This window comes from Streptomyces sp. NPDC007971, from assembly GCF_042958635.1.
Classification (GTDB): Bacteria; Actinomycetota; Actinomycetes; order Streptomycetales; family Streptomycetaceae; genus Streptomyces.
This window is the reverse complement of sequence record NZ_JBIBJK010000020.1, coordinates 1-57,671: the sequence shown is the minus strand read 5'-3', so window position 1 is coordinate 57,671 and position 57,671 is coordinate 1. Positions and strand designations below refer to the sequence as shown.

36 protein-coding genes and 4 pseudogenes (1 of these 40 running past the window's edge) are annotated in these 57,671 nt (G+C 70.3%); 26 read left to right on the top strand and 14 right to left on the bottom strand.

The genetic code is table 11. From position 1 onward, the window contains the following. A protein-coding gene (locus ACFZCP_RS34065) for a metal ABC transporter solute-binding protein, Zn/Mn family (RefSeq protein WP_391435204.1) crosses the window boundary here: on the bottom strand, positions 1-117 show its beginning. 861 nt of this gene lie to the left of the window's left edge; only the first 117 of its 978 coding nucleotides appear in the window; it begins with the start codon at positions 115-117; its stop codon lies beyond the left edge, outside the window. Positions 118-405: 288 nt separating this feature from the next. On the opposite strand from ACFZCP_RS34065, the gene ACFZCP_RS34060 reads away from it, so the two are divergent. The 4 genes and pseudogenes from ACFZCP_RS34060 to ACFZCP_RS34045 all read left to right on the top strand — a co-directional run bounded on the left by ACFZCP_RS34060 (position 406) and on the right by ACFZCP_RS34045 (position 4,491). Continuing rightward, positions 406-1,872, top strand: coding sequence for an alanine racemase (locus ACFZCP_RS34060; RefSeq protein WP_391435201.1), 1,467 nt, complete (start codon positions 406-408; stop codon positions 1,870-1,872). After that, positions 1,869-3,188 (top strand): pyridoxal-phosphate dependent enzyme, encoded by a 1,320-nt coding sequence (locus tag ACFZCP_RS34055; RefSeq protein WP_391435198.1) that lies wholly within the window; start codon positions 1,869-1,871, stop codon positions 3,186-3,188. Before ACFZCP_RS34060 ends, ACFZCP_RS34055 begins: the two co-directional genes overlap by 4 nt. A gap of 5 nt (positions 3,189-3,193) precedes the next feature. Continuing rightward, positions 3,194-3,550 (top strand): annotated as a pseudogene (locus tag ACFZCP_RS34050) (aminotransferase class V-fold PLP-dependent enzyme); the annotation flags it as partial. Between the two features lie 176 nt (positions 3,551-3,726). Continuing rightward, complete coding sequence (locus ACFZCP_RS34045; protein WP_391435195.1) at positions 3,727-4,491, top strand: methyltransferase domain-containing protein; 765 nt, start codon at positions 3,727-3,729, stop codon at positions 4,489-4,491. 13 nt (positions 4,492-4,504) lie between these two features. Here ACFZCP_RS34045 and ACFZCP_RS34040 read toward each other — a convergent pair whose 3' ends face one another. Together ACFZCP_RS34040 and ACFZCP_RS34035 are read right to left on the bottom strand one after the other, a co-directional pair. Beyond that, complete coding sequence (locus ACFZCP_RS34040) at positions 4,505-4,897, bottom strand: SCO5389 family protein (RefSeq protein WP_391435191.1); 393 nt, start codon at positions 4,895-4,897, stop codon at positions 4,505-4,507. 44 nt (positions 4,898-4,941) lie between these two features. Further along, entirely contained in the window at positions 4,942-5,904 is a 963-nt protein-coding gene (locus ACFZCP_RS34035) for an ATP-binding protein (RefSeq protein ID WP_391435187.1), read from the bottom strand. A gap of 164 nt (positions 5,905-6,068) precedes the next feature. Here ACFZCP_RS34035 and ACFZCP_RS34030 point away from each other — a divergent pair, with 164 nt between their 5' ends. After that, positions 6,069-6,446, top strand: coding sequence for a hypothetical protein (locus tag ACFZCP_RS34030; RefSeq protein WP_391435184.1), 378 nt, complete (start codon positions 6,069-6,071; stop codon positions 6,444-6,446). A 16-nt stretch (positions 6,447-6,462) separates the two neighbouring features. Here the strand turns inward: ACFZCP_RS34030 and ACFZCP_RS34025 are convergent, their stop codons facing one another. Genes ACFZCP_RS34025 through ACFZCP_RS34015 form a run of 3 tightly spaced genes read right to left on the bottom strand, consistent with a single transcriptional unit; the run spans position 6,463 to position 8,154 of the window. Continuing rightward, complete coding sequence (locus ACFZCP_RS34025) at positions 6,463-7,410, bottom strand: WD40 repeat domain-containing protein (protein WP_391435181.1); 948 nt, start codon at positions 7,408-7,410, stop codon at positions 6,463-6,465. A gap of 58 nt (positions 7,411-7,468) precedes the next feature. Then, positions 7,469-7,678 (bottom strand): hypothetical protein, encoded by a 210-nt coding sequence (locus tag ACFZCP_RS34020; protein ID WP_234384912.1) that lies wholly within the window; start codon positions 7,676-7,678, stop codon positions 7,469-7,471. Positions 7,679-7,686: 8 nt separating this feature from the next. Then, positions 7,687-8,154: a transcriptional repressor gene (locus ACFZCP_RS34015; RefSeq protein ID WP_391435173.1), complete on the bottom strand. Its 468-nt coding sequence runs from the start codon at positions 8,152-8,154 to the stop codon at positions 7,687-7,689. A gap of 802 nt (positions 8,155-8,956) precedes the next feature. Here ACFZCP_RS34015 and ACFZCP_RS34010 point away from each other — a divergent pair. Continuing rightward, entirely contained in the window at positions 8,957-9,262 is a 306-nt protein-coding gene (locus ACFZCP_RS34010) for a hypothetical protein (protein WP_391435170.1), read from the top strand. 659 nt (positions 9,263-9,921) lie between these two features. On the opposite strand, the pseudogene ACFZCP_RS34005 reads toward ACFZCP_RS34010, so the two are convergent. Further along, positions 9,922-10,143: pseudogene (locus ACFZCP_RS34005) on the bottom strand (peptidase S8); the annotation flags it as partial. An 89-nt stretch (positions 10,144-10,232) separates the two neighbouring features. On the opposite strand from ACFZCP_RS34005, the gene ACFZCP_RS34000 reads away from it, so the two are divergent. The 5 genes from ACFZCP_RS34000 (at position 10,233) to ACFZCP_RS33980 (ending at position 16,589) form a co-directional block, all read left to right on the top strand. Further along, the gene (locus ACFZCP_RS34000) at positions 10,233-10,448 is read left to right on the top strand and encodes a hypothetical protein (protein ID WP_391435165.1); all 216 of its coding nucleotides are present in this window, start codon (positions 10,233-10,235) and stop codon (positions 10,446-10,448) included. Positions 10,449-10,859: 411 nt separating this feature from the next. Next, entirely contained in the window at positions 10,860-12,416 is a 1,557-nt protein-coding gene (locus tag ACFZCP_RS33995) for an ABC transporter substrate-binding protein (protein ID WP_391435162.1), read from the top strand. After that, complete coding sequence (locus tag ACFZCP_RS33990; protein ID WP_391435159.1) at positions 12,413-13,381, top strand: ABC transporter permease subunit; 969 nt, start codon at positions 12,413-12,415, stop codon at positions 13,379-13,381. Before ACFZCP_RS33995 ends, ACFZCP_RS33990 begins: the two co-directional genes overlap by 4 nt. Next, positions 13,378-15,840 carry an ATP-binding cassette domain-containing protein gene (locus tag ACFZCP_RS33985; RefSeq protein WP_391435154.1) on the top strand — a complete coding sequence of 821 codons (2,463 nt, stop codon included), beginning with the start codon at positions 13,378-13,380 and terminating at the stop codon, positions 15,838-15,840. The genes ACFZCP_RS33990 and ACFZCP_RS33985 overlap by 4 nt, the downstream gene beginning before the upstream one ends. Beyond that, complete coding sequence (locus tag ACFZCP_RS33980) at positions 15,837-16,589, top strand: thioesterase domain-containing protein (protein ID WP_391435151.1); 753 nt, start codon at positions 15,837-15,839, stop codon at positions 16,587-16,589. Before ACFZCP_RS33985 ends, ACFZCP_RS33980 begins: the two co-directional genes overlap by 4 nt. On the opposite strand, the gene ACFZCP_RS33975 is transcribed toward ACFZCP_RS33980, so the two are convergent. Then, entirely contained in the window at positions 16,576-18,219 is a 1,644-nt protein-coding gene (locus tag ACFZCP_RS33975) for a DHA2 family efflux MFS transporter permease subunit (RefSeq protein WP_391435147.1), read from the bottom strand. The two genes, ACFZCP_RS33980 and ACFZCP_RS33975, sit on opposite strands and share 14 nt — an antisense overlap. 186 nt (positions 18,220-18,405) lie before the next feature. Between ACFZCP_RS33975 and ACFZCP_RS33970 the strand changes: the two genes are divergently transcribed. The 11 genes from ACFZCP_RS33970 to ACFZCP_RS33920 are packed head-to-tail and all read left to right on the top strand — an operon-like array spanning position 18,406 to position 43,486. Further along, positions 18,406-25,932, top strand: a complete 7,527-nt coding sequence (locus tag ACFZCP_RS33970) for an amino acid adenylation domain-containing protein (protein ID WP_391435142.1) — start codon at positions 18,406-18,408, stop codon at positions 25,930-25,932. Beyond that, entirely contained in the window at positions 25,929-27,020 is a 1,092-nt protein-coding gene (locus ACFZCP_RS33965) for a saccharopine dehydrogenase NADP-binding domain-containing protein (RefSeq protein WP_391435140.1), read from the top strand. Before ACFZCP_RS33970 ends, ACFZCP_RS33965 begins: the two co-directional genes overlap by 4 nt. Then, entirely contained in the window at positions 27,017-29,221 is a 2,205-nt protein-coding gene (locus tag ACFZCP_RS33960) for a Gfo/Idh/MocA family oxidoreductase (protein WP_391435137.1), read from the top strand. Before ACFZCP_RS33965 ends, ACFZCP_RS33960 begins: the two co-directional genes overlap by 4 nt. A 12-nt stretch (positions 29,222-29,233) precedes the next feature. Then, positions 29,234-29,956, top strand: coding sequence for a VOC family protein (locus ACFZCP_RS33955; protein ID WP_391435133.1), 723 nt, complete (start codon positions 29,234-29,236; stop codon positions 29,954-29,956). Positions 29,957-29,959: 3 nt separating this feature from the next. Then, a complete protein-coding gene (locus ACFZCP_RS33950) occupies positions 29,960-31,327 on the top strand; it encodes an FAD-binding protein (RefSeq protein ID WP_391435121.1) in 1,368 nt (455 codons plus the stop codon). After that, positions 31,324-36,705, top strand: coding sequence for an amino acid adenylation domain-containing protein (locus ACFZCP_RS33945; RefSeq protein WP_391435118.1), 5,382 nt, complete (start codon positions 31,324-31,326; stop codon positions 36,703-36,705). Before ACFZCP_RS33950 ends, ACFZCP_RS33945 begins: the two co-directional genes overlap by 4 nt. Positions 36,706-36,718: 13 nt before the next feature. Further along, positions 36,719-38,002: a salicylate synthase gene (locus ACFZCP_RS33940; RefSeq protein ID WP_391435112.1), complete on the top strand. Its 1,284-nt coding sequence runs from the start codon at positions 36,719-36,721 to the stop codon at positions 38,000-38,002. 3 nt (positions 38,003-38,005) lie between these two features. Next, complete coding sequence (locus ACFZCP_RS33935; protein ID WP_391435109.1) at positions 38,006-39,601, top strand: AMP-binding protein; 1,596 nt, start codon at positions 38,006-38,008, stop codon at positions 39,599-39,601. Then, the gene (locus tag ACFZCP_RS33930; RefSeq protein ID WP_391435105.1) at positions 39,598-41,382 is read left to right on the top strand and encodes an ATP-binding cassette domain-containing protein; all 1,785 of its coding nucleotides are present in this window, start codon (positions 39,598-39,600) and stop codon (positions 41,380-41,382) included. The genes ACFZCP_RS33935 and ACFZCP_RS33930 overlap by 4 nt, the downstream gene beginning before the upstream one ends. Continuing rightward, positions 41,379-43,163 carry an ATP-binding cassette domain-containing protein gene (locus ACFZCP_RS33925; protein WP_391435101.1) on the top strand — a complete coding sequence of 595 codons (1,785 nt, stop codon included), beginning with the start codon at positions 41,379-41,381 and terminating at the stop codon, positions 43,161-43,163. The genes ACFZCP_RS33930 and ACFZCP_RS33925 overlap by 4 nt, the downstream gene beginning before the upstream one ends. Next, positions 43,160-43,486 carry a hypothetical protein gene (locus tag ACFZCP_RS33920; protein WP_391435097.1) on the top strand — a complete coding sequence of 109 codons (327 nt, stop codon included), beginning with the start codon at positions 43,160-43,162 and terminating at the stop codon, positions 43,484-43,486. Before ACFZCP_RS33925 ends, ACFZCP_RS33920 begins: the two co-directional genes overlap by 4 nt. Before the next feature lie 139 nt (positions 43,487-43,625). Here ACFZCP_RS33920 and ACFZCP_RS33915 read toward each other — a convergent pair whose 3' ends face one another. Beyond that, on the bottom strand, positions 43,626-43,829 hold the full coding sequence (locus tag ACFZCP_RS33915) for a hypothetical protein (protein WP_391435095.1): 204 nt from the start codon (positions 43,827-43,829) through the stop codon (positions 43,626-43,628). 133 nt (positions 43,830-43,962) lie between these two features. On the opposite strand from ACFZCP_RS33915, the gene ACFZCP_RS33910 reads away from it, so the two are divergent. Together ACFZCP_RS33910 and ACFZCP_RS33905 are read left to right on the top strand one after the other, a co-directional pair. Then, positions 43,963-47,070, top strand: coding sequence for a hypothetical protein (locus tag ACFZCP_RS33910; RefSeq protein ID WP_391435093.1), 3,108 nt, complete (start codon positions 43,963-43,965; stop codon positions 47,068-47,070). Between the two features lie 125 nt (positions 47,071-47,195). After that, positions 47,196-47,363: pseudogene (locus ACFZCP_RS33905) on the top strand (transposase); the annotation flags it as partial. A 395-nt stretch (positions 47,364-47,758) separates the two neighbouring features. Here the strand turns inward: ACFZCP_RS33905 and ACFZCP_RS33900 are convergent. Then, positions 47,759-48,550 (bottom strand): annotated as a pseudogene (locus tag ACFZCP_RS33900) (IS5 family transposase); the annotation flags it as partial. 3 nt (positions 48,551-48,553) lie between these two features. Next, positions 48,554-50,875: a polyprenyl synthetase family protein gene (locus ACFZCP_RS33895; protein WP_391435090.1), complete on the bottom strand. Its 2,322-nt coding sequence runs from the start codon at positions 50,873-50,875 to the stop codon at positions 48,554-48,556. Between the two features lie 162 nt (positions 50,876-51,037). On the opposite strand from ACFZCP_RS33895, the gene ACFZCP_RS33890 reads away from it, so the two are divergent. Together ACFZCP_RS33890 and ACFZCP_RS33885 are read left to right on the top strand one after the other, a co-directional pair. Further along, the gene (locus tag ACFZCP_RS33890; protein ID WP_391435087.1) at positions 51,038-51,649 is read left to right on the top strand and encodes an ATP-binding cassette domain-containing protein; all 612 of its coding nucleotides are present in this window, start codon (positions 51,038-51,040) and stop codon (positions 51,647-51,649) included. Then, positions 51,646-52,476, top strand: coding sequence for an ABC transporter permease (locus tag ACFZCP_RS33885; protein ID WP_391435084.1), 831 nt, complete (start codon positions 51,646-51,648; stop codon positions 52,474-52,476). Before ACFZCP_RS33890 ends, ACFZCP_RS33885 begins: the two co-directional genes overlap by 4 nt. Positions 52,477-52,649: 173 nt before the next feature. Here the strand turns inward: ACFZCP_RS33885 and ACFZCP_RS33880 are convergent, their stop codons facing one another. The 3 genes from ACFZCP_RS33880 to ACFZCP_RS33870 all read right to left on the bottom strand — a co-directional run bounded on the left by ACFZCP_RS33880 (position 52,650) and on the right by ACFZCP_RS33870 (position 56,706). Beyond that, positions 52,650-52,970, bottom strand: a complete 321-nt coding sequence (locus ACFZCP_RS33880; protein ID WP_391435082.1) for a DUF6415 family natural product biosynthesis protein — start codon at positions 52,968-52,970, stop codon at positions 52,650-52,652. 155 nt (positions 52,971-53,125) lie between these two features. After that, entirely contained in the window at positions 53,126-53,476 is a 351-nt protein-coding gene (locus ACFZCP_RS33875) for an ATP-binding protein (RefSeq protein ID WP_391435079.1), read from the bottom strand. A gap of 2,510 nt (positions 53,477-55,986) precedes the next feature. Further along, the gene (locus tag ACFZCP_RS33870) at positions 55,987-56,706 is read right to left on the bottom strand and encodes a type II toxin-antitoxin system prevent-host-death family antitoxin (RefSeq protein WP_391435076.1); all 720 of its coding nucleotides are present in this window, start codon (positions 56,704-56,706) and stop codon (positions 55,987-55,989) included. Positions 56,707-57,671: the final 965 nt, after the last annotated feature.

The window sequence follows — 57,671 nt, the reverse complement described above, 5'->3', positions numbered from 1 at the left end:
GTGCGAGGAGGAGGTCGAGCAGGCGGTCGCCGTCACGGCCGTCAGGGCGGCCGTCGCGGTGACCAGTGCGATCCTCGCGGTCGGTCGGGCGGAACGGGAGGCGGGGGCGGTGGACATGCGGGAAGCTCCTTCGGGCGTTGCCGGGCGCGCGGCGGACACGCGTCGACCGTGTGGCGACACTTCGATGCTAGATGGGAATGATTTTCAGATCAATGCAAGATGAAAACCGTTGCCATCCTTTGACCGGGCGTGCGACGGCGGCCATCCGTCGCTTTCCGCTCACTCGGGGAGTTTCAGGGCGTAAACCGACCGGAGGAGGGGAAGGGTGGTCTACGGCGCGCAGCGGGGAGTGGGAGGCCGTGCCCGGGACGAGCCGGGTCTCACGTGCTGGGGGGAGGGCCGGGTATGGGCGGGCAGCCCTTGTATCTCGCACCGCGGCTGGGGGAGAGGCTGCGCTCGCTGCTGGAGTCCCGCGAGCTGCTGCACACCCTCACCGACGCCCTCGGATCTCCGCTGGACATGGTCGTGCCCGATCAGCTCGCCGCCAATCTGGAGCAGTTCCGGGCGGTGTACAGGCGGCATCAGCTGTCGGGTCAGGTGTTCTTCGCCCACAAGGCCAACCGGTCAAGCGCCCTGCTGCGGCGGCTGGCCGCCACCGACGCCGGTGTGGACGTCGCCTCACTGGCCGAGTTGCAGCACGCGCTCGGCGCCGGCTTCGCCCCCGACCGCATCATGGCCACCGGCCCGAAGAACCCGGAGTTCCTGTGGCTGGCCGCGCGCACCTCGGTCACCGTTGGTGTCGACAGCCCCGACGAACTGGAGCAGTTGGCCGCGCTGGTACGCAAGCACGCACTTGCCCGGGCGCGGGTTCTCCTGCGCCTGTCGGGGTTCGAGACGTCCGGCGTGCGGGTGCTGAGCCGGCGCAGCCGTTTCGGCACGCCGGTAAGGGAGCTGGAGCCGCTACTGGAAGCGGTCGAGCGGCACGGTGACGTGGTCGACCTGGTAGGCATGGCCTATCACCTGGACACGACCAGCCTCACAGAGAAAGCGATGGCTCTGGAGGGCTGTCTGCGGGTGCTGGAGGAGTGCAGGAGCCGAGGGTTGCGGCCGGTGGCCGTGGACGTCGGTGGCGGATTCGGCGCCGACTACCTGGCCGACGGGGAGCAGTGGGAGCGGTACACGACCGAGCTCACCCGCGCCGTCCTGGGTATCCGGCCGCCCCTGACGTGGGGCGGGCATGGCTACGGATTGCGCAACGAGGGCGGGACACTGCGTGGGTCGCTTGGCCTGTACCCCGCCCACCGCCCGGTCGCCGGGCCGCGCTACCTCGACGAACTGTTCGCGCATCCGGTCGTGGCCTTCGACGGCCGCCCCCTGGCCGCGCTTCTCCTGGAGCACCTGTACGACCTGCACGTCGAACCCGGACGGGCCCTGCTGGACCAGTGCGGGCTGACCCTGACGAAGGTACTGGAGGTGCGTGAGCCGGAGAACGGCGGCGAACTCCTCGTACGGCTCGCGGCGAAGGCCGACGACGTGGCCCTGGAGGAGCACGGGGTGCTCATGGACCCCGTCGTCGTTCCCCGGGATCCGGCCCGGCCGGGCGAAGGCCCGGTCGCCGTCCATCTCTTCGGCAGCCTCTGCCTGGAGGCCGACATGGTCACCCGCCGGACGGTCTTCCTGCCCCGCCGCCCAGAGCCGGGCGACCTGCTGGTCTTCGCGAACACCGCCGGGTACTGCATGGACTTCCACGCCACGCACGCCCAGCAGCAGCCGATCGCGCGGAAGGTCGCCGCCTGGCAGGAGAGCGGCTCGTGGCGCTGGTGCCTGGACGACGAGTACTGGCCGATCACTTCTGTGGGGGGAGCGCAGTGAGGTACGACAGCATCACCGAGGCCATAGGCAACACCCCGCTCGTGCGTATCGACCCGGCCGTGCACGGTCTGGCTCACATCGACCTGTACGCCAAGCTGGAGCTGTTCAACCCGTTCGGGTCGGTCAAGGACCGGGCGGCCTGGAACATGGCCCGTCCGCATCTCGCCGAGGCAGCCGAGCGCGGAAGCCAGGTCGTCGAGCTGTCCAGCGGCAACACCGCCAAGGCTCTCGCCGTCCTCGCGGGCATGCACGGTCTGACGTTCAAGAGCGTCACCAATAGGATGCGGGTCCCCGAGGTCAAGGACCTGCTCCTGCTGCTCGGGGCGGAGATCGAGGAGCTGCCGGGGCAGAGCGAATGCCTGGACCCGACCGCCACCGACGACCCGCTGACCCTCTTCCACCGGACCCTGTCCGAGCCCGGCAGCGCCTACCTGCACACCGACCAGTACTTCAATCCGCGCAACACCGAGGCCCACCTCACCGGCACCGGCCCGGAGATCGTGAAGGACCTGGACGGCCGCGCCCCGGACTGGTTCGTCGCCTGCGTGGGCACGGCGGGTTCCTCCACGGGCGTGGCCCGGGTACTGCGCGAACACGACCCTGCCGTGCGGGTCGTCGGGCTGGTCGCGGCCAAGTCCGACTTCATCCCCGGCATCCGCACCATCGACGAGGCGCACGAGGTCGGCCTCTTCGATCCCGGCACCTACGACACGATCGAGGCCGTGGGCTCCGACGACGCGATCGAGGGCATGCTGACGCTCAACCGCCGGTGCGGCATCCTGGCCGGACCGACCGGAGGCGCCGCCTACTTCGGCGCCGTACGCCGGCTGAAAGCCATCGACACCGAGCAGTCGGAGCGGCAGACGGCCGTCTTCATCGTCTGCGACCGTGTCGAGAGCTACCTGAGTTACGTACGCAAGCGCCGCCCCGACCTGTTCGGCCGCCCGCGCCGCCCGGCCTCCCCCACCGACCTGTCCGAAGCCGAGATACAGGCGGCTCCGGCGATCGGTGTACCCGACGCCCAGGCGTGGATCGCCTCCGACGGTCCCCTCGTCGTCGACCTGCGCAGCCCCTTCGCCTACGCCGCCCTGCACATCGACGGATCGGTCAACATCGTCGACGAACTCTTCGAGGAACTCCTGCACGGCGGTCTGCCCTTCAGTCGCAACCACCCCGTCCTGCTGGCCTGCCCGGTCGGCGAGAAGTCCGCCCGCTACGCTGCCCTGCTGACGCGGATGGGACACCCGGACGTGCGCAGCCTGGCCGGCGGCATCATCGCCTGGCGGGACGCGGGCGCGCCCCTGGTGCGGGACTGAACGCCATGGCCACGTGCTTCCAAGGCCCCACCGTCATAGAGGAGCTGGGGGATTGGCAGCGCGCCTTGCGCGCCCAGTTCCCGATCATCACCGGACATCCGGACCTGACCTACCTGGACAGCGCGGCCACCTCCCAGAAGCCGCAGGCAGTCCTGGACGCTGTACAGACCTACCTCACCACGGCCAACGCCAACGCCGGGCGCGGCACATACCCGTGGGCCAACCGCACCACGGCACTCGTCGAGGAGACGCGTGAGCGGGTTCGGCACTTCCTGGACGATCCGGCTCCGCTGCGGTCGGCCGTGCATTTCACCAGCGGTGCCACCGAGGGGTTGCGCGCCATCGCCCTCGACTGGCTCCCGAAGAGTCGGTGCGGGTGAGCCTGCACGCCTACAACACGGTGGAGGAGATCGACCGGCTGCTGGGTGTTCTTGCCACCCTCGGGTGAACTCTCCACCCGAACCCGTAATGGTAACCGTTTCCACCTGTAGGCTCCGGAGAACGACGCAGGTGCGAGACGGGCAAGGTGGCGCGAGCGATGGGACTGAGCCTGGCGACGGCCGAGAAGTGGGTGGAGCGCTGGGAACTCCAGCAACAGCGGTACGCCGTCGACCGCGAGGACCGCTTCACGGTGATCGCCGACGTCGTCGAGCACGTCACCGCAGGACGCACGGACCGGCCTCTGATCGTCGACCTCGGCTGCGGACCGGGCTCGCTGGCGGCGCGCCTGGTCCGCCGGCTGCCGGGGGCGGACATCGTGGCGGTGGACCGGGACCCTTTGCTGCTGGAACTGGCCCGCACCCACCACGCCGACGCCGCCCGCTACGTCGACACGGTGGTCGGCGAGGACGGCTGGACGCAGGCCCTGGCCCTCGACCGCCCGCTGGACGCCGTCGTGTCGACGACAGCCCTGCACTACCTGAGCCCGGACGCCCTGCACCGCGTCTACCAGCACCTTGCGGCGCTGTTGTGGCCGGGTGGTGTCCTCGTCAACGGCGACCACCTCCCGCAGGACGACGCCGTACTCGCCGACGTGGCGGCGTGCGTCGGCCGCCGCCGCGCCGAGCGGCAGCGCGCCTTCGCCCATGAGGACTGGACCTCCTGGTGGGCGGCGGTCGCCGAGGACCCCGAACTGGCCGAACTCCTCGCCGAACGCCGCACCCGGCAGCCGGTGACCGGGACCGGCTGTACGGCCCGGCTGTCCCTGTCCGGCCACACCCGCCTGCTGCGTCAGGCGGGGTTCGGACGGGCCGGCGCGGTGTGGCAGTACGGCGACAGCCACGTCGTCGTCGCGATCCGCTGACCCCGCGAAGGGCTCAGCAGTCCCGGAACTCCGGTGCCTGGTTGAGGATCTGTGCGCGCAGGGAGGTGAAGCGGGTGTGGGTCTCGCCGCCGCGCGCCTCGGGACGGAAGGCGGCGACCCGGTGGCAGTTCTGGAAGGCGAGGGCGATACCGAAGTGGCGTTCCAGGCTGCCGCGGATCGCGTCGCTGGACAGGGCGCGCAGCAGCTGGCCGCGTTCCTTCTCGGAGGGGGGAGGGGTCTGGTTGTTGGCGAACTCGGCCGGACCGGAGTGCAGTTCGCTCGCCAGGCGGGCGATGAGGTCGTAGGCGTACGGCAGGGAGGTGCGGACCGTTTCCACGAAGTCCTGCTCCTGCACCTCGCCGTTCTCGGCTTCGGCGAGCAGCTGCGGGGAGACGTCGAGCGACATGAAGGGCTGTCCTGTTCTCTGGCTTCTTGTTCTTGCGGTGGAGGTCAGACGAGGGCGGTCAGGGCCTCGGGGCCGTGCTCGAAGTCGGGGTCGACCTGGCTGGCGAGGTCCTGGCCGGTGGCCTCGTTGGCCCAGGCGGCGGCGTTGCGCAAGTGGAAGTCGACGGCGTGCCGCTGGAAGGCGGCCCAGTCCTTGGTGCGGGCGTCCACGGCCGCACGCAGCCGGTCCAGGGCGAGGGTGTTGTGCGGCTCCAGCTCGCCGTGACCGCCGCGGCACTGCTCCTGGGCGCGCACGTAGGAGGACTGCTCGCAGTGGGCGATCAGATCCTCGCCGACGTGGCCGCGCAGGAAGGCGAGGTCGTCCGGGCCGGTGACCTTGTTGCCGACCACGGCGACCGGGATCCCGAACTCGGCGGCGTGGTCGCGGTACTGGCGATAGACGGAGACGCTCTTCCGGGTCGGTTCGACGACCAGGAACGTCATGTCGAACCGGGTGAACAGGCCGGAGGCGAAGGCGTCGGCGCCTGCGGTCATGTCGACGACGACGTACTCGCCGGAGCCGTCGATCAGATGGTTGAGGTACAGCTCGACCACGCCGAGCTTGGAGTGGTAACAGGCCACGCCGAGGTCGCTCTCGCCGAAGGCGCCGGTGACCATCAGGGGTACGCCGGCCACCTCCTGGACGTGAGGAGAGTGGACCTCGTCGTCGCCCAGCAGGCGCAGCAGCCGGGAGCCACGGCCGGGCGGGGTCGTCTTGACCATGGCGTCGCGGGACGGGATCCGCGGGTTCGTACCCCGCAGGTAGTCCTTGATCTCGCCGGTCCGCGCACTGAGCGGCGGAGCGGTGAACAACTCGTCCTCGTCGAGGCCGAGGGCGTACGCCAGGTGCTGGTTGATGTCGCCGTCGATGGCGACGACCGGCGCTCCCGAGCGCACCAGATGACGGGAGAAGAGCGCGGACAGCGTTGTCTTGCCACTGCCGCCCTTGCCGACGAACGCGACACGCATGGTTAGCCCCCCCTATTGAAAATGGATTTCATGAGCATAGGCTGGGGGGTGTCGGCGGGCGGTGTCAAATCGCGCTCGCCGCAACTCGCGTGTCAGCACGGTGAGTTGAGGCGCTGATGGCGCAAAGGGGGAGTTCTTTTGAACGTCGCGGAGGAGAGGCGGGTATGAGCGATGCCGCATGCGGTCCCCGGGGCCGACCCTTCACCCTTGTCGTCTGCGGATCCTGTGATGAGGCGACCGGGCAGGTGATGGACGGACTGCGCCGAGCGGTCCGCGACTGCCCCTACGGGGTCATGGTCTCCACGGGGTGTCTGGGAAAGGTTCTGTACTGCCGTCGCGATCGCGGAGTGCACGCCGCGGTGCAGCCGTGCCGGGCCGACCGCAGGCCCGCCGGGGCGGTCGTACGCCTGGGTCCGCTCGCGTCCGAAGCCGATGCAGAGGTGGTCGGGGCGTGGTTGCGGGCCGGACTGCCCGAGGACGGCTCGCTGCCCGGCCGGCTCCGTGTCGCCCCCGCGCCCTGGCGGGTCGCCGGCCTCAACTGACGGATACGCCTTCAGGTCAGGTTGTGCACGCCCAGGCGAGCGCGCCGACCGCCGCGCCGGTGCCGTCCAGTTCGCGCACCGGCCGCAGACGCGCCTGCGGCCGTCCGGCCGTCGCGTTCCACAGGGCTACGGTCCCGTCGGCGCCGCCGCTGGCGAGATGCCCGCAGGCGCCCGGCCGCCAGGCCAGCGCGGTGACGGTCTCGTGGCAGCGCAGCGAGCGCGGCGCGGTGCCTTCGGGGCCCTTGCCGGAGAAGTCCCACACGGTCACGTCGGGCGCGCCGTCGGCCGCCAGCCAAAAGCCGGCCTCGTCGAAGGCGACACGGGAGACCTTCTCCGGGTAGCCGGACATGGTCAGTTCACCGCCGTCGCGAGCGCGCCAGATGTGGATGGAGGCGTCCTGGTTGCCGCTGCAGATCCATCGGCCGGTGGGCGCGACGGCGAGTGCGAGGTGCGAGCCGACGTACGGGTACGTCGCCACCGGTTTCTCGGTGTGCCGCTCGTGGCAGCGCACCGCCCCGTACGCGGCCACGGCCAGGCGCCGCCCCTGCCGCATCCAGGCGAGGTCGGTGACGGTGGACGCGGCGGGCTCCGTGCGCCACAACTCGCCACCGTCGGTGTCCAGTACGAGGGCCCGGCGCCCGGAGGCGACCGCGACCCGCTCGGTGTCCGCCCAAGCGGCGGCCGCCGACCAGGCACCTGACTCCCGTACCGTCGTCCGCCCGTCGACGCGTCGCCACAACGCGTACCCCATGGGACCGGTGGTGGCCAAGTGTTGGGCGTCCGGAGCGAGTTCGACCTTCAGTGCGCCTCCGGGGAGGTCGAGGGCGCCGATTTCGGCGCCCATCGCCGCGTCGAAGATCTTCACGGTGCCCTCGGCTCCGGCGACGGCGACCAGGTCAGCGCGTGCACTGAGTGCGACGACCGCGTCGTCGACGTCGGTCTCCCACGCGGGCGGGGGCTCCACAGACGGGCACCCGCTCATCGCCAAGGTCTTGGGATTCCGGCGTGGTCAAGTCAGTCTCCTAGTTGTGCTGTTCAGGGGCGAGCAGGGTGGTGCGCAGGTCGTCCCCGGTGATCTGGTCGGCGGGGCGGTGCAGGGTCCAGCGGCGGGCCGCGCCTTCCATCGGCAGCACGACGACGACCGTTTCCAGCGGCGGGCAGCCCGGTTCGGTACAGGCGAGCTGGCGGATCAGGACGGCGGTGTCGTCGTCAAGCCCGAGCAGGGCGCGCACGCTCTCCTTCAGCTCGCGCAGCTCCGGACACGGCCCTGCGGGCCCAGGGCGGGATCCCAGTGGCATGGCGTTTCCTCTCCTTCGTCCTCGGTGGTCCGGCAGTCGGCGCAGACGCCGGTGAGTTCGACCGTGTGCTCCACAGCGTCGAACCCCGTGTCCGCGGCGATCCGGCCCGCCCATTGCTCGACGACCTCGGAATTCACCGGGCGGCTGCGGCCGCAGCCGCGGCACACCAGGTAGTGGCGGTGCCCATCGGCGGGGCGCAGCCGGTACAGCCGCCCGCCGGCCTTGTCGCGTACGACGTCGACGCCACCGCCCGTCTCCAGCTCGCGCAGGGCGCGGTAGACGGTGGTCAGGCCGATCGCGTGGTCTCCGGCCAGGAGCAGAGTGTGCAGCTCCTGGGCCGACACGAAGTCCTGGCAGCCAGCGAGCATCTGCAGAACCGCCCTCTGCTGCCGGGGCGTCCGGCCGTTCACGGCACATCACCTCCTGTGACTGGCGCCGAGGTGGCATGACTCACCGTAGATGAAAATGACATCCATGTCCATGTGAAGGCGTGTCATGCGGAGACTTCTGGCCGCAGTGCCTTTCGAGGGAGGTGACGCGCGACGGTCGGCGGCGTCTGATCGGGCGCTGCGGCCCACTGGGGGTGACGGTTTGCCGGCGGCTTTCGGTGCGGGCCCGCGGCAGGGCCGCCCACGGCATCGAGCACCTGCGCCTCGGCCTGGGGGTTGCCGCCGAGGCGGATCGCGCAAAGGAGGCCACGCTCGGCGTCACTCGCTGAGCAGTGATCCGCTCAGGTCAGGGCCATGGTGTCGGCCGAGCGGCAGCGCGGTCGGTCAGGCGCAGCAGTCGCGCCGGGGCGGCAGCTGGAGGCTTCCGTGCCGAACGAGGCGGTTCAACGAAGGGGCCTGATGCTCCTGTCTCGTCGCGGAGCGCCAACGACCGAGGAGCTGGGCCTGTGTCACACCCGCCGTCCGCGGGTCACGGCGCCATGAAGGGGCCTTCGGGCGGCTGTCGCGTGGGTGTCCGGAACCGTCACTGTCTGAAATGGCAGGCAGACGGACAGAACACCGCGGTTCCAGACACTGACGCCATCGGCGGGCCCGCACAGCCACGGCGCAACTGGCGCCAGATCAAGGGGCCGCACGCGAGCGCGGGTGGCTTCTAGACAAAAGCCGTCATTTAGATGCGACACCTGATCACTCTCTGGCAGAGTCGCCGAGGTGCGTCTGCGGGTGAAGGGCAGACGTACGTAGGGCTGACGAGAGGTTGCGAATGACTACGGAAACCGCAATGCCTGCTGTGCACGCTCACCACACTCACCAGCACGGTCTTGGGTGCGGCCATGTCGCGGTGCCGCATGGCGACCACGTGGACTACGTCCACGACGGCCATCTGCATCGCGCGCAGGAAGGGCGTGTGGACGAGTGTGAGCCCAGCGGCCACACCGTCCATGACAGCCACACTCACCAGCACGGTCCCGGCTGCGGCCATGTCGCCGTGCCGCACGGCGACCACGTCGACTACGTCCACGACGGCCACCGCCATGCTCAGCACGACGGTCACTGGGATGACCACTGACGGTAGAGGAACACACGGCGATCGACTGCCTCAGCTCCAGGCGGGACTGTAGCCAGGAATGGCCCGGGCGAGTCAGGAGCGGAGCCGGAGGCGTACAGCAGTAGGGGCCACGGCGTGTGAAAGAGGTACGCCCCCATGTCGAAGAGCGTGGCCACGGCCCGGTAGATCTCCAACCGGTTGATCAGCCGTTCGACCTCGTTCCCGCGGGTGTGGTGTGCCGGGTCAAAGCCTGCGGCCCTGCCGCCGCTGCTGCCGCAGTTGCTGTCACGGGACAGGCCGGCGTGCTGTTGACCTCCTGCGCGTACGGCTCGCCGTCGTCGGCGGGGATGAGGTTGATATGCGCTGAACCGCGCAGACCTGATCCCGTCCACAGCGTTCGGGCAGCGTCGGTGACTTTCCAGCACATCGGGCGTCAACTCGGCAGCGTGCACGGTTACGGTGCCCCGGGAGTCCGCGCTGAGCTTCGTGCCGACGTCGTTGAACTCGGCTTCGGTGCCTCCTGTGATCAGCGTCGGGAAGGTGATGACGGAGCCGACGGGAGAGCGGGTCACGGCCGGTTTGCCGTGACCCGCTCTCCGCCCATGCCGCCGAGGGAACCCCACGTCCCCCTTGCGGCGGCGGCTCCCCGGGAGCCCGACGGGGAGGTCATACGGTGCGGATCAGCCGGCGCTGAAGGCGCTGACGCCCTCGGGAGTACCCCAGCCGGTCGGACCGTCGTAGCTGGTGCCCGCGGTGCAGAAGTACGACGGGGAGCAGGAGCCGTTGCTGCCGCTGGTCACGTCGTTCAGCGCCGATGTGCCGGCCTTGTTGTACGGGTACTGGGCCGGGTAGTCGCTGGAGCCCGGGGCGCCGGCGAGGGCGTAGACGCCCGTGATGGGCGGTGGTGCCGCTGGTGACGCGCAGGGCGTTGCAGGATGCGTGGCCCTTCTTCGGAGTGCCGGCGCACTGCTGGGTGTACTGCACATGGGCCTTGGGGACCGCGGCGGCGATCGCCTTCGGGCTGACCGGCTTCGCCGTCGTGGCCGTGAAGGTGGGGGCGGCCGCGCTCGCGTGGGCCGCGGTGCCGAGTCCGGCGAAGACGAGGTCGGCGGTGGCGGCAGCGGAGCCGACACGGCGCCATCTGCCGTGCTTGTGGGAGGAGCTGAAGGACGACCTGCGCAACGTACAGCCTCCTGATAGTGGGTGACAGAGGCGTGCGGGTGTAGGGGTTCACAGGTGCGGTCCCCGTTGGGGTGGCGGCCCACGACGACCATCACTTGTTGAGTACGCAACAATCAAGACGCGTTCCGGATTCCTGACCCCGGCGTTACCGAGCGGAGCGACGGGCTTGCCGGTCAATGGCGGCCCAATGGTCAAGCGATGGCGTGGACTTGACCTTTAAGTGCAGGGGGAATCGCAGTGTTGCGTGCGCCGATGGACGCCGCGCTTGGTCGGCCGCCGGAATACTGCCTGTGCCGTCGTCGTAGCGATCCGTTGATCCTCTGCTCCGGCTTATTGAAAATAGTTTTCGTTTCCTGTTAGCTTGCGCGCGGTGGCCTGATGCATCCGTCGGGCCGGATCAGTGCGAGCGAAGGGAACGACGGTGGGGGATCAGCGCATGGGGCGCAGGGCGGTGCTGCAGGGCATCGCGGGAGGGGCGACCGTACTCGCGGGCGCCGGGCTGCTCGCCGGCTGTGGCGGCGACGGCGGGAGCGGTCAGCAGCCCGCCGCGGACGACGGCAAGCCGCGGCGCGGCGGACGGCTTCGCGCGGCCTTCACGGGGTCGAGCATGGAGTCGGCCGGCGTTCTGCAGGCGACAGCGACGCCCGTCGACTACGTCCGGGCCCGGATCGTGTGGGACACGATCGGCGAGATCGACGGCAGCAAGCCGGTGTGGCGCGTCGCCGAGTCCGTCGAGCCCAACGCCGACGCCACGGTGTGGACGGTGCGCGTCCGCGACGGCGTCACCTTCAGCGACGGCAAGGCCGTCACCGCCGACGACATCCTGTTCTCGCTGCGCACCTTCGCCTCGCAGCCGACCACGCAGAGCGCCATCCTGTCGGGGCTGGACGCCAAGGCATCCAGGGCGCGGGACAAGCGCACCGTCGAACTGCGTCTGAAGAGCGCGGACGGCTTTTTCGACCTCGCGCTCGCGCAGTCGATGTTCGTCTTCCCCGACGGTACGAAGGACTTCGCGAAGGCGCCGGGCTCGGGTCCCTTCGTGCTCAAGCAGTGGTCGCGGGGCAGGAGCAGCCTGCTGACCGCGCGGAAGGACTACTGGGGTGCGGGCGGTCCGTACCTCGACGAGATCGAGCTGCTGTCCGTCACCGACGCCGACGCCCGGCTGAACGGGCTCAAGGCGGGGCAGTTCGACTACGCGGGCGCGCTCACCCTGCCCACCACCAGGTCCGAGGCGAACAACCCCCGCCTGCGCATCACCACCGCGCCGCGCGAGTTGTGGGGTGAGCTGTCCTTCTCCATGAACCTTTCCACCGACCCCTTTACGCGTGCCCAGGCCGTCGAGGCCGTGCGGTACGCCATCGACCGCGAGGCCATGGTCCGCATCGTCACCCTGGGCAGGGGTGAGGTCGCCGACGATGCCATGGGCCGCCACCAGTCCTGGTACGACAGCTCCCTGCGGCGCGTCGAGTACGACCCCGACCGGGCGCGACGACTGCTGTCCTCAGGCGGACTCAAGGGTACGAAGCTGTCGATCCGTACCAGCAACTACGAGTACGGGCCGCTGGAGGCCGCCACCGCCTTCGTCGAACAGGGGCGGAAGGCGGGCCTGAACGTCGCCGTGGACAAGGTCCCGGCCGCCGACTTCTACACCGACATGAAGTCCCTGCTGGGCGCCGCGATCAAGACCAGCTTCTACCATCCGCTGCCGCTCCCCCTCGCCCTGAACTCGTACTACGGCCCGCAGGCGTCCTACCCCTTCACCGGCCCGTCGGACAGCACCTTGGACGGGCTGATGCGCGCCATGCACACCGCTGTCGGCGACAAGCGAACCAAGGCCGTGCACGACGTGCAGCAGTACCTGTACCAGCACGGCGGTGACGCGGTGTTCGTGCGCGTGCCCACCGTGGCGGGTGCGGCACCGGCCGTGCGCGGGGTGCAGGCGTACGGTTTCTTCGACTACCCGTCGCTGCGTGACGCCTACCTCGCCTCGTGAACAGTCCGACATCCATGGTGTGGTGGGCGCTCCGACGGGTGGGCGTCGCCGCCGGGACGCTGCTCGCCGCCTCGGCGCTGGTCTTCGCGGCCACCCAGCTCGCGCCCGGCGACGCGGCGGCCGCACGCCTGGCCGGGCAGGGCGCGAGCCCGGCGCAGATCGCCGAGCTGCGGCACAAGCTCGGCCTGGACCGACCCGCGTGGGAGCGGTACGGCGACTGGCTGTGGAGCGCGCTCCACGGTGACCTGGGCCACTCCTACGCCACCGGCGAGCCGGTCTCCGCTCTGATCGCCGAACGGGCGGGCAACTCCCTGGTGCTGGGCCTTGTCGCAGCCGCGCTGCTGGTGCCCTCGGCCGTCGGACTCGGCCTGTGGGCAGGGCTCCGCGCTGGGCGGAGCGCCGACCGCGTCGTCACCACGGCCACGCTGGCGCTGGTCAGCCTGCCCGAGTTCGTCATCGGCACACTGCTCATCCAGGTCTTCGCCGTCGGCGCCGGGTGGCTGCCGGCCGTGTCGGTGCCCCCCACGGGTCAGGGCCCGTTGTCCCAGCCGCAGGTACTGGTGCTGCCGGTACTCACCCTGCTGTCGGTCTGCATGGCGCAGAACGTGCGTCTGGTCCGGGCGGGCGTGACGGAGGCGGCAGCTTCCGACGCGGTGCGGGCGGCTCGGCTCGGCGGCGTGCCCGAGCACCGCGTGGTGCTGCGCTGGGTGCTGCCGGCCGCGCTCGTCCCGGCCATCCCCGTCCTCGCCCGCTACCTCGCCTATCTGCTCGGCGGGACGCTCGTGGCCGAGACGCTCTTCGGCTACCCCGGGCTGGCGGCAGCGCTGGTCAACGCCACGGCCGCCCGGGACGCCCCCGTCGTGCTGGGCGTCGGCATGCTGGTCGCCGCCGTGACGGTGTTGCTCAACCTGCTGGCGGACGTGCTCGCCACAGCTCTCAATCCGGCTATGAGGAGGCCGAGTTGATCCGCCAGAACCGGTCCGCTGGCTGGTTTCGCCGCCGGGCGGGTGCGGTGACCGCCGGCGCCGCGCTCGCCGTCGTCGTGCTGTTCGCCCTGCTCGGCCCGTGGCTCGCGCCGCATGCACCCGGCGCCGTCCTGGACATGCCGTACGCACCGGCCGGTGGCGACGCCCCCCTGGGCACCGACCACCTCGGCTCCGACGTGCTCAGCCGCTTCATGGCCGGCGGACGGTCGCTGGTGCTGTCGGCGGTGGGTGCTCTCGCCGTCGCGTACGTGCTCGGTGCGGGGCTCGGAATGATCGCGGCCCTTCGTGGCAGGGCAGTCGACGCGGCCGTGCTGCGCCTGGTGGACGTGCTGCTCAGCCTGCCGTCGTTCCTGCTGCTGAGCGTGGTCGTGGTGGCGGTGGGGCGGGGCAGCGGCGGGGTCGCGGTCGCGACCGCTGTGGTGCTGTTCCCGGAGGTCGTCCGCATGGTGCGGGCGGCCACGCTCCAGGCGTTGCAGCACGACTACGTGGAGGCCGCCGTCGCACGGGGCGAACCGACCCGGTACGTGCTCGTCCGCGAGGTGCTGCCCAACCTGCTGCCGGTGCTCGCCGCCGACGCCGGGGTGCGGTTCGTGGGTGCGGCGTTCACCGTCGCCACTGCCGCGTTCCTCGGGTACGGGGCCCAACCCCCGGCGGCCGACTGGGGTTTGATGATCCTTGAGAACCGCGACGGTCTCGCGCTCCAGCCCCTCGCCGTCCTGGTTCCGGCGACGGGAATCCTGGTGCTGTTGCTGAGCGCCAACCTCCTCGTCGACGCTCTGCAGCCGACGGCCCGGACGCCCGGACGGCACCGGGGCACCGCGTCCGCCACGACGGCCGCCGCCGGGACCGGCGGCTGCGCGCTGCGCATCCGGGACCTGACCGTCGAGGCCGACGGGACGCGCGTCCTCGACGGTGTCGACCTCGACGTGCCCCGTGGCCGGGTCCTCGCGCTCGTCGGGCCGTCCGGCTCCGGCAAAACGACGATTGCACTCGCCTCGTTCGGCGAGCTGCGCCCAGGGCTGACGCTGGTCTCCGGAGAGGTGCGACTGGCCGGGCTGTCCGTGTTCGGGCTGCGACCCAGGCGGCTGCGGACCGTACGTGCCCGGCACGCGGCGTACGTGCCCCAGGATCCGCGTACCTCCCTGGCGCCGACACTGCGCGTGGGCGCCCACGTCGGGGAGTTCCTGCGGGCGCGGGGAGTGCCGCGCGCGGAGCGGCGTGGTCGCGTCCGTGCGGCGCTGCGCATGGTGCAGCTCCCCGATGACGACGCCTTCTCGCGGCGGCGCCCGCACCAGCTCTCCGGCGGACAGCGGCAGCGGGTGGCCCTGGCCGCCGCACTCGCGCACGACCCCGACCTGCTGGTCCTCGACGAACCCACCAGCGCCCTCGACCCGGTCACGGCCGCCTCCCTGCTCGCCGACCTGGCTCGTATCCGGGACCGGGGCGGCCCGGCGATCATCCTGATCGCCCATGACCTCGCGCACGTCGCGGCGGTGGCCGACGAGGTCGCGGTCCTGGAGGGCGGCCGAGTGGTCGAACACGGCCCAGTGGGTCAGCTGTTGGCCGCGCCGGCGAGCGAGTCGGCCCGGCGTCTCGTTGTGGCCGCCCGGTCGGCCGGGACGCCCCGGGCCGGGGACTCATCCGGCAGTGGCGAGCCCGCGCTGTCGGTGCGCGGCCTGTCCGCCGTCCGCGGCGGGCGCACCGTACTCGACGGTATCGACCTGGACGTGACGTCCGGCGGCTGCCTGTCGGTGGTGGGGCCGTCCGGCGGCGGCAAGACCACTTTGCTGCGCTGCCTGGCGGGCCTCCACGCCGACTGGAGTGGCGAACTCCGCCTCGGCGCACATCAGTTGCCACTGCGTCTGCGCTCGCGTCTTCGCGACGACCTGCGTCGGCTCCAGCTCGTGCCGCAGGATCCGTACGACTCCCTCAACCCCCGCCACACCGTGGCGCGGATCGTCGCCCGCCCGCTGCACCTGTTCCGGCCGGCCCTCGACGCCGACGCGCGCCGCGCCGAGGTGCACCACCTTCTCGAACGCGTCGGACTGAAGGCTTCCCACGCCGCGCTGCACCCCGGCCAACTCTCCGGGGGACAGCGCCAACGAGTCGCGCTCGCACGAGCGTTGGCTGCCGAGCCCCGGGTGCTGTTGTGCGATGAGGCGACGAGCGCGCTGGACGCTCCGACCGCGGCCACCGTCCTGGCGCTCCTCGACGAGCTGCGCCGCGAGCTCGGACTCGCACTGGTCGTCGTCACCCACGACATGACGGTGCCCGTACGGCTGGGCGGGCACCTCGCGGTCCTTGCCGACGGACGCATCAGGGAGTCGGGCTCCGTCGAACGCGTCGTGGCCGCTCCCTCCGACGAGGTGACCGCCCGACTCCTGTCAGCCATACCGAAGGTGCCGAGCCCGCCGCCGTACGAGAGGACCGTCAAGTGACCCACCACCCCGCGAACCCCTGGGTGCGCCGCTCCCGCCCGCAGCCGCGCCCGGCGATGCGCCTGCTGTGCCTGCCCCACGCGGGCGGCTCCACCTCGCTCTACCGACTGTGGAAGGACTTGCTGCCGCCCGAGGTGGAACCGGTGTTGGTGTGTCCCCCTGGCCGCGAGGACCGGCTGGACGACCCGCTGCCTGACGGAATACCGGAGCTGGTCGCGGACCTGGGACGGGCCGTGGTGCCGTTGCTCGACCGGCCGTGGGCGGTGTTCGGGCACAGTATGGGCGCGACGGTCGCGCACGAGCTGGTCCTGTGGCTGCTCGAGCAGGGCCACCCCGCCCCCGAGCACCTCTTCGTCTCCGCGCGGGAGGCTCCGCAGCACCACCACGGGGGCAGCGTGCACCTGCTGGACGACGACGCTCTGGCCGCCGAGCTGATCCGGCTCGGCGGAACCGCGCCCGAACTGCTCGCGATGCCCGAGGTGCGACAGCTCGTCCTGCCGGCGGTGCGCGGCGACTACCGGCTCATCGAGACCTATGCCGCCGCCCCCGCCGGGCCCGTGCCGTGCCCGCTGACCGCGCTCGTCGGCGCCGCCGACACGGAACTGACCGCCGAGGAGGCCGCCGGCTGGGAGAAGTGGACCACCGGTCCCTTCCAGCTGCTCTCCTTCCCCGGCGGCCACTTCTACCTTTCCGAGAGCCCGCATGCGCTCGTCGACGTCGTGTGCCGCAGGCTGCTCACGCCTGCGTAGCCGCGGTCTCCGGCTCGGCTTCCGCGGCGTTGTAGGTGTCCCTGTCCCGGACCAGCACCAGGCTGGCCGCAGCCGCCACCAGGGCCGCGATGCCCGCGATCAGGAAGATCTGCGACAGCGCCTCGGTGTAGGCGCTGCGGGCCAGGGCGAGCACCGGATTCCGGGCCGGTTCCGGCACGGCCGCGGCGACCGCGTCGAACCGGCCCGCCGTCACCAGACGGCGCAGCTCCCCGGCGGCGGAGCCGGGAACGGCGTGCTCTCCCAGCGCGGCCGTGGACATCACGCCGTCCACCTTGCCCGACAGCACCACACCGAAGACGGCCACACCCGTGGCCGTACCCAGCGGGAAGAAGCTGTTGGCCGCGCCCGAAGCCGTGCCCGCGCGAGAAGGCGGTACGACGTTCACGGCGAGCGCCAGCAGATGGGGCAGGGTCAGGCCGGCGCCGACGCCGATCAGGACCAGCATGGGCAGCAGCGCCGTCCAGTCGTCGTCCGGCGAGATCCCCACCGTCAGCAGCACGCCCACACCCACCGCGGCCATGCCCAGCGCCAGTACCCGGGCCACCGGCACCCGCTTGGCCAGCAGCCCGCTGAGCGGAGCCCCGATCACGATGGCCACCGACTGCGCGAGGAGGACGAGGCCGATCCGGATCGGCGTCAGATGCAGCATGCCGCCGAGCCAGAGGGTGAGGAACGGCAGCATGCCGAAGCTGAAGATCCGGGCGGCGAAGCTGAGCAGCAGCGCGCCGGCGAAGGTCGGGATCGCGAACAGCCGCAGATCCAGCATCGCCCGCTCGCCCAGCCGCCACTGCACCACCACGAAGGCCGCTGCCAGCAGCGCGCCCGCGATCAGTGCGGTCAGCACACGCGGCTCGGACCAGCCGTCCTCCGCGCCCGCCAGCAGGCCGTAGTTGAGGAGGAAGAGCGCGAGCACGGCCAGCACCGCGCCCGCGTAGTCGATCCGGTGCGATCCGCCGCCGGCTCCGCTCTCGGGGACCTTGCGCAGCGTGCCGTAGATGATCAGCAGGCCGATCGGCACGTTGACGGCGAACAGCCACGGCCAGCTCAGCCACTCCACGATCGAGCCGCCGACCAGCGGTCCGAGGGCCGCCGACACGGCGCCTCCGGCCGTGAACAGTCCGATGGCGGTCGTACGGGCCCGCGCAGGAGCGCCTTCGAAGGCGCCGGAGATGAGGGCCAGCGAGGTGCCGAGCACCATGGCCCCGCCCGCTCCTTGCACGGCGCGTGCCGCGATCAGGGCACCCGCGTTGGGGGACAGCGCGCAGGCGGCCGAGGCGAGGGTGAACACCGCCACGCCGGTCAGGAATATCCTGCGGCGGCCGATCAGGTCCGACACCGATCCCGCGGTCAGCAGCAGGGCGGCGAAGCTCAACGTGTAGGCGTTGACGATCCACTGCAGGCCGTCCAGGGAGGCTCCCAGGTCGGCGCCGATCTCCGGCATCGCCACGTTGACGACGGTGATGTCGAGGGTCATCAGCGCCGCCGCGAGCGCCGTGACGGCGGTTGTCCAGCGCCGTGCGCTCCGTACTTCCGGGGGCACCTCCCTTGGTGGCTCGGTCCCCAACTCCTCGGCGTTGCCGCCGTGTTGGGTGATCTCTGTTTCCGTCATGGACCTTCCTCTCCGGTCGTTCGTGCGGGCGACGCTAGCGGGAAACTCAAGACTTGTAAATGAAAATCGTTTCCATTAGTTTGGACTCGTGGCCGGAACGGGCCGGGTCCTCGGCCGTGTCTTCACCGGTCTTGACCGGTCTCTCCACCGGTCTTCGACGGTGTCTTCCAAGGGGGATGAATCCAGGTGACGCAGGAACGCGCCGACGCGGCGCTCGATCTGCCCGGAATCGTTGGCGAACTGCTCGGGCTTCCCGTGACGGACATCGACGAGGACGCGCATCTCATCCAGCTCGGGCTGGACTCGCTGTCGATGATGAGGATCGCCGGGCGATGTCGCCGCGCGGGCCTCGACATCGCCTTCGCCGACCTCATGACCGAGCCGACGCTCGCGGCCTGGCAGCGGCTGGTCGAGGAGCAGGGTGCGGTCAGTGAGGCGGCCGTGACCCGGCACGTGGACGAGACCGAGCCCTTCGAGCTCGCCCTCATGCAACACGCCTACTGGGTGGGTCGCGCCGAAGGGCAGCAACTCGGCGGCGTGGCCGCGCACTTCTACAACGAGTTCGACGGGTGGGACGTGGACCCGGCCCGCCTCGAAGCAGCCGTAGGGGCCGTCATCGCGCGGCACGGCATGCTGCGCGTGAGCATCCTCGACGACGGCCGCCAGCGCATCCTCTCCGAGAGCCCCTGGCCCGGACTGCGCGTGCACGACCTGCGCGACCTGGACGCGGCTGACGCGGAACACCGGCTGGACGAGCTGCGCCGGACCCTCTCGCACCGCCGGATGGACATCGCCACCGCCGAGGTCTTCGACGTCCAGCTGTCGCTGCTCGCGGACCGCCGCACGCGCCTGCACGTCAACCTCGACATGGTCGCCGCGGACGCGCTCAGCCTGCGCGTGCTTCTGGCCGACCTGGCCCGCGCCTACTCCGGCGCATCGCTGCCCGCCCTGGCCTACAGCTACCCGCGCTACCTCGCCGAGCGCCGAGCCGCCGCCGAGACGCCTACCCGCAAGGCCGTGCTGGAGGCCGATCGCGCGTACTGGCACGAGCGGCTGCCCGAGCTGCCTGCCGCGCCCCGACTTCCCGCGTCCACCGGCGAGACGGAAGCCGTCACCGTCGTACGGCGCCATCTGCACCTCGACGCCGAGCAGACCCGGCGCTTCGAAGAAGCCGGCCGCCGCCACGGGCTGACGCCCGCCATGGCGCTCGCCGCCGTGTTCGCCGAGACACTGCAAGCCTTCAGTGCCGAACCGGACTTCCTGCTGAACCTGCCACTGTTCGACCGCGAGCCGCTGCACGACGACGTGGCCTCGCTCGTGGGCGACTTCACCTCATCGGTGCTGCTCGCCTGGCACGGAGCGGCACCCGGCACCTTCGCCGAACGCGCAGCCCGCCTGCAGAAGCGATTCCACGAGGACGCCGCGCACGCCGGCTACTCGGGTGTCGAGGTGCTGCGCGACGCCTCCCGGCTGCACGGCGACCGTGTCCTCGCCCCCGTCGTCTACACCAGCGCCCTCGGCCTGGGCGAACTGTTCGCCGACGCCGTGCGGGAGAGCTTCGGCGAGGCGTCCTGGATCATCTCCCAGGGGCCGCAGGTCTGGCTCGACGCACAGGTCACCGAGGTCGGCGGCGGGCTGCTGGTCAACTGGGACGCGCGCGAGGACGCGTTCGCGCCCGGTGTCCTCGACACGATGTTCGCCGCCTACCAGGCTCTTCTGGAGCGGCTGCCGGACGATCCGGCGGCTTGGACCGCTCCCGTGCCGTCGATGCTGCCCGAAACCCAGCGGGCGGTGCGGACCGCCGTCAACGCCACCGACTGGAACGCCGGCACGGCACGCCTGCACGACGGCTTCTTCGAGCAGGCCGCCGCCCACCCCGACGCACCCGCGCTGCTGTGGGGAGGGGACTGCTCACTGTCGTACGGCGAACTTGCGCAGCAGGCACTGAGGCTGGCCGGGAGTCTGCACGCACGCGGCGTCCGGCCGGGGGATCTGGTCGCCGTCACGCTGCCCAAGGGGCCTGACCAGATCATGGCTGTGCTGGCCGTCCTGGCAGCCGGTGCCGCCTATCTGCCCTTGGGGATCGACCAGCCCGCGGTCCGCCGCGAGCGCATCCACGCATCGGCCGGGATACGTCTGGTCCTGGACGACATCGCTGTGCCGGAGGGGACCGAGCCCCTGACCGCGCCCGTGCCCGGGACCGCGGCCGACCTCGCATACGTCATCTACACGTCGGGCTCCACAGGAGAACCCAAGGGGGTCGAGGTCCCCCACGCGGCCGCCGTCAACACGATCTCGGACCTCAACCACCGCTTCGGCATGGGTGGTTCGGACCGCACCCTGGCCGTCTCCGCGCTCGACTTCGACCTGTCGGTGTACGACGTCTTCGGCACACTCGCCGTCGGCGGCGCCGTCGTGTGCGTCGAGGAGCCTGCTCGTAGGGACGCCACCGCCTGGGCCGACCTGATGCGTGCGCACGGGGTGACCGTCGTCAACTGTGTGCCCGCCCTGCTGGACATGCTCGTCACCGCCGCCGGAGCCGACGGGCTACCGTCCCTGCGACTGGCGCTGCTGGGCGGCGACTGGGTTCCCCTGGACCTTCCGGGGCGGGTGCGCGCGGTGGCGCCCGACTGCCGGTTCGTGGCGCTGGGCGGTACGACCGAGACCGCGATCCACTCCACGGTGTGCGAGGTCGGCGAGGTCCCGGCCGACTGGGTGTCGGTGCCGTACGGGACGCCGCTGCGGGGCGTCAGGTGCCGGGTCGTCGACGCGCTCGGCCGGGACTGCCCGGACCGGGTGCCCGGCGAGCTGTGGATCGGCGGGACCGGGGTGGCGCGCGGCTACCGTGGGGATGCGACGCGGACCGCCGACCGGTTCCTGGAGGCCGACGGGCTGCGCTGGTACCGCACCGGCGACCGCGCCCGCCACTGGCCCGACGGCACCCTGGAGTTCCTCGGCCGCACCGACCACCAGGTCAAGATACGCGGCCACCGGATCGAACTCGGCGAAGTTCAGGCCGCATTGACCGCCGTGCCCGGTGTGGAGCGGGCACTGGCCATCGTCGGCGAGGACCGGCGGCTCGCCGCCGCCGTGACCGGCGTCGCCGAACCCGCACAGCTGCGTGCCTTCGCCGCAGAGCGGCTGCCGTCCGCGATGGTGCCCGAACGCGTGATCGTCCTCGACGAGTTGCCGCTCACTCCGAACGGGAAGATCGACCGCAAGGCCGTCGCCCGCCGCGTCGCGCAGTGCGCCGAGGCCGCCGCCAGGCCCGTCACCCCACCGCGCGGCGCACGCGAACAGGACGTGGCACGGGCCTTTGCGGACCTGCTCGGCGCCGGCGAGGTCGGACGGGAGGAGGACTTCTTCGCCCTCGGCGGCGACTCCCTGCTCGCCACCCGCCTGATCGCCCGACTCCGGGGCGAGGGCTACGGCGAAGTGCGACTGACCGACCTGTTCGCCCACCCCGTGCTGGCCGACTTCGCGGCTCGCCTTCACCCCGACGGCACGCGACGCACCGCTCCGACGCTGACGGCCGATGCCGAACACCGCCACGAACCGTTCCCCCTCACCGACGTGCAGCGCGCCTACTGGCTCGGCCGCGGCGAGGACTTCACGCTCGGCGGCATCGGCTGTCACTTCTACCGCGAGTACGACGTCGAGGACCTGGACGTGGCCCGGTTGGAGTCGGCGCTCAACCGGCTGATCCAGCGACACGAGATGCTGCGCGCGGTCGTCGACGACAGCGGCGAACAGCGCATCCTGCCCGAGGTGCCGCGCCTCACCGTGGAGGTCACCGACGCGGGACCCCATCCGGACGCCGCCTTCGCGCAGCTGCGCAAGACCGCATCGCATCAGGTGTTCGACCCGGCACAGTGGCCGCTGTTCGCCGTGCGCGGGGTTCGCGCGGGCCGCCGTACGCGGCTCGCCATCGGCATCGACAACATCGCGCTCGACGCGCTGAGCATCCTTATCTTCTACGCGGAGCTCGCCGCCCTGTACGCCGACCCGGGCGCCGAACTCCCGCCCGCCGACGTGTTGTTCCGCGACTACATGTGCTCCACCGACCCGGATCCCGAGGCGGTCTCCGTCGCCCGTGCCTACTGGACCGACCTGCTGCCGCAGCTGCCGTCGGCGCCCGCGCTGCCTCTCGCAAAGGATCCGGCCGCCGTCGAGCGTCCCCGCTTCACGCGTCGCGAGGCCCGTGTCGCCCCCGAGCGGTTGCAGGTGCTGACCGAGCGGGCCCGAGTACACGGCCTCACCCCCTCCGGCGTGCTGCTGACCGCCTTCGCCGAGGTGCTCGGCCGGTGGAGCGCCCGACCCGACCTCACGCTGAACCTCACGCTGTTCGACCGCCGTGACGTCCACCCGCACATCGGCAACGTCCTCGGAGACTTCACCTCGCTGATGCTGGTCTCCTCGCGCCCGCAGGCGGGAGAGAGCTGGGCGGCGCGCGCCAGGCGGGTCCAGGAGGAGCTGTGGCGCTCCCTGGACCATCGGGAGGTCTCCGCCGTGTGGGTGCTGCGGGAACTCGCCCGCCGGAGCGGTGAGGCGGAGACCACCATGCCCGTGGTCTTCACCAGCGCGCTCGGTGTCGGGGGCCGGGTCCCGCAAGCCCCGTTCGACCGGCAGGTCTGGGGGGTCTCGCAGACCCCGCAGGTGTGGCTCGACCACCAGGTCACCGAGGACGGTGACGGCATCCGCCTCAACTGGGACGTCGTCGAGGAACTCTTCCCCGACGGCCTCGTCGACGCGATGTTCGAGGCGTACGTGAGGCTGGTTGACTGGCTGGCCACCGGGGACTGGAACACTCCGGCGCCCGACCTGCTGCCCGCTGCCCAGAGCGCGACGCGCGCCGCCGTGAACGCCACCGGCCCCGATGTCCCCGGACTGCTGCACGCCGACTTCTTCCGCCACGCCGCCGACCAGCCTCAGCGCGTCGCGTTGCTGTGGGGCGACGGCGACCGCCTGGCCTACGGCGAGCTTGCCGACCGTGCCCTTCGCCTGGCCACCGTCCTTGTGGAGCATGGCGTCCGGCGAGGCGAGACCGTCGCCGTCACCCTGCCCAAGGGGCCCGACCAGATCGTGGCCGTGCTCGGCGTGCTCGCCGCCGGGGCGGCGTACGTTCCCGTCGGCGTCGACCAGCCCAGCGCCCGCCGCGAGCGCATCCATCACCTCGCGGGCGTCCGCCTCGCCGTCACCGAGCCCGGTGCCCAGTCGGTGGGTGGGGTCACGGCCGTACCCGTCGACGCGGCGCCCTCGATGGACGTGGCCGCCGCTCCCGTCGACGTGCCGACCGACGCGCTCGCCTACGTCATCTTCACCTCCGGCTCCACCGGCGACCCCAAGGGCGTCGAGATCACCCACCAGGCGGCCGCCAACACCGTCACGGACATCAACGAGCGCTACCAGGTCACGGACTCCGACCGGGGCCTGGCGGTGTCCGCGCTGGACTTCGACCTCTCCGTGTACGACATCTTCGGGCCGCTGTCGGCGGGCGGCGCGGTCGTCCTGATCGGCGAGGACGAACGGCGCGACGCCCGCCGCTGGCTCGACCTCGTCCGCCGCCGGCGGGTCACCGTGTGGAACACCGTGCCGGCTCTGCTGGACATGCTGCTCGTCACGGCCGAAAGCGGCGCCCAGCCGCTCGACACGCTGCGGCTCGCGCTGGTCTCCGGTGACTGGGTGGGCCTCGACCTGCCGGGGCGGCTGGCCGAGCAGAGCCCGTGGTGCCGGTTCGTCGCCTTGGGCGGGGCGACCGAGGCCGCCATCTGGTCCAACGCCCACGAGGTCGACGAGGTCGACCCGGCCTGGACGTCGATCCCGTACGGGCGGCCACTGCGCGGACAGCGCTTCCGTGTCATGGACGCGCACGGCCGGGACTGCCCGGACTGGGTACCGGGCGAGCTGTGGATCGGCGGGGCCGGGGTCGCCCTCGGCTACCGCGGTGCACCGGAACTGACGCAACGCCAGTTCGTGACCGAGAGCGGGGTGCGCTGGTACCGGACCGGTGACCTGGGCCGGTACTGGCCCGACGGTACCCTGGAGTTCCTCGGGCGCTCCGACCACCAGGTGAAGATACGCGGCCACCGCATCGAACTCGGTGAGATCGAGGCGGCGCTACGAGAGGCACCCGGCGTGGGCCGGGCCCTGGTTACCGTGGCGGGCGAGGGCGCGGCGCGGCGCTTGGCCGCCGCCGTCGTTCCGGCGTCCGATGCGGGATCGGTCGACCTTCGTGGCTCTCAACCGACCACAACGGCGCGCGAGTTCCGTGAACGGGCCCGGCGCGTGGAGAGCGCGGTGGCGGAGTCCTTCCTGGCCCAGTTGCTCGGCCTGCGCGATGTGACCTCCGGGCTCACCGCAGAGGGGTGGGCGGCCCGTCTGGGGGCGGCCGAGGCACACCTGCCGATCCTCCGGCTCTGGCTGCGGTGGCTCACGGAACGCAAGGTGCTCGTAGAGGACGCGGGGGCGTACGCCCCCGGACCCGAGAGCCCTGCAGCGGCACCGTTGGCGTGCGCCGACGACGCCTACGCCTCCTTGATCGGCCGAGCGCACCAGCGGCTCACCGAGCGGATCGGCGACTACCAGGCCATTCTCGCCGGACAACTGGATGCCTCCGTCCTGCTCGACGACGACATCCTCGCCCCCGCACGTCTCGCAGCGGCCGACCCGGGCAGTGAGGCTGCCGTGGCGGAAGTGGCCCGGCGCACAGCGCAGTTGGCGGAATCGCTGGGACGCCCGGTGGAAGTCTCGGAACTCGGCGGCGGGGACGGGACGTTTGCCGCTCGGCTGCTGGGCCGACTGGCTCCCGAGCAGGTGCGGTACACGCTGTTGGACGGCGACCCGATCCTCGTAGAGGCCGCACAGCAGCGGTTGGCCGAGCTTCCGCACGAGTCCGCCTGCCACCGCCTGCACGGCCTGCTCGTCCCCGACGAGCTGCGGCACCGGTTCGACATGGTCCTGGCCGACCAGGTGCTGCACCGCCACGCGGACCCCTCCCACGGCCCCGCCCTCGCTGCCCTGCTGACGCGGCGCGGCGGGGTGCTGCTGGCCGTGGAACGGGCCGAGCTCACGCCGGTCGCCCTGCTGACCGCTGCCCTGCTGGACAGCGGGTACGCAGGCTTCGACAGGGAACGGCGGATCGCGGGCACGCCGATGCTGCCCGCCGAGCGGTGGGCGGAACTGCTGGGCACCGCAGGCTTCCCCGACGTCACACACGACGCGCTGGGCGACTCCTTCACCGAAATGCTGCAGGCCCACCGGCCCGACGACGCCGTCGACCTCGACCCTGCCGCGCTGCGCGCCCTCGCGGCGCAGCGCCTGCCCGCGCACATGGTCCCCGAGCGGATCACCGTCCTGCCGTGGCTGCCGCTCGGCGCCAACGGCAAGGTCGACCGCGCCATGATCACCGCTCTCGTCACGACCGCCCAGGAGGGCGAGGACCCCGACGAGCCGCCGCAGGGGGAACTGGAACAGGCCCTGGCCGTGATGTGGACCGAGCTGCTCGGCGTACCGGCGGTGGGGCGCCGGCAGAGCTTTTTCACCCTGGGCGGCGACAGCCTTCTCGCGACCCGCTTCCTCGCACACGTCGCCCAGCGCTACGGCGTACAGCTGCCGCTGCGGCGCCTGTTCGCCGGCCCGACGCTGGAACGGGTCGCGGAATCCCTGGCGGCAGGGCTGGCCCAGCTCGGCGAGACCGAGGAGGGCGCGCTGTGATCGGCGTTCTCGGCGGATACGGCGCCGTCGGCGGCCATGCGGCCCGCCTGCTCGCCCGGTGGGGAGCGGGTCCGTTGCGCATCGGCGGGCGTGACGACGTACGGGCGAAGCAGCTCGCCGCACAGCTCCGGCACGCGGAGGCGGTCGTGGTCGACACCGGTGACCCGGCCTCGCTCGCCGCCTTCGTACGCGGCTGCGACCTGGTGGTGAACTGCGCGGGCCCGTCGCACCGCACCTCGCAGCAGGTCACGTTCGCCGCGCTGATGGCGGGCGCCCACCTCGTCGACGCAGGAGGCGGCGGCCGGCTGGACCACGTCCGCACGGCCGTCGGCGAGCGCACCGCCCTGTACGACGCCGGCGCGCTGCCGGGCCTGTCGGGACTGCTGCCCCGCCATCTGGCGGCGGAGCACTTCGACTCCGTGCACGGACTGACCGCGTACGCCGGTGTGCTGGACCGCTTCACCCCGACCGGGGCCGACGACTACCTGGACGGCGTCCTCGACGGCGCCAACGAGCCGCTGGCTGCCTGGCGCGACGGCGCCCGCCGCTCGGGCACACTCCACCGCCTGACCGATCACCGGCTGCCGTACTTCGTCCGCGAGGTGACGGCCTTCCCCTACCTGGACGCAGAGGCCGAGCGGCTCGCCCACGACCTGTCGCTCACCTACGGCGACTGGTACACGGCGGTGGACGGCGGACACCTGGCCGCTGCGCTCGCCGAAGCCCGTACGGCGGACCGCGCCGAGGCAGTTGCGGCCCTGTGCCGGGCCACCGCCCTCGACACGGCGGGCCGCACCCCGTACGTGACGCTCCTCGTCCAGCTCGACGGCGTCCGCGCCGGACGGCCCACGACCCGTACGGCGGTCCTGCGCGCGCCGGGCATCGCCCAGCTCACCGGCGCCGTCACCGCCGTCGCGGCCCTGGCGGTCCTGCGTGGCGAGGTGCCGCACGGAACGCACTGGGCGGACACGGCACTCCATCCGGTCACCTCCCTCGCCCGCCTGACGGACGAGCCGGGCCTGTGCGACCTCCATGTGCACGAGTCGACGATCCATGAACTCACCACGGTTGAGGAAGGTGCCCTGTGAAGCGGCTTCGGACGGTCGTGTGCGGCACGACCTTCGGCCAGTTCTATCTCGCTGCCCTGGCGATGCTGCCCGACGAGTTCGACGTCGTCGGCGTTCTCGCGGCCGGAAGTGAACGGTCCGTCGCATGTGCCGCCCGGCACGGCGTACCGCTGTACACGGACGTGGACCAACTGCCCGACGATGTGGACCTCGCCTGCGTCGTCGTCCGCTCCGGTGTGCTCGGCGGCACCGGCACCGACCTGGCGCTGCGGTTGCTGCGCCGCGGCATCCATGTGGTCCAGGAACAGCCCGTGCACCACGACGACCTGGCCGCCTGCCTGCGCGAGGCGCGCAAGCACCGGGTGCGCTACCGGCTCGGCGACCTGTACGTGCGGCTGCCGGAGGTGCGGCGCTTCGTCCAGGCCGCCCGCACCGCTCGCGAACGACAGCCCGTGGCCTACGTGGACGCCGCCTGCGCCTCGCAGGTCGCCTTCCCGCTGCTGCACCTCCTGGGCGAGTCGCTCGGCACGCTACGGCCCTGGCGGTTGACCGCTGCCGACGCGGACCCCGACGCGCCGTTCACCGTCCTCACCGGCACGATCGGCGGGGCACCCCTGACCCTGCGCGTGCACAACCAGGTCGACCCCGACGACCCCGACAACCACCTGCACCTGCTGCACCGCGTCACCCTCGGCACCGCGGGCGGCAGCCTCACTCTCACCGACCCGCACGGCCCGGTGCTGTGGAGCCCGCGGCTGCACATCCCCGAAGCGGTCAAGAACCGCTTCGACTTCGACGCCCCCGGCACCGGACACCTCACCGAACCCAGCACCTCCGTACTGAGCAGTGGAGCCCCGGCCGCCTACCGACACCTGCTGAGGCAGCAGTGGCCGGCCGCCATCGGCGAGGATCTGCGAGCTGCACGGGCGGCGATCCTCGGCGAGGCGCAGGCCGAACGGCCGGACCAGTACCACTTGACCGTGTGCCGGATGTGGCAGGACCTCACCAAGGAGTTGGGCTACCCGACTCTGCGACCGGGTCAGGCCCACCAGCCGCTCTCAGCAGGTGAGTTGACTGGTGAAGTCGGCGTAGCCGACCTGATCCGGCACGCCACCGCCCAGGCGGATCACCACGTCGGCGCCGTGGACCGCCGTCTGGTGGACGACTTCGTACGACAGCTCGACGACGCGGTTCTCCTGTCGATGCTGGCCGCACTCCAGGAGGCCGGAGCCCTGCTCGACCCCCAATCGACTTACACAGCCGAGGAGATCTTGGCCGACGCGCGGGTGGCGCCCCGCCACGACACGCTGATCCGGCGCTGGCTGCGGGTCCTCGCCGACCGCGAGGCGATCGCGCGTGACGCGGGGCGGTTCCGGGGCACGGCGCGGGTGGACTCCAAGGCGGTGGACCAGGCGTGGGGTCTGGCTGCCCTCACCTGGCAACAGGCCCTGGGCACCCGCGAGTTCGTCGCATACCTGCGGCGCAACGCCGAATGCCTGCTCCAGCTGATGAGAGACGAACAGCAGGCGGCCCTTCTGCTCTTTCCGGAAGGCCGGACCGACGTCGCGGACGCGGTGTACCGCGAGACCGTCACCGCCCGCTACCTCAACACCGCCATCGCCGCCGCCGTCCGCTCGCTGGCCGCCGTACGCAACGCCATGCACCCGCTGCGGATCATCGAGGTCGGGGCGGGCACCGGCGCGACGACGGAAGCGATCACCACGGCCCTGACCGAGGACGGGCGCAAGAGGCCACCTGTGGACTACCTGTTCACCGATGTCTCCCACTTCTTCGTCACCGTCGCCAAGGAACGCCACGCCGACCGTCCCTGGATCCGGCACGGCCTGTACGACGTCGACCAGGATCCGGCCGGTCAGGGGCTGGAGCCCGGCACCGCAGACATCCTCGTCGCCGCCGGCGTCCTGAACAACGCCCGCGACACCGACGCGACCATGCGCCACCTGGCCGGGTTGCTGGCTCCGGGAGGCTGGCTGCTGGTCACCGAACCGACCCGCGAACACCTGGAGATCCTCGCCTCGCAGGCGTTCATGATGACCGCCGCCGAGGACGCGCGGCGGGCCGACGACACCACGTTCCTCACCCGGGGGCAGTGGCTGGCGGCCCTGGAAGGAGCCGGGTTCCGGCAGATCGTCACCGCGCCGGACGAGGACCACCCGCTGGCGCCGCTGGGACAGCGGCTGTTCGCGGCCCGAATCAACTGAGTGCACCGTCCCATGGGGGAGTTGAAGATCGTGCTGCGTTGCAGCCATGTCCTGTGCAAGGTCGACGATGTCCGGTCGGTCGTGCGGGACTACGAAGAGCTGGGTTTCACCGTCGAGTACGGCAGCGCTCCCGAGCGCGCCCACAACGCCCTGCTGTGGTTCGAGGAAGGACCGTTCATCGAGTTCTTTCAACTGCCGCCCGCCTTCCGCCTCGTGAAGTGGCCCATGGCGGCTGTGAACGGCAGGGCGGCAGGGGACCGGCTGGCCCGCTGGGCCCGCCCGGGCGAGGGCTGGCGGGACCTTGCCCTGGAGACCGACGACGTCGAACTGGTCCGTGTCCATGCGGCGCTGAGCGTCGGGGGAGTGCAGGTGTCACGCGTGATGAAGGGCCGCCGTACCCGCCCGGACGGCGACCTGGTGCGCTACCAGTTCCTCGCCACGCGCCCGGTCCGGCTTCCGTTCGTGGTCTCCGCCTACGACCCGCCCCAACGCCCCGCCTCCGTGCACCACCCCAATGGGGCAAGGCGCATCAGCCGGGTCCGGGTGGGCGTTGCGGAGCGCGACCGCGCCGCCTTCGACACCCTCGCCGCCCACGTCGAACCGGACGGCCCGCTCGCCGTCGAGATCGCCCCGGACACCGGTGTCGTCGCCGTCGAACTCGAAGGTCTCACCGGCCCGTTGGATCCGGCCAGGCTGCACGGCGCGGTCCTGACCGCGCCGGCCCGGACGGAGTAGCCCGTGAACACCCTTCCTGGATTCCGCGGCCGGCTCCTCACTCCGGGCTCCCCCGGCTACGACAGGGCCCGCCGCGTCCGCAACGCCCGCGCCGACCGGCGCCCCGCCCTGATCGCCCGCTGCACCGACGCCGACGACGTGATCGCCGTCCTCGCCCACGCCCGCAGCCACGGCCTGCCCGTCGCCGTCCGGGGCGGCGGGGCCCACGTGGCGGGCTGGGGCACCTGCGACGACGGCGTGGTCGTCGACCTCGGCGGCATGAAGCGGATCGACATCGACCCCCTCGCCCGTACCGCCGTCGCCGAGCCCGGACTGACCTGGGGCGAGTTCGACGCAGCCACACAGGAGCACGGCCTCGCCGTGCCCGGTCCCCGCAACACCGACGTCGGCATCGCCGGCCACACCCTCGGCGGCGGCGTCGGCGACCTGTCCCGCCAGTACGGGCTCACCAGCGACAACGTCACCTTCTTCGACCTGGTCACCGCCGACGGGCGGCACGTGCGGGCCGATGCCGAGACCCACCCGGACCTGTTCTGGGCACTGCGCGGAGGCGGCGGCAACTTCGGCGTCGTCACCCGCCTCGGTTTCCGCCTGCACCCGGTGAACGGTGTCGTCGCAGGGGCTCTGGTCCACCCGCCGTCCCAGGCGCGCACCGCCCTGCGCACGGCCCGCGACTGGCTGGCCACGGCACCCGACGCGGCATCGCTGATCGCCATCGTCTGGACCGCTCCGCCGCTGCCGCTCATACCCGAGCACCTGCACTTCGAGCGGTGCGCGGTACTGATCCCCAGCTGGTTCGGGCCGCCCGACCAGGCGGACGAGGTGCTCGCCCCCCTGCGGCACGGCGCGGTCGCCGACGGCATCACTCACCTGCAGTACACCGCATACCAGCGCCTGCTGCCCTCCCCGCCCGACGTCACCCGCCAGCACGTGTACAACCGCGGCGAATTCCTCACCGACCTCACCGACGCCACCCTCGACCGCCTGCTCGGCCACTGGGAGACGGCGGGCCCCAACTTCTCCGTCGTCCTCGGCGCCCTCGGCGGCGCCATCAGCCGCGCACCGGCCGGCCCCACCGCCTTCACGCACCGTGGCGCACGCTGGTTCGTGGAGCTGTGCGCCCAGTGGTACGGCGATGCCGACAGCCCCGAACACCTTCAACCGGCCCGCAGCGCCTGGCAGTCGCTCCAGGACGTCACCGAAGGCCCCTACGTCAACCTCCTGCCCGACCCGGAGCCCCACTGGGTGCGCGCCGCCTACCCGGACGCCACGTACGCGCGTCTGGGCCGCGTGAAGAACACCTGGGACCCGGACAACCTCTTCCGCTTCAACGCCAACATCCCGCCCCTCACGGCCAAGGAGAACGCATGACCACCGCACCCACCCCGGCCGACCTGATAGCGGACCTGCGCCAGGCGGGCGTCCAGCTGTGGGAGGAGAACGGGACCCTTCGCTACCGCGCGCCCAAGGGCACTCTGAGCGCCGGGCAGCTCCAGTCGCTGAAGGACAGCAAGGCAGCCGTACTGGAGTGTCTGCGCGCCGATGCCCGGCCCACCACGCTCACCCCCGACCCGGTGGCCCGGCACGAGCCGTTCCCGCTGACCGACGTGCAGGCCGCCTACCTGCTCGGCCGCAACGAGGTCTTCGGGTACGGCGGCGTCGCCTGCCACGTGTACCTCGAGGTGAACTACCCCGACCTGGACCCGGCCCGCACCGAGGACGCCTGGAACCGGCTCGTCGCCCGCCACGACATGCTGCGGGCCGTCATCGACCAGGCGGGCCACCAGCACGTCCTGCCGACCGCGCCCCGGCTGACCGTCCCCGTGGGCGAGACAGAAGAAGACCTCCTGCGGTCCCGCGAGGAGATGGGCCACCGTGTGTACGACACCACGCGCTGGCCCCTGTTCGACGTCCGCCTCACCCGTACGGCGGACCGTGCGGTACTGCATCTCTCGATGGACTTCCTGATCGCGGACTGGGCGAGCATCTGGCTCCTGCTCGGCGAGTTCGAGACCCTGCACGCCCAACCGGACGCCGAACTCCCGTCGCTCGACGTCCAGTTCCGTGACTACCTGCTGGCCGAGCGCTCCCTGCGTGACTCTCCGGCCCATCAGCGTGACAAGGACTACTGGTGGTCCCGGCTGGACACCCTGCCGCCCGCCCCGGACCTTCCACTCGCCGAGACGAACCAGGAGCCTCGTTTCCGCCGCCGTTTCCTGAAGCTGGACACAGCCGCCTGGGAGCGCCTGAAGGACCGCGCCCAGCGTCGCGGTCTGACCCCTTCCTCGGTCGTGCTCGCCGCCTACGCCGCCGTGATCGGCCGCTGGAGCCGCAACCCGCGCTTCTGCCTCAACCTCACCGTCCTCAACCGCCTGCCGCTGCACGAGCAGATCGACCGCGTCGTGGGCGACTTCACCACCGTGAACCTGCTCGCCGTCGAGCCGACGCCCGGAAGCTCCTTCGCGGAGCGAGCCGGCGCGCTGTTCGGACAGCTCTTCGACGACCTCGACCACCGGCTGTACTCCGGCGTGGAGGTGCTGCGCGAACTCGCCCGCCGCCGGGGCCGCGAAGCCGCCCTGATGCCGGTGGTGTTCACCAGCGCCATCGGTCTCGGCGACGACGGCACCGGCCGCCGTGCCGAGGGCCGCCTGGACGGCTTCGGCATCACCCAGACCCCGCAGGTCTTCATCGACTGCCAGGCCATGGACGACACCGAAGGGCTGCAGGTCAACTGGGACATCCGTGACGGGGTGTTCCCCAAGGGCCTCGCGGACGACATGTTCGACGCCTTCGACACACTCATACGGGCCCTCGCCGACGGCGAAGACCTCTGGGACGCGCACGACGTGGTGCCCCTGCCGGCCTGGCAGACCGAGGAGCGCCGCCGCGCCAACGACACGGCGGCCGAACTCCCCGACACCCTCCTGCACCATGCCGTCCTCGACCAGGCAGCCCGCATCCCCGACCGGCCCGCCGTCATCGCTGCGCACACGACCCTCAGCTACGGCGACCTCGCGGCCCGCGCCACCGCCGTCGCCGAGCAGCTGCGGGCCGCCGGCTGCACCGCAGGGGAACGCGTCGCCGTCGTCATGGACAAGGGCCCCGAGCAGATCGTCGCCGTCCTCGGCGCCCTCCTCGCGGATGCCGTGTACCTCCCCGTCGACACCACGCAGCCGCCCCTGCGCCGTGCCGCCATGCTCGCCGACGCCGGCGTACGGCATGTCCTGACCCAGTCCTGGGTGGACACCGACGACCCGGCGATCGCCGTCGACACGCTCGCGCCCGCCTCCCGCATGGCCCAGCCCCCGCAGGACGGCGACCCGGACGCCCCCGCCTACGTCATCTACACCTCCGGCTCGACGGGTCGCCCCAAGGGCGTCGTCATCAGCCACCGGGCCGCCCTCAACACCATCGAGGACGTGAACCGCCGCTTCGGCGTCACCGCCGACGACCGCGTGCTGGGCCTGGCCGGCCTCGGCTTCGACCTGTCGGTGTACGACATCTTCGGCCTCCTGTCGGTCGGTGGCGCCCTCGTCCTGCCCGACCCCGAGCGCCGAACCGACCCCTCCCACTGGACCGAGTTGATCGCCGAGCACGGCGTGACCGTCTGGAACTCGGTACCGGCGCTGATGCAGATGCTCGCGACCTACCTGGAGACCGAGCCGGGCCGTGGGCTCCCCACCCTCCGCCTCGCTCTCCTGTCCGGCGACTGGATTCCCGTCACCCTGCCCGGCACCCTCGCCGCCAGGCTGCCCGGCCTGGAGCTGATCGCGCTGGGTGGTGCGACCGAGGCGGCCATCTGGTCCAACTACCACCGGTGCGAGGGAGGTTACGACAGCCACCGCAGCATTCCGTACGGCCTGCCGCTCGCCAACCAGGGCTTCCGGGTGCTGGACGCCGACCTGCGCGACTGCCCGGTGTGGGTCGCGGGGGAGCTGTACATCAGCGGCCACGGTCTCGCCCAGGGATACCTGGGCGACCCGCAGACCACCAACCGCCGCTTCGTCACGCGCGACGGACAGCGCCTCTACCGCACCGGCGACCTGGGCCGCTACCTGCCCGGCGGCGAGATCGAGTTCCTCGGCCGCGAGGACACCCAGGTGAAGGTGCGCGGTCACCGCATCGAGCTGGGCGAGATCGAGGCGGCGCTGCTGGAGCACCCGGCTGTGGCCTCAGCAGCGGTCGTCGTGGACGGTACGGGCGAGGATCGCGCGCTCCTCGGCGCGGTCGTCCCAGCGCCGACGGATCCGGCGGTCCCCGGTGCCGTATCCCTGAAGCCCGCGGTGAGTGAGGCTGCCGACGCCGCGGTCCCCGGCCTGGACGGCGACCGGGTGGCCGCGCACGTCGACTCTTTCGACGCCGCCGTCCTGTCCTCGATGGCCCGTGCGCTCGGTGAGCTGGGCCTGTTCCCGGCGGAGGACGGCAAGCCGTCGCAGCAGGCCCTCACCAAGGCCGGCATCGCCCCGCGCCACCACTGGCTGGTACGCCGCTGGCTCGCAGTGCTCGACGACCACGGCATCAGCGAGGCCGACGCACCGACCACCGCCCGCCTGTGGCAGCGGGCCCAGCAGACCTGGAGCGACGAGGTTGCCTCCCGCGACTTCCTGACGTACGTCAGGAACCATGCCGACCGCCTGCCCGACCTGATGACCGGCCGCCAGGACCCCGTCGAACTCCTCTTCCCCGACGGGGACTTCACCACCGCGCACGCCCTCTACCGCCGAAACGCCACAGCCCGCTACCTCAACCGTGCCGTCGCATCGGTTCTGGAGGAGGTGGCCGCCGCTCACCCGCTGCGAGTCCTCGAAGTGGGCGCAGGCACCGGCGGCACCACCGAGGACGCCCTGGCCGCCCTGGCAGACCGGGACGGCACGTACCTCTTCACGGACGTGACGGGCTTCTTCCTGCCCGAGGCCCGCCGCCGCTTCGGCGACCGCGAGCGCCCGCAGCTGCGCTTCGGCGTCTTCGACGTGGATGCCGACCACCGCGCCCAGGGCCTGGCCCCCAACGCGTACGACGTCGTACTGGCCGCCGGCGTGCTGGAGAACGCCCGCGACATTCGCGCCTCCCTGACCCGCCTCACCGAACTCGTCGCGCCGGGCGGCTGGTTGATCATCACCGAACCCACGCGCGAGCACCCGTGGATCCTGGCCTCGCAGGCGTTCATGATGACCGAGCCCGCGGACGACCGTGCCCTCGGTGGCAGCTCCTACCTCGACCGCGACCAGTGGCTCACGCTGCTGCGCGAGGCGGGCGCCGAGCAGGTGCTGTGCCTGCCGGACGACGGGCACGCACTGGCCCCGCAACACGTCCACCTCTTCGCGGCTCGCCTCAAGACGGACCGGGCGCAGGTCACCGAGGAAGACCTCACGGCGTTCCTGCGCGACCGGCTGCCCGCCCACATGATCCCCTCGCACCTCCAGATCGTCGACGCGCTCCCGCTCACCGGCAACGGCAAGGTCGACCGCCGCGCGCTCGCCGGCTGGCGGCCCACAGCCACCGACACCGCACCCCGGCCCGCCGACGAGACACCGGCGGACGCGCTGGAGTCCCGGCTCACGACCCTGTGGTCCGAGGCACTGCCCAGCGGACGCGTGGGCCGCACCGACAGCTTCTACGACCACGGCGCCGACTCTCTGATCATGGCGCGGATGGCCGGACGCCTGCGCGAGGAGGTCCCCGAGGCGTCCGGTATCCCCTTCGACACGCTGTTGCGGCAGCTCCTCAACCACCCGACCATCGCTGAACTGGCTGCCTTCCTGCGCGACCGCGCGGACTCACCGGCCGACCCCACCATGCGCCGCGCCGCGACCGGCAGCAACGCCGCCCTGATGTCCTTCAGCAGCTCCGGCGACGGCCCGCTGCGGGTGATGTTCCACGCCGGGCTCGGCACCATGGACTGCTACCGACCGCTCGCCGCCCGCCTGGTCGAGCAGGACCTCGGCCCGGTCCTCGGCGTCGTCATCGACGACACCGAGCGCTACCTCGCCCAGGACCCGGCCACCGTCATCGAGCGCGCCGCCGACGACTACGCCGAGCGCCTGCTCACCGAGGGCCACAACCGGCTCCAGCTCATCGGCTACTGCCTGGGCGGCCTGTACGCCACCGAGGTCGCCCGCCGTCTTGAGGAGCGCGGAGTGACGGTGGAGGACCTGGTGCTCATCAGCAGCCACCCGGTCGTCGTGGACGTCGAGGACGACCTGATGATCGAGATCCTCTTCGTGCCCAACCTGCACATCTCCCTCGACCAGACCGGGTTCGGCGACATCGACGCGGACACCGTCGTCCGCGGGTTCATGCAGGTCATCGAACGCAACGGCGGAAAGGTCCCGCTCGGCTCACTGGCCGAGGTCGACGGCCCCGCCGGGGAGTTCTTCCGGCGCTTGTCCTCGTGCACGAGGGAGGAGAGGTTCGCCGAGTACGCCCGCGCCGCCACGGAGGCCGGCGGGGAGACGGTACCGCCGGAGATGGTCGCCGGGATGTTCCGCGTCTTCCGGCAGAGCTTCCTGTCCGCCCGCTTCACCCCCGAGCCGTACGCCGGCGACATCCGCTTCCTGCTGCCGCGGGGCGCCTCCGGCTTCGCACCCGGCATGGACGACACCACCCTCGCCTTCTGGCGGGACGTATGCCTCGGCGACCTGCCCGTCATCGGGATCGAGGGCAACCACTTCAGCTGCATCGAAGAGCCGAACGTCGCCCATGTCGCCGACCTCGTCGCCGCCCCGCTGCGCGCGCCGCACCGCCGCTGACCAGGAGACCAGCATGCATCAGCACTATCAGCACACCTGTATCGAGGGCGCGTTCGCACCGTTGGCCGTCGTAGCTCAGCTCGCCGACTCCGGCCTGCTCACCGACCACGTCGTCTACGAACAGGACCACCGGTGGTACATCGCCGGTAACCCGATCCACGAAGTACGCCTCGACGCAGGGAACATACGCATCGGCCAGAGGACCTCCCCCTGGTCGGGAACGCCCTGGGAACCCCTGCACTCCGCCCTGCACGAGGCACCGGTGGCCGACTGGCACGCCTACGGCTGGCTGTCCTTCGAGCTGGCAAGCGGCGGCCGTACGGACCTGCCCCTGGCCCACCTCATGGTCCCCAGCACCGAGGTGACGGTGACCGAGGCGGAGCTGAGCGTCCGTACCCTCGACCCGGACTTCCCGGACCGCCTCCGTACGGTGCTGGCCCGGGCCCCGAGGCCCGCATGCGCCCCGAAGGGGGTCGACGTCCACAACCTCCGGCGCACCTACCAGGGCCATGTCGCCCACGCCGTCACCGAGATCGGCCGCGGCAGGCTCGACAAGGTCATCCTCTCGCGCACCGTCCCCGTACCCTTCCCCGTCGACATGACAGCCACGTACGTCGCGGGCCGCACGGCCAACAACCCCGCCCGCTCCTTCCTCCTCGACCTCGGCGGCATCCAGGCCGCCGGCTTCAGCCCGGAGACGGTGATCGAGGCACCGGGCGACGGCACCGCCACCACCCAGCCGCTGGCCGGAACCCGCGCGCTGACCGGTGACCCGGACACGGACGCCGCCCTGCGCACGGACCTGCACCGCGACCCGAAGGAGGTGTACGAGCACGCCACTTCCGTGAAGTTGGCGGTGGAGGAGTTGTCGTCGGTGGGCGTGCCGGGAGCCACCCACGTGGCGGATTTCCTCAGCGTCAAACCGCGCGGCAGCGTCCAGCACCTCGCCTCCCGCGTCACCACCGACCTGGCCGAGGGCCGCACCGCCTGGGACGCGCTCGGCGCGGTCTTCCCGCCGGTCACCGCCTCCGGCATCCCCAAACCGGCCGCGTACCGTCTGATCCGCGAACTGGAGGACGAACCGCGCGGCCTGTACGCGGGCGCGGTCCTGCGGGCCGGAGCCGACGGTTCGCTGGACGCGGCACTCGTGCTGCGTGCCGTCTACCAGCAGGGCGGCCGGGCCTGGCTGCGCGCCGGCGCGGGCGTCGTCGGGGCGTCCCGACCGGCCCGCGAGTACGAGGAGACCTGCGAGAAGCTCCGCAGCGTCGCCCCCTACGTGGTCCCGAAGGAGGGCTGAGCCGTGCTGGAGGGATTCACACCCTGGCCGAAGGAGTTCGCCGACCGCTACCGGGAACGCGGCTACTGGCAGGGCCGCACCCTGGGCTCCCTGCTCCGGGACCGGGCCGAGGCCACACCGGACGCGGTCGCCGTCGTGGACGGGCGGCGCCGCTGGACGTACCGCGAACTCGACGTGCGTGCCGACCGGTTGGCAGCCGGGCTGCACGGGCTCGGGCTCACGCCGGGCGACCGAGTCCTCGTCCACCTGCCGAACACCGCCGAGTTCCTGGAGCTGTCCTTCGCTCTGTTCCGGCTCGGCGCGGTACCCGTCATGGCGCTGCCCGCCCATCGCGACGCGGAGATCGCCCACCTGCTCGCCCTCTCGGAGGCGGTGGCGTACGTCGTCCCCGACACCCACCTCGGCTTCGACCATCGCCGGCTCGCCCGCTCAGTAAGGGAGAAGGCGCCAAGTCTGCGACACATCCTGGTCGCCGGGGACGCGGAGGAGTTCACCAGCCTGGCGTCCATACCGGCCACGCCCCGACCGCTGCCGCAACCCGACCCCTCCGACGTGGCCGTGCTGCTCCTGTCCGGCGGCACCACAGGCGCACCCAAGCTGATCCCCCGCACCCACGACGACTACCTCCACAACGCCTCCGCCAGCGCCGAAGTGACCGGTCTGACCGCAGACTCCCGCTACCTCGCCGCGCTCCCCGTGGCCCACAACTTCCCGCTCGCCTGCCCGGGAATCCTGGGCACCCTCCACGCAGGCGGCACGGTGGTGATGTGCCCCACCCCGAGCCCGGACACCGCCTTCCCGCTGATCGCCCGCGAACGCGTCACCGTCACCGCGCTCGTCCCCTCGCTCGCCCTGCTGTGGCTGGAGGCGGCCGAGTGGGCGGAGGACGATCTGAGCAGCCTGGAACTCCTCCAGGTCGGCGGCTCCCGCCTCAAGGCCGAGACCGCCCGGCGTGTCGCCCCCGAACTGGGCTGCCGCCTCCAGCAGGTGTTCGGCATGGCCGAGGGGCTGCTCTGCTACACCCGCCTCGACGACCCGGAAGACCTGGTCATCGACTCCCAGGGCCGACCACTGTGCACGGACGACGAGATACGCATCGCGGACCCCGGAGACCGTGACGTACCGCATGGCCAGGTCGGCGAGCTGCTGGTCCGCGGCCCGTACACCCTGCGCGGCTACTACCGGGCCGACGACCACAACGCCCGGGCGTTCACGGCGGACGGCTTCTACCGCAGCGGCGACCTGGTACGGCGCCTTCCCACCGGACACCTCGTCGTGGAGGGCCGCATCAAGGACGTCATCAACCGCGGCGGAGAGAAGGTCCCCGTCGAGGAGGTCGAGAATCACCTGCTCGCCCACCCGGCCGTCCACGACGCGGCCCTGATCGGCCTGCCCGACGAGCATCTGGGGGAGCGCTCCTGCGCCTGCCTGATCTCCCGCGGCACCCCGCCCACACGCACCGACGTCACCGCTCACCTCACGGCACGCGGCTTGGCCGCCTACAAACTCCCGGACGAGGTACGGGTGTTGAAGTCCTTTCCCCGCACAGCACTGGGCAAGGTCGACAAGGCGGCACTGGCCCGGCAGGTGAGCGCATGAGCGGCCTCAGCACAGTCATGAGCCTCACCACGGCCTCCGCGCGGGTACGACGGCGCCTGCAACAGGCGGCGGCACTCGGCCTGGTGAGCGGAGTCCTCAACGTCGTGGGCCTCGTCTGCGTGGCCTACGCCGTCGGGGAACTCCTCGCCGACCACCCCTCCGGTGCCGTCGTCACCCGCTGGGCCCTCGGCGCGCTCGCCGGACTTGTGGGCGGCTTCGGCGCCCGCTGGCTCGCCGAACACCTCGCGCACGAGGCCAGCTACGAACTCGAGGTCGTACTGCGCCGCCGCCTCGCCGACAGCCTGGCGCGCATGCCGCTGGGCGAGGTGCAGCGACTCGGCGCCGGACGCATCAAGAAGATCGTCCAGGACGACGTCAAGTCCCTGCACAACGTGGTCGCCGACGCACTGCCGTTCCTCGGCTCGGGCGTCGCCCAGCCGATCGCGGCCCTGCTGGCTCTGGGCGTCGTCCAGTGGCGGTTGCTGCTCGCCGTCCTGCTGATCGTTCCCGTCGCCTTCGTCTGCTTGTCACTGATGGCCCGCGACTACGGCACTCAGCGCGAGCGCTACAACCGTGCCAACGAGAACGTGAACGCCGCTGTCGTCGAGTTCGTCCAGGGCATGCCGGTCGTGCGCACCTTCGACGACGGGCGCGCGTCCTTCGGCCGGTTCGCCACCGCCGTGGAGGAGTTCACGGACGCGGTCGCCGCCTGGATGGCCACCACTCGCTCCTCCGGTCTGCTGCACCGGCTGTTCATCGTGCCGCTGCCCACCCTGCTCATCGTCGCCGCCACCGGCGTCCCGATGCTCGAAGCCGGATGGATCTCCCTCACCGACCTCCTGCTCGCCCTGCTCATAGGGACCCTGCCCATCGAGGCCGTCTCACCCCTGATGCACCTGACGAACCACATCAACGACGCCAAAGCCGGTGCCGTCCGCGTACAGGATCTCCTGGACGCACCGCCCCTCCCCGAGCCCGACGAACCGCGTGAACCGGAAGGCGCGTCGATCGTCTTCGAGAACGTCACCTTCCACTACCCGGGCCGCTCGGGCAGCCCCGCCCTGGACGGCATCGACCTGGCGGTCCCTGAGGGCACGGTGTGCGCCCTGGTCGGCGCCTCGGGCTCCGGCAAGTCCACGCTGGCACGCCTGATCCCACGCTTCCACGACGTCGTCTCGGGCGCGGTGCGCGTCGGTGGCGTGGACGTCCGCGACATCGCGAGCGACGTCCTGCTGCGGCAGATCGCGCTCGTCTTCCAGGAGCCGTTCCTCGTCACCGGCACGGTCGCCGAGAACATCCGGCTCGCCCGCCCGGACGCCACGGACGCCGAGGTTCGGGAAGCGGCCGAGGCCGCCGCCGCCCACGACTTCATCGTCCGCGACCTGCCCGACGGCTACGACACCCAGGTCGGCGAACGCGGCACCCGCCTCTCCGGCGGACAGCGCCAACGCATCACCATCGCCCGCGCCATCATCTCCGACGCCCCTATCGTCATCCTCGACGAAGCCACCGCCTTCACCGACCCCGAGACCGAAGGCGTCATCCAGCAGGCAATCGCCCGCCTCACCCGGGGCCGCACCGTCCTCGTCATCGCCCACCGTCTGTCCACCATCACCGACGCGGACCAGATCGCCGTCCTCGACCACGGTCGCATCGCCGAACGCGGCGGCCACGCCGACCTCGTCGCCGCCGGCGGCCGCTACGCCCGCCTCTGGGCAAGCCACCAGCAGGCCGCCACCTGGGGCCTGACCGGCCACCGCACCCAGGAGGTCACCTCGTGAAGCGCATCCTGCGCCTGATGCTCACCGCGGCCGGCCCGTACGCCCCGCAGTTCCGCGCCACACTCCGCGTCTCCCTCGCGGCGACCGTCCTCCAGGCCGCCGCCTACGCCTGCTTCGTCCCGCTCCTCGCGGAGCTGACCCGCGACGATGTACGCACCGGCCGCGCCTGGGGCTGGGTGGCTCTGCTGGCCGCACTCGTGGCCGCGGAAGGCGCCCTGCGGATGCGGGAGATGACGTTCACGTACGACTACTGGCACCTGGTCACGGGCTCCACGCGCCTCCGCCTGGGCGCCGCCCTGCGCGCCATGCCCCAGCAGGAGCTGAACCTCCGCGCGGCCGGGGACCTGACCCAGGTCGTCGGCGGCAACGCCGCCACTGCCGCCACTGCCGTCTCCTCCCTGGCCGCCCTCTTCGTGCAACTGGTCACCGTGCCCGCCGTACTCGGCCTCGTCGTGCTGGCGCTGGACTGGCGCCTCGGCCTGGTCCTCCTCGCCGGCACGTGCGTGGCGCTGCCGCTCGTACGGCAGATCCAGCGCCGCTCCGGCTCCGGGTTCCGCGAGGTCGACGAGGCCGAAGGGGAGACGGCGGCGAGGATCGTGGAGTACGTCCAGGGGCTGCCTGTCCTCAAGGCCACCGGCCAGGCGGGCGCCGACTCACCACGCCTGCTGCCCGTCCTGACCCGCCAGCGGCACACCCAGGCCGCCACCAACCGCTCCGCCGCCCTGCCCGTGGCCGGTGCCCAGCTCATCGTGCAACTCGCGCTCGTGGCACTGGTATCACTCGGCGCTGCCCTGGTCCTCGACGCCCGGCTGACCCCCGCCACGCTCCTCGCAATCACGGTGGCCGCCGCCCGCTTCGCCGAACCCCTGAGCCTGGCCGCCGTCATGACCAAGCTCTTCGAACTGTCCGAGGCGGCCCTGGCCCGTATCGACGACGTCCTCTCGGTACGACCGCTGCCGGTCCCCGCGGGCGGACAACCGCCGACCTCGTACGACATCCGCTTCGAAAATGTCAGCTTCACGTACGACGGCCAGAACGAACCCACCCTGAACGGCGTCGACTTCACCGTCCCCGAACGCAGCCTGACGGCGTTGGTCGGCCCCTCCGGCTCAGGCAAGACGACAGTGACCCGGCTCATCGGCCGCTACGCCGACCCGCAGCGCGGCACGGTCCGCATCGGCGGCGTCGACCTGAGCCGTCTCGACCCCGACGAGGTCCTCAATCACATCGCCGTCGTCTTCCAGGACGTGTACCTCTTCGACGACACGATCCGCGCCAACATCGCCCTCGCCCGCCCGGACGCCACCGACGCGGAGATCCAGGAGGCGGCACGCGCCGCCGGCATCCACGACTTCGTCGCGACACTGCCTGACGGCTACGCCACCCGCGTCGGCGAGATCGGCTCATCCCTCTCCGGCGGCGAACGCCAGCGCATCTCCATCGCCCGGGCGTTCCTCAAGGACGCCCCGATCGTGCTGCTCGACGAGCCGACCGCCGCCCTCGACAGCACCTCGGAGACGGTGGTCCAGGAGGCCATCGACCGGCTGGTGGACGGCAAGACGGTGATCGTCGTGGCCCACCGCCTGTCCACCGTCGTCGGCGCCGACCAGATCCTCGTCGTCGAGGACGGCCGCATCACCCAGCGCGGCACCCACACCGACCTGCTCGCAGCCTCCGGCGGGCGCTACGCCCGCATGTGGGCGGCGCAGGCCGCGGCGCGCCACTGGCAGCTCCCGGTGACCGCGGCGCGTACGGGAGGAACGGAAGGAACGCACACGTGAGCCCCACCGCACGTGACCCCAGGAGCACTCCCTTCACCCTGGTCGTCTGCACCTCATGCCAGGACGCCGCCGACGAACACGTGATGGATGTGTTGCGCCGGGCCGTCCGCGCCTGCTCGCACGGCGTCATGGTCTCCACCGGATGCCTGGACCGGTTTCTGCACTGCCGTGCCGGCCGCGGACTGTACGCGGCCGTACAGCCGTGCGCAGCGGACCGGCGGCCCACCGGTGCGGTGGTACGGCTCGGCCCGATCGCCAGCCGGACGGACGCGGAGACGGTCGCCGAGTCAACGTACCGACGCGACCTCCAAGCCTGTGGGTGAAAAGCGATGTTGGTGGCGGGAGCATCCCCTCGCCGGCCCTGCCTCTCCCGCAGCTGGACGACTGCCGTGCGGAGTCGGAACGCCGCCGCTCTGCGGCGGCGCACTCAGCAGGTTTGGAGCAGCAATCGGCTGCTGTCCATCAGGTGAACAGCCCGGCCACCGACGCGGTGACCATGGCCATGAGCGTGAGGGTGGCGCCGAAGGCGACACCGGCTCGAGTCACGCACGCGGCAGGGCTCTCCCCGTCCGCACGGGCCAGCAGAGCGGCCCCGACGGCGACCAGGGCGGAGAGAGCCATCGCGGCCAGAAGCGACACGAGGGTGAGAACGACAGAGATCGGCACGGGAGTTGACTCCTTCGTCAGTCGGAGAGGCTGTGGGAGGACTCTCGTGAACTGCGTGTTCATTGGTGTTCGCTGAACCAAAATGAACATGTGAGGACGTCAGATGGCGCAGCTGCCAGAAGGGGGATTGGTCTTGGCTGGCGACCCGGCGGCGTTGAAAGAGCTGCGAAACGAGCTTCGCGAGCTCATGAGTCGCAAGCACGTTCGTCAAAAGGACCTTCTAGCGAAGGCGGAAACCTATGACCCGCCACTGATCGGGCGGACCAGACTGAGCCAGGTCCTCAGCGATCGGATGCCGTGCCCGAGCGAGAAGGCCGTCCGAGCGATTGCCAAGCTCCTTAACCTAGACGCGGCGGTGACGGCACGGCTCCTCGCTCTGCGCGAACGTGCAGATCTCGATCGACGGGACAACCCTCTGGTCAGAGAAGTCCCGCCGAATGAGTTGGAGATTCACGGAGCAGCTCTGGCCCGGCGAGCCAGCGATGCAGATGACAGGCTCACGCCGTACTTCAAGCGCCCGCTCGACTCCGAACTCCAACAAGCGATGGCTTCAGCGCTTGAGGGTGGGGCATCCGTCTTCACGGTGCTGACGGGAGAATCCTCCACGGGTAAGACTCGTGCCCTGTACGAAGCGCTGGTCGCCCTCGCTCCCGAGCACCCGCTTCTGAGACCTGCCGACGGTGAGGAGCTTGTCTCCCTGGTCACGGGAGGCCGAATCCTGCCAGGCGTGGTTTTGTGGCTCAACGAGACGCAACGATTCCTCTACGGAACCTCCGGAGAGCAGGCAGCCGTGGCCCTGCAGCGGTGCTTGCAGCGTCAGCGCGGCGTGCTCGCGGTCGGGACGCTGTGGCATGACCCGTACTGGATGGAGCTCACCCGGCGTGGAGTCCCACGGGATCCACACAGCCATGCCCGAGCCCTGCTCACCGGTCCGCTAACCAATCAAATCGCCGTTCCCTCAGAACTCGTGGACGACGAACACCGACGCTGGTTCGCTCTCGCACGACGAGGCCGCGACCCGCGGATGCTCCAGGCGCTCGACGCAGGCCAAGCCGATGGCAAGGTAATCCAGCATCTCAGCGGCGGACCCGAGCTGCTCGCTGCCTACGACGGAGGTCCCGGAAGGGTCTTCAACCACCTCGAACACGCCCTGATCACCGCAGCCGTCAAGGCGCGTAGGCTCGGGCACCGCGCGCCGTTCACCGCTGATCTGCTGATCGCCGTAGCCGACGGCGCGCTCACCCCGCGGTTGCGTGACCCTAATTCAGGCCAGGCGCTCGAGACGTTGAGTAGCAGCGCGCGATGCGCGCTACCTGCACTGATCGAGGTACGAGCCAGCATGCGCGCTGAGCCCAAGTACGTGCTGGCCGACTACCTCGACCAGCACACGCGAGCCAGATACCAGCGTGATCTAGGAAGCCCTACGCTTTGGGAGGCTCTTGCTGCCCACACTACAGACCCAGACGATCTAGACCGGCTGGCCAAGGCCGCATGGGAGCGCGACTTCCGCAAGCTGGCGCTCCGGCTGACGATGAAGGCCACCCTCGCCGGCAGCCATCAGGCACCAGTCGACCTGGTCCGACGACTCAAGGGTCCGCTCGATCCGCAGCACCAGGGCGCCTGCTGGGCCGCTGCTCACGCGGGCCTCCCAGACCCCTGGGCCGTCGCTAACCTACTCATGGCCTTGCATGAGGCGGTGGCGACGGAGGCGGTGGCCGTCCTCCTCGCACGAGCGGTGCCAGAGTGGGCCGACCACGATGATCCGAGTGGAGTGGCGAAACTGCTGACGGCCCTACACGACGTCGGAGCAGGTACAGCACTGGATCTCGTGGCGACACGGGTAGCCGCCAATACCGACGTCACGGACCCCGGAGCCGTCGCTGCCATGCTCCAGGCCCTTCACGCCGCGGGCACGCTGACTGCGGTGGCCACACTTCTGAGCCGAGATCCCGTCGGGCAGGCAAAAATGACCCCGCTCGGCCCCCTTGTAGACCTGCTCACGGCACTCAAGGATCTCGGAGAGGAGGAGTCCTTCACTGCCCTCTCACACCGCGCGGCCACCGCAGGGGGCTTGGCCGACCCCTGGTCCACCGCCTCACTGCTGGAAACTCTGCACAACGCCGATGCCGGTGAAGCGATGTCGCTTCTCCTTGGCCGTGGCCCCGCAGAGCAAGCGGACGTTGCCGACCCATCCGGCCTCGCGCGATTGCTCCAAACCCTCCACAACATGAGCGAACGCCGCGCCGTCGAGTTTCTGGCCCGCAGAGCCGCAACCATTATTGATGTCACGGACCCATCCGCTGCCGCGACCGTATTGCTGGCACTCCACGAGGTGGCGGCAGAGACGGAGATCGAGGTTCTACTGCACCATAGCCCGCTGGAGCAGGTGCCCCTGAACAGACTTGCTCCGGTGCTCGAACTCCTGGATGCACTCAAGAACATCGGCCGGGAAGAGGCGTTCATACAACTGGCACACCATGCGGCCACCACAGGTGACCTGACCGACGCGAACTGGGTGGCGGCGTTCCTGAAGACGCTGCGCGGCGTCGGTGCCTTTGACGTGATAGCGAAACTAGTGAACAGGCAGCCAGCTGAGCATGTCGACCTCAGCGACCAGAAACTTGTATTCGGCGGCTGGACAGGCATCGTTCAGCTGCTCACCGAACTGCATGCCGTTGGCGACACCGCGGGGGTCGAAACGCTGCTTCAGCGGATCGCTGACGAAGCCGACCTTGACGACCCAGTGATGGTCTCTATACGGCTGGAGGAACTTGGAGACGCAGGTGTACCCGGCGCCGCAGAGCCACTCGCACAGCGCGTCGCTGTCGAAACGGATCTGACGGACGCTGGCGCAACCGGCCTCATGCTGATGGCAATGCAAGAAGTTGACGCCGACAGCGCGATAGCGACATTACTCAGCCGCGGCCCAGCCCGAGCGGCCGATATCACTAGCCCTCACACGATCACTCCACTGCTCAGGGCGTTGCACGACGTCGGCGCCGACGAAGCGGTCGACGAACTGCTTGAGCGCAGTCCTGAGGAACACGTTGCACTCAGCCACCCAAAGACCGTAGCGGCCATGCTGGAGACGCTGCGTCAGCTCGGTGCGCAGTTCGCCGTCCGCACCCTAGCTGAGCGGATCAGGCAGGAGGGGTTCGATGCCGCGGACAACCACGACAACTACGGGTGCGAGGTTGCGGGCCGCCCTGCGGCCCCATGGTCTTGGCCGGACGTCTCATGACGCTCACCCCGGCATCGCGCCCACCGTTGCCCAGCCCGACAGTCTGATTCCCGACAAGGGCACATGTCTAGGCACTGTCCGATGGGTCGTGTGACCAGGTCGGCAGTCGTATCGTTCCGGCTGGTGTGGGGCGGGGTGATCTGTCGGTTCGGGAGTGGGCTCGGCTTGAGCTGCGCTTGCCGAAGAACGTGGGACGAGGCGGTTGTTGGAAGATCCATCGCAGGGTGATCAACGGCATCCTCTTCCGGCAGCGGACCGGTCTTCCGCGGCGTGATCTGCCGGGGCGGTTCGGGTAGTGGAAGACGGTGCACTTCTGCTCGTGTGTGGAGGTGTGCCCGGGTGACACGTCTGGGTGACATGGCGTTAGCCCGCATGGCGGACAGACAGGACAGCCTTCAGGCAGACCTGAGATGCCCCCTGGGCGCGCTCTGGTCAAGATTGGCGCATGCCGTCGCTGGCCGCGAATGGAGAGAAAGGACCTGCCTTGAAGCGCATCCTCCGTCCCCTCACCACCACGGCCGTGCTAGCCCTGCTCACCTTCGGGCTCGCCGCCCCAGCCCAAGCCGCCCCCAGCGACCCTGGCGTCCCTACCGCCCCTAGCGCAACCCTCCATGCCGTACTCAAGCAACTCGGCGAGCTCCTCGACCAAACCCTCGACGGCCTCTCGGGCACTGTCACTGGCTGACGGTCATGCACGAAGCCACAGGCGAATGGCGGCAACGGTCACGGTGCCGTGAAAGACATAAGCCCGCTTGTCGAACTGTGTGGCAACCGCCCGGTTGATCTTCAACTTCCCGATCAGCCGTTCCACTTCGTTCCTGCGGGCATAGCGGGCCTGGTCGAAGCCGGTGGGCCGGCCGCCTCGGCTGCCACGCCGCAGTCGGTTGGCCTGCTGGTTCATCGGCTCGGGGATGGTGTGCTTGATCTGACGGCGCCGCAGGTAGCGGCGATTGCCCCGAGAGCTGTAGGCGCGGTCGCCGCTGAGGTGGTCCGGGCGGGTGCGCGGGTGCCCGCCGCCTGGGCGGGGGACGCGGACGCTGTCCAGGACCGGAATCATCTGGGGTGCGTCGCCCCACTGCCCTGGGGTGACCAACAGGGCCAAGGGCCGCAGGCCCCCTTCCCCAACCAGGTGGATCTTCGTGGTGAGTCCGCCGCGGGAACGGCCGAGCCCCTCGTCATCCCGGTGGCGGGTAGGCCGGGCTCGCTTGCCCGCTGCCTTCGGGGGCCGGCGGCGGGCGCCCGCAGCGTGCTGGTGGGCTCGACAGACCGTTGAATCTACGCTCGCCATCGACCAGTCGATTCGCCCTTGCGCATCGGCATCGGCTTGGACGGCCCGCAGGATCTTCTCCCACGTGCCATCCGCCGACCAGCGGCGATGCCGGTCGTATACTGTCTGCCACTTACCAAGCCGGCCGGGCAGGTCGCGCCACGGGATACCGGTCCGCAGCCGGAAGAGAATCCCGTTGATCACTCTGCGGTGGCCCTAGTGGTGTGCGGCTGTGACAGCCTCCGTGCCCGGTTGCTTGGCGGCGGGGTCGGTTTGGCGTTGGGCTGCATACCAGCCTAGGGCCCGGACGAGTGCTTTGTGCTGACTGGGCGGGAGCAGGCCATTGAGGGGCTTCCACGCCTCGTCGACGAGTGTCCGGCCGTCGTCCAGGCAAGCGTGCAAGGCGCCGCTACGGGTGAGGAGTTCGGCGGCGCGGGCGGCGGCGTCGGGACTTTGTTGGTAGAGGCTGTCGCGCAGACGGTGACGGTCGTCGTGATCGAGGAGGCCGGTGGCGTATGCGACGGGGTAGGTGATGCGGCCGTTGAGGAGGTCCTCGGCGGGTGTCTTGGAAGATCGGCCCTGCTTTCGGTCTTCCGCGCTGGTGACACCGTCGAGCCCTGCGACGTCATCGCTGATCTGGTAGGCGGTGCCCACGGCTTCGAAGTACCGGCCCAGCGCCGTGATCTGTTCCTCGCTGGCACCGGCCAGTACCGCGGCGGCTTCGGCCATGCACCTGACGGGGACGCCGGTCTTGAGCCGGTGGGCGGTGTGGACCTGGGATAGGAGCTGGTGGTGGCTGCCGGTGGCCACAGCGTCTTCGAAGGCGCTGCGGGGCCCGGTCAGGTCCAGGGCCTGCCCTGTGTGTCCGGTGCGCAGGGCCTGGAGGCAGAGGCGGTGAACGCGCAGCATCGTGGCCCCGTCGTGCTGAGGGATGCGCTCCAGGATGGGATCGAAGGTGAGGTAGGCGAGTGTGCCGGCATTGATAGCGGTGGGGATGCCGAAGCGGTGGTGGACGGCGGGCCGCCCGCGGCGCAGCAGGGAGGCGTCTTCGATGTCGTCGATGACGGCGGAGGCGGTGTGGAGGAGTTCGGACACGGCGGTCAGTGGCCGGTAGGGCTCTGGGTCGACGCCCAGGAGGCAGAAGACGGCGCCGGTGATGTAGGGGCGCCAGGAGCGTCCCGGGTTGTCCAGGAGATGGCGCAGCGGGGCGATAAGGGACTGGTGGAGGCGGTCGAGGGTGTCGTCGTCCAGCGGGGGGCTGGTGTCGGCGCCGGTGAGCGCGTGCAGAGAAGCAGCATCGGGGCTCGCCTGATAGACGGCGGCGGCTTCGGAGATGGAGATTTGGGAGATCCGGCGCATGTAGCCTTCCACGTCGCCGACCGTGCCGGAGGGCAGGGTTTCCATGAAAGCGTTTCCAGAGACGCGCGTGCCGTTCATGGTGCCGCTGACGGTGGCCGGGGACTCGCAGAAGGCGCGGCCGGTCAGAACGGTGCGGGTCTCATGACCTGCGGCAGGGCCCGCGACCACAACGTCCAGGCCGAGGCCGGGAATGCTGAGCACGGCGGTGGTGGGGTAACTCTCCAGGCTGGCCAGGGAAGTCCAGTGTCCGGTGGGCTGCCAGGTGAGGTCGTGGTGATAGCTGACCGAGCCGTCGGGGGCGACGGCGGTCGCCCTGGTGAACAACGACGTGCTTTGTGCGGTGACGGGATTGGTGTGCTGGGCTCGGATGACGGCGATGTCCCAGCCGTTGTCGAACTGCATACCACTCCACAGCCAGGCGCGGTCGGCAATACCCTGCGCCCGACTGGAGCGGCGGACCCTGCCGCCCCAGTCGTTTTCCAACCAGGAGCGCCCCTCCACGCTTTCCCAGGCGCTGCCTTGGGCGCGCACACGACCGCTGGTACGGAGGCGGGGGATGAAGTACGAAGTCGTCGCATCGCTCCCGTCGGGGCGAGGCCCGGGGTAGTGGCCATGGACGTCGAACTGCGGGACGGCCGGCTTCTGTGGCGTCAGACGCAGTTCCAGTTCCACCTCGCCCCGGACGGTGAAGAGGAAACTGCCGTCGTCCTCGGCACGCAGCGCGGCCTGTTCGCCCAGCACAAGATCCAGCCGTTCGGCGCAGTCGGCGACCTCACCCTTGAGCAGGCGGTCGGGCAGGGGAACTCCCTCGGCCAGAACGTCCGTCAGGGCACTGCGGACCCGCGGATCCATCGCCTCGTCCCCGCGGACCGAGGCGCGGATGGTTTCCACAAGATCAGGACTCAACCAGCTGCCGCACACCGATCCCTCCGGGCCGCTGCACGTGAAGAGCAGCCCATAACCGGGGCCGGTGCCCGGCCCGCAGCCGTGGCCCTCCCGGAAGAGGGCGGCTGCCCAACGGTGAGCACCGCCGCTCTCACTGTGAAGATCACCGCTGAGACACCATGCCTCCATCTCGGCGTCAGGGTGCGGCGTGCCGAACGGTGCGGTGGCATTATCGGCGCGAGGTGCGGGCAGCGGCGCCGCAGGCGCGGGAGCGGAGCGGGTGTCGTGGGTCACGGACAAAAACTAGGGCGCTCGTGATCAGCGGCTGTCCTACAACCAGGGTTCTCACCGGTACGGATGGTTCATGGGCCGGCCTGCCTCATAACCCGTGACCCCGCCGCCGCCGCGGCGTTAAGCCCCCGGCTGGCAACAGCGACAACTTGGGATGGGGGCCCGGTGGAGGTCAGCGGTGTGCACCACGCCTACCGTCGTCGGCGCGAGGTCCTGCGCGGGGTGGACCTGCGGCTGCGCGGCGGGGTACTGGCCGGGATCGTCGGGGAGAACGGGGCAGGCAAGACCACGCTGCTGAAGATCCTCTCCGGTGAACTGCGCGCGGACCGCGGCACGGTCCGCCACGACGGCAGGTTCGGCTACTGTCCGCAGGCAGCCGTCCTCAACGACGCACTCACCGTCCGTCAGCACTTGGAGTTCTTCAGGGCCGCCTACGCACTCCCCGATCTGCACCGCGCCGAAGAAGTGATGGACCGGCTGCACTTTCGCAAGTACGACCAGCAGCAGGCCAAAACGCTCAGCGGCGGCACCCGCCAGAAACTCAATCTCACCCTCGCGCTGATGCACGACCCGCAAGTGCTGCTGCTGGACGAGCCCTACCAGGGCTTCGACTGGGAGACCTACCAACGCTTCTGGGACCTGGCCGCGCTGCTGCGCCAGGAAGGCCGCTCCGTCCTGGTCGTCTCCCACCTGGCCTACGACACCGCCCGCCTGGACGAGCTGTGGCGCTTGGAAGACGGCCTTCTGCATCCTGTACAGGAGGCATTGGTCTCATGAAAGGTCACGGCCACGCTGGGCTGTTTGTCACCGCGACCCGGTACGCGCTGGCCGAACATTTACGCAACCGCTTCGCGATGGTTCTCATCGCCGGCTTCATCCCGCTGTGGACCACCCTCGCCTACCTTTCGATCCCCAGCACCCGGACCAGATTCCAGCTCAGCGCCACCAAGGACATCCTGACCCCGGCCGGCAACCAGCTCACCGAAATCACCGGTGCCCTGAACGCCGTCACCCTGATCATCGGCTTCATGATGTTCGCCTCCGCCTTCGCCGGCGGCAACTTCGACCGACGCCTGGCACTGGCCGGCTATCCCCGCACCCACCTCCTCCTCGCCAAAATCACCTCCCTCGCCCTCGCCTCCGGTGCCGTCGCCGCCTACGCCACCGCCCTCACCTACCTGCTCTGGACCCCCGAGCAGCCCCTCTACCTCGCTACCGCCCTGTTCAGCGCTGCCATGACCTACGGCGCCATCGGGGTCGCCCTGGGCTCACTTCTGAGGAAGGAAGTCGAGGGCATGTTCACCATTGTCATGATCAGCGTCATCGACCTCGCCCTGCAGAACCCGATCGCCAACTCCGGCTCCGACAGCCCCGTCGTACGCCTCTTGCCCTCCTACGGCGCCATGCAGGCCAGCACCGCCGCCGGCTTCTCCACCACCGCCCTGCCCAGCTACCTCGGCATCCAGCTGCTCTGGTTCACCGCCGCCGCACTCATCAGCCTCACCGCCTTCCACCGCCGCACCCGCAACACCCTCCCGACGCGCACCCGCATCCCCCACCGCCAACACACCACGTTCAGCGCAGCCGACTCCGAACACGCCTGATCAGCCACCACTGCCTCCGGGCCGGGAAGCCAGCATCATCGAACGCCGCCCTGTCAGCCTGCCAACCAGCCGTAGACCCGCTCTACTCCATCGTCGGCGTACGCAGAATGTGGCCGGTCGGGAACTGCAGCAATTCTGCGTCCACGATCAAATCAGGCCGCACGAATACCGGATCACCCGGCCGAAGTCCCACTGCCCCCAAGGGGGCGGGCAGGTCGCGGACCCCCAACACCCCCTTCTCCAGCAGCGGTCCCCAGTTCGTTCACGGCCCAGCCCATCCGGCGCAGGTGGCCGAGGCCCTGCCGGTAGTCGCCCGGCATGTCTTCCTCGCACATTGAGCCGGCTTGCTTGATGCGGGGGTCGGGCTGCTCGCGATCCGCGGCCACGTAGTTGGCGGTGATGCCCAGGAGTTGCATGAGGAGGCCGCGGAGGCGCTGCCCCAGTTCCTCGACGTTGTCCTCGGGCGTCGGGACGGAGTCGAGAGCGTCAGCCACGTCGTCCAACATGGCGTCCCCGTCGTACGGGCTCCAGGCGCGTACCTTCGCCAGGGTTGTTTCGATGGCCGCTTCTGCCGGCCGCCTTGCGGGCTCCAGAGGGTGGGCCCAGCGGGGCGCCCCATCGCTGCCACGGCGCACGAGCGCGGGAGAGGTCATTCGCGTTCCTCCCTTGCGAGGAGGCGGCACCAGACGGTAGCGCCGTGGTCGCTGACGCCCCATTGTCCGCCGTTCGCCTGAACCGTGGCCTCGACTAGCGCGAGGCCACGCCCCGACTCGGCGTTGTCATTCGCCTGCATGGGCTGGGCGCTGCCCTCCATGCCGTCATGAACCTTGATGCGTAGAGAGCCGTCGGCAAGGGTCACCGTCAGGCCGATCTCCGTGGTGCCGCTGTGCAGGATCGCGTTGGTGACCAATTCGGAGACGATCACCAATACGTCATCGGTCATTGCCTCGAGGCCGCAGTATCTGAGCCGCGCTGTGGCGATCCGGCGCATGATGCCCACGCGAGCTGCATCCTCGGATCGGGGCGGCTCGCCCTGCTGGCGTGGAGCAACGGGGAAACGCTCATCCATCACGTGCCCGCTGCGGCGGAGAACCGCGCGAGGCATCCGTACGGCTGTCGTCGTCATCACGTCCTCTGGGGGGAGCGCAGGACCGAACGGACAGCGGACACAGCCCTACGCAAGGGGGTCCGCTCCGCGTCGGGGGCGAGGATGGTGCAGGCTTCGGTCAGGCAACGGACCAATGGAGCCGGGCTGGTGAACAAGGACCCCCTCCCCGGCAGCAGGTCGTCGGCCGGCGGTTCGAGCCACCGTGTCGTCGCGTCAGGCCGCGGCGACGGTGCAGGCACCTGAATCTTGTGCTCGCCCCGTCGCCCGAGACATTTCGGTCGAGGGAATCGGTCAGGCCATCGGGAAGTGGCCATCACGGGCTGCCAGCGGTCGGCAGCGCCGAGAGGTACGAGGATTTCGGAGGTTCTGCACGAGCATGGCCACGGCGGGGGGTGGTCGAGGTGCCGTACGCCGAACGTCGGAGCGGGAGCGCGCCCGTCGCCCGACGCAGTCCGGGTATCGGTGCCAGTCGTGTGGCTGGTCTTCACCGGTTTCCTCCCGGGCAAAGGCAGTTGGTGGTTTGGTTGACCACGAGCGAACCGTGGATCACATCGCGGCGGTATCTCCCGGCGGCTGCCGGGGCCGGCAAACCCGTCAAAGATCGTTTGGTGAACCGAGGTAGACGATGGCGCGCGAGCGGAACGTGAAGCCATCCGCGGTTTCCCTGCCGCGGCCCCATCGCAGCGCGTCGATCGCCACGTTCAGGGCCCACTGCGCCGCAACTGTTCTCGGCCTTCCCGGCCGCGACCCCATCGCAGGGCCTGCTGGTACACCCGTTGGCACGCGGTACCGACCGGCCCCATCGCAGGTACGGCCGGTGGCAGGTGCCGGCTTTGCATGTGACGGTGTCCGCGGTCTGCCAGGCCCTGGCTCCATCGCAGGGCCGTGATCGGACGCGCCACTCGTCGGGCATGGAGTTGTCCGTGGCCTGCCCGTCCGCGGCCCCATCGCAGCACCGCCAATGGCGCGTCGAACATCATCAACGCCAGTCCGTTCTCGGCCTGTCCGGCGGACTCCCATCGCAGCGCGTTAAGGAGGATCGATTCCAGTGGCGCCATTCCATAACGGCCGCGGCCTACTTGTCCGCGGCCCCATCGCAGTTCTGTGACGATGACCGGGCGGCCGAAGATGGTCATGCTGTTTTCCGCAACCTGCATGCCGCGGCACCATGGCAGGAAGAACGTCGGCTCCAACACGTTCACAGTGGCGACCCTGTCCGCCGCCTGCTCGGCTGCGGCCCCATCACGGCTGGGACGAGGCTCGCGATGTAAACCGGGTCATGGAGGCTATCCGCGGTCTGTTCTGGCCGTGGCCCCATCGCAGGGCGTTAGCCTGCTGGACTTGGGTGATGTTGCCGCACTGTCCGCAGTCTGCCGGGCCGCGGCCCCATCGCAGGTCGATCGGGTACATGCCGTCGATAAGGTTGTGGCTCTGTCCGCGGTCTCCCCGGCCGCGGCCCCATCACAGGACCAGCTCGGACCCGTCGGACTTGGACTTGTACACGGCTGTCCGTGGCCTGCCAGGCCGCGGCCCCATCGCAGCACCGTCATCATGGAAGATGCCACGCAGCTCATGAACTGTCCGCGGCCTTTCCGGCCGCGGCCCCATCGCAGGCCGAAGGCCATCGCCGCTGCCGCGGTGAACTGCTGCTCTGTCCGTGGCCTGCCACGCCACGGCCCTATCGCAGGAAGCAGGCGCTGCAGGGCTGTGTCGACTTCCCGATCCTGTCCGCGGTCAGCCTGACTGTGGCCCCATCGCCCTACCGCGGCCTGCTGGCCGCGGCCCCGTCACAGCACCGTCATCATGGAAGACGACACGCAGCTCACGAACTGTCCGCCGCTGCGGCCTTTCCGGCCGCGGTCCCATCGCGGGTTGTCGCCGAAGGTCGCCAGCGCGGCGCCCACGTCGTCTGTCCGTGGCCTGCGCGGCCACGGCCCCATCGCAGACACGTCGTTGCTGGTCCGATCGTCGCCATGCTTGCGCGGGCGTACGTGCGGCCCGCTGATCCCGCATCAGGCCACCGGCTGGACGGCGGACGCAGCCATGCACGCGAAGAGCACCCGTACCCGGCCCCGGAACGACCAAGGCACAGGGCAGTAAATTTACGACCCATCTACCGGCATGCGACCGTCACGGACGCGGGTCCACTTGGCCGACAGCAAGAGGAGAAAGCGAGGGTAGTGGGGTGGTGAGGTAGGTGGGGGCTGGGGCGGTCGGCTCCGCGACTTTAGCCAGCCTCTTTGGCGCGAGCCTCTAAGATCATGGCCCCAACGTCGTGCTTTAACGGGCAGGTCAACAGACTGCCCGACGCGCCGGAAGCTTACGGGGCCATGATCACTCGCGCCAAAGCAGCTCCCGGCCAAAGTTGCTGCGCCAACCTCGGCGAAATTCTGCGACAACGATCAATGATCGCCCCAATAATCTTCCCTCAGCCATTCATCCGAACCATACATTACTTCTTGGGCAGCCCCATCACCCAAAATTGTATTCACAAAATCCGCGAGAAGTACTGTCGCGGAAATCCATGTCATCATCTCATCCCAGCCAATCGGAACATCTATAGAATTACGCCACTCATGGATGTCCTCTCCCATCTGTAGAGCCCATAGGGCACCAGCAATAATCGGTATTCCCGCTCCGGTATATAATTCACTCCCGTGTCGCTCTCGGAATAAATTTGGCATGATCAATTCCTCAAGAGAAATTCGACGGTCCACTTCGCTCCCCTCATCTTTCATGGGGAAAACAAAGACATCTCCATCAGTCGAGAGCTGCCCAAATGGAGCATATAGAACCGTGATCAGGATCGCGAGTTCCCCAACTAATTCGCCGCTACGTTGTTTTAGATCCTCCAATATGTCAGGCATCAGTCCGGAATTGGATGTCAACATGGCTTCAACCAGGCCAATCGCCTTTCGCGTGCTCCGTGGAACCCAAATCTTTGGACTGTCTGCACGTGGCTCGAAAGAAGGTGCGACCAAAGCTGCGGCGCGACGTCCGTTTCGTGTCAAGTACACGACGGCGCCATCTTGCTCCACCTGGTCAATTAAGTCCCTCAGGTTGGCACGTGCCTCACGAATCCCAACCTCAAGGTCGGGTTTCTCGTCGCGATCCCCAGTCATAGAGCGAGCGTAACGCATCAATCACGATCCTGCATACGTCTGAACAAAAGCGTGTGTACACATGTGTACACACCGGCCTTTGCCCTCTCCCTGTGCGCTCCGGCATCCTGTGCCTGAAACGCCGCCAAGGCGCTGCGAAATCGCCTCCGCTCAAAGAGGCGTCGAATCCTGTAGGGGGTACCGTAATGCCTGAATCCGATAGCTCCTCTGCGCCATGGAAGAGGTGGATGCGCTCCATCATTCCTTTGTCATTGGCGATCATTCAGGGATTCCTGTATTTGTCCTACCCGGCTGTAGGGCATGCAGTTTCGGCAACTGTTGCTATCTACCTTGCCGTGGTGGATGCGACTCAACGCGCGAGGCGCAATCTCACGGGAGGGCAAGTTCCTGAGACGTCGCCCCAACCGTCAGAAATTTGCTGAGGCGAGTGAGAGGTCACGCAGGTTTCTTGTCCGGCCCCATCGGCGCCAGGCCACCCCGCCGCCAAGGCCAGTGTGCGCAGGCCGCCGGGCCGTCCCTGGGCGAAGCGTGCGGTACAGCAGCGAAGTACAGCAACTGCATGAACCCTCGCCGGTCATGAGTGACCCTGGCGCCCTTGCTGAGCGGCCCGAGAGACCTCAGCGACCCTCGTGCCTGTAGTTCGCATCGAGGGGAGGGCGCTGTCGGCGAGCCGTGCCACTCCCGTGCCAGAACGGACGGGGACTCACGGGGAACCGGGGTCCACAGGGGTGAGTTCCATCAGACTGTGCCCAAGGTAGGGAATCCGCAGGTCAGGCCCAAGATCGCCCAACCTCGCTCCTAAAGCGGTGGCCGGCGGCAGCCCCGTCTCCTTCGCGTGCCCGCTCGGCGGAACGCGGACAGCGGCGGTTGACTGAGCTTCTTCGAGTTGGCCACCGATCGGGTGACGGGTCCTGAAGCGCAACGAGCGAGGCCCCCGAGCTGTTGATCGAGATGTCTGACGTCTC

Coding starts and splice junctions, on each gene's coding strand:
- ACFZCP_RS33930 (WP_391435105.1), top strand. CDS start 39,598: ATGAGCGGCCTCAGCACAGTCATGAGCCTCACCACGGCCTCCGCGCGG.
- ACFZCP_RS34035 (WP_391435187.1), bottom strand. CDS start 5,904: ATGCGTGTCGCGTTCGTCGGCAAGGGCGGCAGTGGCAAGACAACGCTG.
- ACFZCP_RS33870 (WP_391435076.1), bottom strand. CDS start 56,706: ATGACTGGGGATCGCGACGAGAAACCCGACCTTGAGGTTGGGATTCGT.
- ACFZCP_RS34060 (WP_391435201.1), top strand. CDS start 406: ATGGGCGGGCAGCCCTTGTATCTCGCACCGCGGCTGGGGGAGAGGCTG.
- ACFZCP_RS34040 (WP_391435191.1), bottom strand. CDS start 4,897: ATGTCGCTCGACGTCTCCCCGCAGCTGCTCGCCGAAGCCGAGAACGGC.
- ACFZCP_RS34030 (WP_391435184.1), top strand. CDS start 6,069: ATGAGCGATGCCGCATGCGGTCCCCGGGGCCGACCCTTCACCCTTGTC.
- ACFZCP_RS33885 (WP_391435084.1), top strand. CDS start 51,646: ATGAAAGGTCACGGCCACGCTGGGCTGTTTGTCACCGCGACCCGGTAC.
- ACFZCP_RS34010 (WP_391435170.1), top strand. CDS start 8,957: ATGACTACGGAAACCGCAATGCCTGCTGTGCACGCTCACCACACTCAC.
- ACFZCP_RS33995 (WP_391435162.1), top strand. CDS start 10,860: ATGGGGCGCAGGGCGGTGCTGCAGGGCATCGCGGGAGGGGCGACCGTA.
- ACFZCP_RS34045 (WP_391435195.1), top strand. CDS start 3,727: ATGGGACTGAGCCTGGCGACGGCCGAGAAGTGGGTGGAGCGCTGGGAA.
- ACFZCP_RS33955 (WP_391435133.1), top strand. CDS start 29,234: ATGGGGGAGTTGAAGATCGTGCTGCGTTGCAGCCATGTCCTGTGCAAG.
- ACFZCP_RS33945 (WP_391435118.1), top strand. CDS start 31,324: ATGACCACCGCACCCACCCCGGCCGACCTGATAGCGGACCTGCGCCAG.
- ACFZCP_RS33975 (WP_391435147.1), bottom strand. CDS start 18,219: ATGACGGAAACAGAGATCACCCAACACGGCGGCAACGCCGAGGAGTTG.
- ACFZCP_RS33940 (WP_391435112.1), top strand. CDS start 36,719: ATGCATCAGCACTATCAGCACACCTGTATCGAGGGCGCGTTCGCACCG.